This is a genomic window from Klebsiella sp. KP20-425-1 (assembly GCF_025813515.1).
In the GTDB taxonomy this organism is placed as follows: domain Bacteria; phylum Pseudomonadota; class Gammaproteobacteria; order Enterobacterales; family Enterobacteriaceae; genus Klebsiella; species Klebsiella pneumoniae.
Genome location: NZ_CP109614.1, coordinates 3947187 through 4003230 on the forward strand (window position 1 = coordinate 3947187; position 56044 = coordinate 4003230).

The 56044-nt window shown below is 57.7% G+C and carries 54 protein-coding genes, 1 other RNA gene and 1 pseudogene (2 of these 56 only partly in view); 32 read left to right on the forward strand and 24 right to left on the reverse strand.

The features are described 5' to 3' along the window. Together OHJ17_RS19385 and OHJ17_RS19390 are read left to right on the forward strand one after the other, a co-directional pair. Window positions 1–234 carry the final stretch of an ABC transporter ATP-binding protein gene (locus OHJ17_RS19385; RefSeq protein ID WP_004178760.1) on the forward strand. The gene continues 876 nt to the left of window position 1, outside the view, so the window shows 234 of its 1110 coding nt (coding positions 877–1110); the start codon falls outside the window, past its left edge; the stop codon is at window positions 232–234. A 233-nt stretch (window positions 235–467) separates the two neighbouring features. After that, window positions 468–2027 carry an EAL domain-containing protein gene (locus OHJ17_RS19390; protein ID WP_004142709.1) on the forward strand — a complete coding sequence of 520 codons (1560 nt, stop codon included), beginning with the start codon at window positions 468–470 and terminating at the stop codon, window positions 2025–2027. 34 nt (window positions 2028–2061) lie between these two features. Here the strand turns inward: OHJ17_RS19390 and OHJ17_RS19395 are convergent, their stop codons facing one another. After that, window positions 2062–2334, reverse strand: a complete 273-nt coding sequence (locus OHJ17_RS19395) for a metal/formaldehyde-sensitive transcriptional repressor (RefSeq protein WP_002891985.1) — start codon at window positions 2332–2334, stop codon at window positions 2062–2064. 164 nt (window positions 2335–2498) lie between these two features. Between OHJ17_RS19395 and OHJ17_RS19400 the strand changes: the two genes are divergently transcribed. After that, window positions 2499–3362, forward strand: a complete 864-nt coding sequence (locus tag OHJ17_RS19400; RefSeq protein ID WP_032432660.1) for a nickel/cobalt efflux protein RcnA — start codon at window positions 2499–2501, stop codon at window positions 3360–3362. Window positions 3363–3406: 44 nt separating this feature from the next. Here the strand turns inward: OHJ17_RS19400 and OHJ17_RS19405 are convergent, their stop codons facing one another. Beyond that, entirely contained in the window at window positions 3407–4021 is a 615-nt protein-coding gene (locus tag OHJ17_RS19405) for a membrane protein YczE (RefSeq protein ID WP_023287307.1), read from the reverse strand. 88 nt (window positions 4022–4109) lie between these two features. Between OHJ17_RS19405 and OHJ17_RS19410 the strand changes: the two genes are divergently transcribed. Then, entirely contained in the window at window positions 4110–5537 is a 1428-nt protein-coding gene (locus tag OHJ17_RS19410; RefSeq protein ID WP_004893845.1) for a MocR-like transcription factor YczR, read from the forward strand. A 134-nt stretch (window positions 5538–5671) separates the two neighbouring features. On the opposite strand, the gene OHJ17_RS19415 is transcribed toward OHJ17_RS19410, so the two are convergent. The 3 genes from OHJ17_RS19415 to ffs all read right to left on the reverse strand — a co-directional run bounded on the left by OHJ17_RS19415 (window position 5672) and on the right by ffs (window position 6547). Next, window positions 5672–5887, reverse strand: a complete 216-nt coding sequence (locus OHJ17_RS19415; protein ID WP_004142688.1) for a hypothetical protein — start codon at window positions 5885–5887, stop codon at window positions 5672–5674. Next, window positions 5884–6141: a hypothetical protein gene (locus OHJ17_RS19420; protein WP_004147352.1), complete on the reverse strand. Its 258-nt coding sequence runs from the start codon at window positions 6139–6141 to the stop codon at window positions 5884–5886. Before OHJ17_RS19420 ends, OHJ17_RS19415 begins: the two co-directional genes overlap by 4 nt. 309 nt (window positions 6142–6450) lie before the next feature. Continuing rightward, window positions 6451–6547, reverse strand: an RNA gene (ffs, locus tag OHJ17_RS19425) — signal recognition particle sRNA small type. Window positions 6548–6787: 240 nt separating this feature from the next. On the opposite strand from ffs, the gene OHJ17_RS19430 reads away from it, so the two are divergent. Further along, window positions 6788–7195 (forward strand): dTDP-glucose pyrophosphorylase, encoded by a 408-nt coding sequence (locus OHJ17_RS19430; protein ID WP_004178755.1) that lies wholly within the window; start codon window positions 6788–6790, stop codon window positions 7193–7195. 67 nt (window positions 7196–7262) lie between these two features. Further along, window positions 7263–7574, forward strand: coding sequence for an MGMT family protein (locus OHJ17_RS19435; RefSeq protein ID WP_004893850.1), 312 nt, complete (start codon window positions 7263–7265; stop codon window positions 7572–7574). A gap of 37 nt (window positions 7575–7611) precedes the next feature. Here the strand turns inward: OHJ17_RS19435 and OHJ17_RS19440 are convergent, their stop codons facing one another. Then, window positions 7612–8103: a YbaY family lipoprotein gene (locus tag OHJ17_RS19440; RefSeq protein ID WP_002891903.1), complete on the reverse strand. Its 492-nt coding sequence runs from the start codon at window positions 8101–8103 to the stop codon at window positions 7612–7614. A gap of 216 nt (window positions 8104–8319) precedes the next feature. Here OHJ17_RS19440 and tesB point away from each other — a divergent pair, with 216 nt between their 5' ends. Then, window positions 8320–9183: an acyl-CoA thioesterase II gene (tesB, locus tag OHJ17_RS19445; protein ID WP_002891899.1), complete on the forward strand. Its 864-nt coding sequence runs from the start codon at window positions 8320–8322 to the stop codon at window positions 9181–9183. 54 nt (window positions 9184–9237) lie between these two features. Here tesB and amtB read toward each other — a convergent pair whose 3' ends face one another. From amtB to OHJ17_RS19470, 5 genes are all read right to left on the reverse strand, one after another. Further along, complete coding sequence (amtB, locus tag OHJ17_RS19450; RefSeq protein ID WP_004152876.1) at window positions 9238–10524, reverse strand: ammonium transporter AmtB; 1287 nt, start codon at window positions 10522–10524, stop codon at window positions 9238–9240. 33 nt (window positions 10525–10557) lie between these two features. Beyond that, on the reverse strand, window positions 10558–10896 hold the full coding sequence (gene glnK, locus OHJ17_RS19455) for a P-II family nitrogen regulator (RefSeq protein ID WP_002891893.1): 339 nt from the start codon (window positions 10894–10896) through the stop codon (window positions 10558–10560). 243 nt (window positions 10897–11139) lie between these two features. Then, the gene (locus OHJ17_RS19460) at window positions 11140–12918 is read right to left on the reverse strand and encodes a SmdB family multidrug efflux ABC transporter permease/ATP-binding protein (protein ID WP_004223030.1); all 1779 of its coding nucleotides are present in this window, start codon (window positions 12916–12918) and stop codon (window positions 11140–11142) included. Then, on the reverse strand, window positions 12911–14683 hold the full coding sequence (locus tag OHJ17_RS19465; protein ID WP_004147344.1) for a SmdA family multidrug ABC transporter permease/ATP-binding protein: 1773 nt from the start codon (window positions 14681–14683) through the stop codon (window positions 12911–12913). The genes OHJ17_RS19460 and OHJ17_RS19465 overlap by 8 nt, the downstream gene beginning before the upstream one ends. Before the next feature lie 43 nt (window positions 14684–14726). Next, entirely contained in the window at window positions 14727–15185 is a 459-nt protein-coding gene (locus OHJ17_RS19470; protein ID WP_002891873.1) for an Lrp/AsnC family transcriptional regulator, read from the reverse strand. Window positions 15186–15300: 115 nt separating this feature from the next. Between OHJ17_RS19470 and OHJ17_RS19475 the strand changes: the two genes are divergently transcribed. Continuing rightward, entirely contained in the window at window positions 15301–16353 is a 1053-nt protein-coding gene (locus tag OHJ17_RS19475; RefSeq protein WP_002891871.1) for a PLP-dependent cysteine synthase family protein, read from the forward strand. Window positions 16354–16397: 44 nt separating this feature from the next. On the opposite strand, the gene cof is transcribed toward OHJ17_RS19475, so the two are convergent. Beyond that, window positions 16398–17216 carry an HMP-PP phosphatase gene (gene cof / locus OHJ17_RS19480; RefSeq protein ID WP_004151335.1) on the reverse strand — a complete coding sequence of 273 codons (819 nt, stop codon included), beginning with the start codon at window positions 17214–17216 and terminating at the stop codon, window positions 16398–16400. A gap of 127 nt (window positions 17217–17343) precedes the next feature. On the opposite strand from cof, the gene OHJ17_RS19485 reads away from it, so the two are divergent. Both OHJ17_RS19485 and queC read left to right on the forward strand, forming a co-directional pair. Continuing rightward, window positions 17344–19044, forward strand: a complete 1701-nt coding sequence (locus OHJ17_RS19485; protein WP_004177251.1) for an SgrR family transcriptional regulator — start codon at window positions 17344–17346, stop codon at window positions 19042–19044. Window positions 19045–19110: 66 nt separating this feature from the next. Then, complete coding sequence (queC, locus tag OHJ17_RS19490) at window positions 19111–19812, forward strand: 7-cyano-7-deazaguanine synthase QueC (RefSeq protein WP_002891863.1); 702 nt, start codon at window positions 19111–19113, stop codon at window positions 19810–19812. Between the two features lie 111 nt (window positions 19813–19923). Here queC and OHJ17_RS19495 read toward each other — a convergent pair whose 3' ends face one another. From OHJ17_RS19495 to bolA, 9 genes are all read right to left on the reverse strand, one after another. Beyond that, on the reverse strand, window positions 19924–20325 hold the full coding sequence (locus OHJ17_RS19495; RefSeq protein ID WP_002891860.1) for a YbgC/FadM family acyl-CoA thioesterase: 402 nt from the start codon (window positions 20323–20325) through the stop codon (window positions 19924–19926). Window positions 20326–20436: 111 nt separating this feature from the next. Then, window positions 20437–20805 (reverse strand): helix-hairpin-helix domain-containing protein, encoded by a 369-nt coding sequence (locus OHJ17_RS19500; RefSeq protein ID WP_004191677.1) that lies wholly within the window; start codon window positions 20803–20805, stop codon window positions 20437–20439. Between the two features lie 148 nt (window positions 20806–20953). Further along, window positions 20954–22828: a peptidylprolyl isomerase gene (gene ppiD / locus OHJ17_RS19505; RefSeq protein ID WP_004177252.1), complete on the reverse strand. Its 1875-nt coding sequence runs from the start codon at window positions 22826–22828 to the stop codon at window positions 20954–20956. Between the two features lie 214 nt (window positions 22829–23042). Next, window positions 23043–23315 carry a nucleoid-associated protein HU-beta gene (hupB, locus tag OHJ17_RS19510; RefSeq protein WP_002444653.1) on the reverse strand — a complete coding sequence of 91 codons (273 nt, stop codon included), beginning with the start codon at window positions 23313–23315 and terminating at the stop codon, window positions 23043–23045. A gap of 209 nt (window positions 23316–23524) precedes the next feature. Continuing rightward, complete coding sequence (lon, locus tag OHJ17_RS19515; RefSeq protein WP_004151336.1) at window positions 23525–25879, reverse strand: endopeptidase La; 2355 nt, start codon at window positions 25877–25879, stop codon at window positions 23525–23527. Window positions 25880–26062: 183 nt separating this feature from the next. Next, on the reverse strand, window positions 26063–27337 hold the full coding sequence (clpX, locus tag OHJ17_RS19520; protein WP_002891807.1) for an ATP-dependent protease ATP-binding subunit ClpX: 1275 nt from the start codon (window positions 27335–27337) through the stop codon (window positions 26063–26065). Between the two features lie 250 nt (window positions 27338–27587). Beyond that, complete coding sequence (clpP, locus tag OHJ17_RS19525) at window positions 27588–28211, reverse strand: ATP-dependent Clp endopeptidase proteolytic subunit ClpP (protein ID WP_002891804.1); 624 nt, start codon at window positions 28209–28211, stop codon at window positions 27588–27590. A gap of 309 nt (window positions 28212–28520) precedes the next feature. Next, window positions 28521–29819, reverse strand: a complete 1299-nt coding sequence (gene tig / locus OHJ17_RS19530) for a trigger factor (RefSeq protein ID WP_004147333.1) — start codon at window positions 29817–29819, stop codon at window positions 28521–28523. A 345-nt stretch (window positions 29820–30164) separates the two neighbouring features. Beyond that, complete coding sequence (gene bolA, locus OHJ17_RS19535; RefSeq protein WP_002891649.1) at window positions 30165–30482, reverse strand: transcriptional regulator BolA; 318 nt, start codon at window positions 30480–30482, stop codon at window positions 30165–30167. A gap of 302 nt (window positions 30483–30784) precedes the next feature. Between bolA and OHJ17_RS19540 the strand changes: the two genes are divergently transcribed. The 8 genes from OHJ17_RS19540 to OHJ17_RS19575 all read left to right on the forward strand — a co-directional run bounded on the left by OHJ17_RS19540 (window position 30785) and on the right by OHJ17_RS19575 (window position 38728). Beyond that, window positions 30785–31363: a lipoprotein gene (locus tag OHJ17_RS19540; RefSeq protein WP_002891647.1), complete on the forward strand. Its 579-nt coding sequence runs from the start codon at window positions 30785–30787 to the stop codon at window positions 31361–31363. A 43-nt stretch (window positions 31364–31406) separates the two neighbouring features. Then, window positions 31407–32882, forward strand: coding sequence for a muropeptide MFS transporter AmpG (gene ampG, locus OHJ17_RS19545; RefSeq protein ID WP_004144673.1), 1476 nt, complete (start codon window positions 31407–31409; stop codon window positions 32880–32882). Window positions 32883–33361: 479 nt separating this feature from the next. Next, on the forward strand, window positions 33362–34306 hold the full coding sequence (gene cyoA, locus OHJ17_RS19550) for a cytochrome o ubiquinol oxidase subunit II (RefSeq protein WP_002891641.1): 945 nt from the start codon (window positions 33362–33364) through the stop codon (window positions 34304–34306). A 19-nt stretch (window positions 34307–34325) separates the two neighbouring features. After that, window positions 34326–36317 (forward strand): cytochrome o ubiquinol oxidase subunit I, encoded by a 1992-nt coding sequence (gene cyoB, locus OHJ17_RS19555; protein WP_002891638.1) that lies wholly within the window; start codon window positions 34326–34328, stop codon window positions 36315–36317. After that, window positions 36307–36918, forward strand: coding sequence for a cytochrome o ubiquinol oxidase subunit III (locus OHJ17_RS19560; RefSeq protein ID WP_002891635.1), 612 nt, complete (start codon window positions 36307–36309; stop codon window positions 36916–36918). The genes cyoB and OHJ17_RS19560 overlap by 11 nt, the downstream gene beginning before the upstream one ends. Beyond that, complete coding sequence (locus OHJ17_RS19565) at window positions 36918–37247, forward strand: cytochrome o ubiquinol oxidase subunit IV (protein ID WP_002891634.1); 330 nt, start codon at window positions 36918–36920, stop codon at window positions 37245–37247. The genes OHJ17_RS19560 and OHJ17_RS19565 overlap by 1 nt, the downstream gene beginning before the upstream one ends. Window positions 37248–37258: 11 nt before the next feature. Further along, window positions 37259–38146, forward strand: a complete 888-nt coding sequence (gene cyoE, locus OHJ17_RS19570) for a heme o synthase (protein ID WP_002891629.1) — start codon at window positions 37259–37261, stop codon at window positions 38144–38146. Window positions 38147–38395: 249 nt separating this feature from the next. Further along, window positions 38396–38728, forward strand: coding sequence for a hypothetical protein (locus OHJ17_RS19575; RefSeq protein WP_004178748.1), 333 nt, complete (start codon window positions 38396–38398; stop codon window positions 38726–38728). Window positions 38729–38767: 39 nt separating this feature from the next. Here the strand turns inward: OHJ17_RS19575 and OHJ17_RS19580 are convergent, their stop codons facing one another. Continuing rightward, on the reverse strand, window positions 38768–39526 hold the full coding sequence (locus tag OHJ17_RS19580; RefSeq protein WP_002891624.1) for an IclR family transcriptional regulator domain-containing protein: 759 nt from the start codon (window positions 39524–39526) through the stop codon (window positions 38768–38770). 152 nt (window positions 39527–39678) lie between these two features. Between OHJ17_RS19580 and OHJ17_RS19585 the strand changes: the two genes are divergently transcribed. The 8 genes and pseudogenes from OHJ17_RS19585 (at window position 39679) to OHJ17_RS19620 (ending at window position 49499) form a co-directional block, all read left to right on the forward strand. Continuing rightward, window positions 39679–40500, forward strand: coding sequence for a shikimate dehydrogenase family protein (locus OHJ17_RS19585; protein WP_020316517.1), 822 nt, complete (start codon window positions 39679–39681; stop codon window positions 40498–40500). After that, the gene (locus OHJ17_RS19590) at window positions 40497–42173 is read left to right on the forward strand and encodes an FAD-dependent oxidoreductase (protein ID WP_023287306.1); all 1677 of its coding nucleotides are present in this window, start codon (window positions 40497–40499) and stop codon (window positions 42171–42173) included. Before OHJ17_RS19585 ends, OHJ17_RS19590 begins: the two co-directional genes overlap by 4 nt. A gap of 13 nt (window positions 42174–42186) precedes the next feature. After that, window positions 42187–42507, forward strand: coding sequence for an NIPSNAP family protein (locus OHJ17_RS19595; RefSeq protein ID WP_002891541.1), 321 nt, complete (start codon window positions 42187–42189; stop codon window positions 42505–42507). Between the two features lie 10 nt (window positions 42508–42517). Beyond that, window positions 42518–44214: pseudogene (locus OHJ17_RS19600) on the forward strand (FAD-dependent oxidoreductase). 57 nt (window positions 44215–44271) lie between these two features. Further along, window positions 44272–45090, forward strand: coding sequence for a sugar phosphate isomerase/epimerase family protein (locus OHJ17_RS19605; RefSeq protein WP_023287304.1), 819 nt, complete (start codon window positions 44272–44274; stop codon window positions 45088–45090). A 10-nt stretch (window positions 45091–45100) separates the two neighbouring features. Continuing rightward, window positions 45101–46465, forward strand: coding sequence for an MFS transporter (locus OHJ17_RS19610; protein ID WP_114505177.1), 1365 nt, complete (start codon window positions 45101–45103; stop codon window positions 46463–46465). Window positions 46466–46796: 331 nt separating this feature from the next. Beyond that, window positions 46797–47975 (forward strand): Gfo/Idh/MocA family protein, encoded by a 1179-nt coding sequence (locus OHJ17_RS19615; RefSeq protein ID WP_004191717.1) that lies wholly within the window; start codon window positions 46797–46799, stop codon window positions 47973–47975. A 159-nt stretch (window positions 47976–48134) separates the two neighbouring features. Beyond that, a complete protein-coding gene (locus OHJ17_RS19620; RefSeq protein ID WP_004144660.1) occupies window positions 48135–49499 on the forward strand; it encodes an MFS transporter in 1365 nt (454 codons plus the stop codon). A gap of 43 nt (window positions 49500–49542) precedes the next feature. Here OHJ17_RS19620 and OHJ17_RS19625 read toward each other — a convergent pair whose 3' ends face one another. Continuing rightward, window positions 49543–50034: a YajQ family cyclic di-GMP-binding protein gene (locus OHJ17_RS19625; protein WP_002891465.1), complete on the reverse strand. Its 492-nt coding sequence runs from the start codon at window positions 50032–50034 to the stop codon at window positions 49543–49545. A gap of 191 nt (window positions 50035–50225) precedes the next feature. Between OHJ17_RS19625 and panE the strand changes: the two genes are divergently transcribed. Genes panE through OHJ17_RS19640 form a run of 3 tightly spaced genes read left to right on the forward strand, consistent with a single transcriptional unit; the run spans window position 50226 to window position 52220 of the window. Then, entirely contained in the window at window positions 50226–51137 is a 912-nt protein-coding gene (panE, locus tag OHJ17_RS19630) for a 2-dehydropantoate 2-reductase (protein ID WP_004178742.1), read from the forward strand. Next, a complete protein-coding gene (gene yajL, locus OHJ17_RS19635; protein ID WP_002891460.1) occupies window positions 51100–51693 on the forward strand; it encodes a protein deglycase YajL in 594 nt (197 codons plus the stop codon). The genes panE and yajL overlap by 38 nt, the downstream gene beginning before the upstream one ends. A gap of 50 nt (window positions 51694–51743) precedes the next feature. Next, the gene (locus OHJ17_RS19640; RefSeq protein WP_002891457.1) at window positions 51744–52220 is read left to right on the forward strand and encodes an SRPBCC family protein; all 477 of its coding nucleotides are present in this window, start codon (window positions 51744–51746) and stop codon (window positions 52218–52220) included. Window positions 52221–52286: 66 nt separating this feature from the next. On the opposite strand, the gene thiI is transcribed toward OHJ17_RS19640, so the two are convergent. Further along, complete coding sequence (gene thiI / locus OHJ17_RS19645; protein WP_004144657.1) at window positions 52287–53735, reverse strand: tRNA uracil 4-sulfurtransferase ThiI; 1449 nt, start codon at window positions 53733–53735, stop codon at window positions 52287–52289. A gap of 181 nt (window positions 53736–53916) precedes the next feature. On the opposite strand from thiI, the gene xseB reads away from it, so the two are divergent. The 3 genes in view from xseB to dxs are tightly spaced (at most 18 nt apart) and all read left to right on the forward strand, a layout consistent with a single transcriptional unit that may run on beyond the window. Further along, complete coding sequence (xseB, locus tag OHJ17_RS19650; RefSeq protein WP_002891398.1) at window positions 53917–54159, forward strand: exodeoxyribonuclease VII small subunit; 243 nt, start codon at window positions 53917–53919, stop codon at window positions 54157–54159. Beyond that, complete coding sequence (ispA, locus tag OHJ17_RS19655) at window positions 54160–55059, forward strand: (2E,6E)-farnesyl diphosphate synthase (RefSeq protein ID WP_004144656.1); 900 nt, start codon at window positions 54160–54162, stop codon at window positions 55057–55059. Between the two features lie 18 nt (window positions 55060–55077). After that, window positions 55078–56044, forward strand: the 5' portion of a protein-coding gene (gene dxs / locus OHJ17_RS19660; RefSeq protein ID WP_023287303.1) for a 1-deoxy-D-xylulose-5-phosphate synthase. Its footprint extends 896 nt past the window's final position; the window shows 967 of its 1863 coding nt (coding positions 1–967); the start codon lies at window positions 55078–55080; its stop codon lies beyond the right edge, outside the window.

Sequence of the window (56044 nt, forward strand, 5' to 3'; positions counted from 1 at the left end):
GCCACCGGTACCGTGGTGGAGTTTCAATGTGAAGTGGTGGAGCGTCTGGGCAACAATACCTATCTGTTCGGCCAGTGCTACGGCCACGACAACGTCAAGGTTCTGCTGCCCGGCGACGTCCATTTCCGCCCCTGGCAGAAAATTAAGCTGGCTTTCGATGAGCGCTTCTGCATGGTGTTTGATGAGAACGACCTGCGCATCAGCGCTGATATCCCGGCGCCGGATGCACACTAGCTAACATATTGCTGTCATCTGCGCAGCGTATGCTGCGACTGAATGCCGGAACACACCCTGCCCGGCATTCACACCCTCATTTTTATTCTGCTACATCGGAATCATCCTTCTCTCCCGGCATCGCAGCCTGTTGTGATGCCGGCTTTTTCCCCAAACGACGCGTTTTCTCCCGCTGCGCCCGAATTATCTTTCGCATATACTGATGACACCCGGCGAACGATAAGGACACAGGCATGAGGACCCGGCATCTGATGGCGCTGTTTACAGGAGTGCTGATACTGGCCATCATCCTGCCCATTTCACTCAGCATCTGGCAGGCGGCGCGGCAGGCCAAAATGCAGTTCTATCGTGAACTGGATGACTATTCCAACCGTATCGTCGTTCGGACGCTGCAGGTTGCCGACCAGGCCCGGGAAGCGTTACGAGAGGCTGACGCACACACCGCCGCCTCCTGTAGCCCTGAACATCTGCTTACGCTCCGCCGCATCGCCTATACCCATCGCTACATTCAGGAAGTGCTCTGGCTGCGTGATTCCGTGCCGCAATGCTCCTCCCTGGAAGACCATAGCGTCGCGGTCACCTTCCCCCCGCCGGACCACATTGCCCCCGACGGCTATCGCACCTGGCTGACCTCAATTAACGATCTTGGCCTCGATCATCAGATGACGGCCATGGGCAGCCGGCAGCACATGGTGATGATCGACCCCGTCTCCTTTATTGATGTCGTTCCCGCCAGCGAAGAGAAGATCCATACCATGCTGTTTGGCCTGGACCACCAGAAAATGGTGATCAGCAGTCAGCCGCTGCCGGCGAAAGTCTGGCAACGCATTAAAGATCCGCATGTGGATATGCTTACTCTGGATAACACAGTCTACCGGATCCAGCGCATTCCCGAGCTGGGCTCTGGCATCGTAACCTGGTCTTCAACCTTGCCGCTGCAGCAGCGCATTCGACAGCAGCTGTTCTTCTGGCTCCCTGCCGGCATTTTCACCAGCCTGCTCGCCACCTGGCTGCTGCTGCGTCTGCTAAGGCACCTGCGCTCACCGCGCAACAGCATGCTGGACGCCCTCAATTCCGAAGCGATTCAGGTTCACTATCAGCCGATTATTTCGTTGCAGGACGGGAAAATTGCCGGGGCGGAGGCCCTGGCCCGCTGGCAGCAGCCCGACGGCACTTTTTTATCGCCGGATATCTTTATTCCCCTGGCCGAGCAGACCGGGCTCATCACGCAGCTGACGGAAGATATCGTCAGGAAAATTTTTGCCGATCTCGGCCCCTGGCTGCGGCAGCGGCCGGAAGTGCACATCTCCATCAACCTGTCGGTAGATGATTTACGCTCGCCCACCCTGCCGACGTTGTTGCACAATCAGCTACAGCACTGGGGAATCGCCGCCGAACAGATCATCCTTGAAATCACCGAGCGCGGTTTTGTCGACCCGGAGACGACTATGCCGGTGATCGCTCACTATCGTCAGGCCGGGCATCGGATCTCGATTGATGACTTTGGCACCGGCTACTCCAGCCTGAGCTATCTGCAGAAACTGGACGTCGACACGCTGAAAATCGATAAATCTTTTGTCGATACCCTCGAGTACCGGCCGCTGACGCCGCACATTATTGAAATGGCCAAAGCGCTCAATCTGGCCACCGTCGCCGAAGGGGTGGAAACCGAAAGCCAGCGCGACTGGCTGCGCCAGCATGGCGTTCAGTACGCCCAGGGGTGGCTGTACAGCAAAGCGCTGCCAAAAGAGCAGTTCATTCTGTGGGCAGAGCATAACCTCCATGCGCATTAAGCGGCGGGTGGCTTGAGCGGAACGTCAGGGGGCGCTACTTCAGATAGGATTTAATCACCTGCATCACCGTCTCCAGATCCGCTTCGCGCTGCGTCTCGTCAGGCTCTTTCACCACATGGTCGGTAAGATGCCCCTGAATAACCTGCAGCATCATGCCGTTGACCGCGCCGCGGATCGCCGCCAGCTGCTGTAATATTTCAGCGCACTCATGCTCGCGATTAAGCATTTTCTCTAACGCGGTACTCTGCCCCTGAATTTTCTTCAGCCGGGTCAGTAACATCTTTTTGTGTCGAACTGTATGTGACATTGCACGATCCACCGTTTCATTCTGTCCGGGATTACCGACCTGCGTGGTCAGCAACGCCTGCCAGCATACCATGATCCTTTTTATTAGCCGCTTTATCTACTGGGGGGTAGTATTTTACTACTGGGGGGGAGTAGGATAATCGCACTTTTGGCAAGGATCCCGATATGAACGATTTCACTTCCCTTCTGCAGCAGGGCAATGCCTGGCTGTTTATACCCAGCGCAATACTGCTCGGCGCGCTGCACGGCCTCGAACCCGGGCACTCAAAAACAATGATGGCCGCCTTTATCGTTGCGGTGCGAGGAACCTTAAAACAGGCGGTACTGCTGGGGCTGGCGGCCACGGTTTCCCATACGGCAGTGGTCTGGCTGATCGCCATGGCCGGCCTGTGGTTTGGCCGCGGCTGGAACGCCCAAACCTCTGAACCCTGGTTTCAGCTGGTCTCAGGGATTGTCATTGTGCTGATTGCCTGCTGGATGCTCTGGCGCACCTGGCGCGAATCGCAGCCTCACACGCACCATGAGCACCACCATGAACATGAGCACCACCATGAACATGAGCACCACCATGAACATGATCACCACCATGACCATGATCACCGCCATGACCATCACCATGCGTCCTCATCCGCCGCGCCGCTGGTGGCGGAGGAGTGGCAGGACGCGCATCAGCGGGCTCATGCTCAGGAGATCAACCGGCGCTTTGATGGCCGCCAGGTGACGACAGGGCAGATCGTGCTGTTTGGCCTGACCGGGGGGCTGATCCCCTGCCCGGCGTCCATTACCGTGCTGCTTATCTGTTTACAGCTGAAGAAATTCTCCCTGGGCGCCACGCTGGTGCTGGGCTTTAGCGTTGGTCTGGCGCTGACGCTGGTGGCTTCCGGGGCCATCGCCGCCCTGAGCCTTAAACATGCCACCCGCCGCTGGCCGTGGCTTAACGACCTCTCGCGCAAGGCGCCCTGGTTCTCAGGCTTACTGATTATTGTGGTGGGGATCTACATGATGCTTCATGGCCTGAGCGGCCTGTAAGCGATGAAAGGCCCTCTCCGTGATGAAGAGGGCGATGGGTTAATTCAGGAGACTATTTCCCGGGGAGGGCTGACCGCGTTGCGGCTGACGGGCTGGCTGAACCACGGTAGGCACAGCTGGATCAGCGGCCCAATCGACAGCGCGTAGATGACGGTTCCGACGCCAAATTTGCCCCCCAGCAGCCAGCCAATCAGCAGTACGGAAAGCTCGATCGCCGTCCGGATACCGCGCAGTGACCAACCAGTGCGAGCATGCAGACCGGTCATCAGGCCATCGCGCGGCCCGGGGCCAAAGCCCGCGCCAATATACATCCCGGTAGCGATAGCGTTCAGCACAATCGCTCCTACCAGCAGCGCACTGCGCGCCAACATCGACTCCAGCGGCGGCAGGACGGCCAGCGTGGCGTCCGCCGCTAATCCCAGCACGATGACATTGCTCACCGTGCCGAGCCCCGGCATTTGCCGGATCGGGATCCACAGCAGCAGTACCGCCGCGCCGGTCAGGATAATCACCGTACCGAAACTGATACCCAGCTGTTTAGCCACCCCGAGATGGAAAACATCCCACGGATCGGCGCCGAGATTGGCATGCACGAAGAGCGCCGTGGACACGCCGTAAAGCACCAGACCAATATATAACTGCAGCAGGCGACGAAGCATATTTTTTCCTCAACATCATTGCGAATGCCCTCATCATCAGCAAAAATGGACTGATAATTAATGGCCAGTTTTGGAAAAGTGGATCGCTATGTCAGCCCGACGCTTTGGAACCCAATCGCTGGTACGCCTGCTCGGCAACTGGCAGGAGACCAGCTCACGCACGCCGCTATGGCGCCAGCTGGCGGAAGCGCTCCGCCTGCTGATCCTTGATGGTCGCCTGACGCTGCAAACGCGCCTGCCCGGCGAGCGCGAGCTGGCGGCGGCCCTGAACGTCAGCCGGACCACCATCGCCAGCGCCCTCGGCCAGTTGCGGGAGGAGGGCTTTCTCTACAGCCGCCAGGGGAGCGGGTCACGCATTGTTTTGCCGGAACGCCCCGCCGATCTTCCTCTGCCTGCCGGCATCTCATCTACGCTTAATCTATCTACCGCCGCCCTCAGCGCCGGGCCGGAGGTCCATCAGGCCTTCCAGCACGCTATGACCCTGCTGCCGCCCTATCTCGCACAGACTGGCTATGACCAGCAGGGGCTGCCGGTGCTGCGGGAGGCGATTGCCCGGCGCTACAGCGAACGCGGTCTGCCGACGCGGCCCGATGAGGTGATGGTGGTCAACGGCGCCCTCAGCGCCTTCGCGCTGATCCTGCGCCTGTTCACCGGGCCGGGCGATCGGGTGGTTATTGACGCCCCCACCTATCCGATGGCCATCAGCGCCATTCAGGGCGCCTCCTGCCGCCCCGTCGGGGTTGCGCTTCCGCAGCAGGGATGGGACTGCGATGGACTGGCGGCGACTATTGCGCAGACTGCGCCGCGGCTGGCGTGGCTGATGCCGGATTTTCACAACCCCACCGGACGCTGTATGGATGCCCTCACCCGCCAGCGGGTTGCGGACATCGCCGCCAGGACGCGAACAACGCTGGTAATCGACGAGACCATGGCCGACCTTTGGTATAACGCGCCGCCGCCCCCACCGCTGGCCAGCTTCAATCCCGATGCCGCGGTGCTCACCATTGGTTCGGCCGGGAAAAGCTTCTGGGGGGGACTACGTATCGGCTGGATCCGCGCCAGCGCGCGGACCATCGCCTCGCTTATTCAGGCCCGCGATTCGCTGGATTTGGGTACGCCGCTGCTGGAGCAACTGGCCTGCTGCTGGCTACTGGAAAATGCCGCCACACTGCTGCCGCCGCGGCGGGATATGCTCAAGGCGCGCCGGGACATGTGCGAAACTCTGATGGCGGAATATTTTCCCCGCTGGCGGTTTTCGCCACCGGAAGGTGGGCTCTCTTTTTGGGTGGAACTTCCTGACATGCTGGCCACCCTGTTCTCTGCGCGTGCGGAAAGCCAGGGGATCCATATCGGCACCGGTACGCGGTTTGGGCTGGAAGGGGCGTTCGATCGCTATTTACGTCTGCCGTTTACGCTGCCGGATGAAGCATTGCGCCGGGCCTTCTCCACGCTACAACCGCTGTGGCAAAGCCTTGCTGAACAGAAGGAAAATACACGTTTGCGAAAAATAATATAAGAAAATAGCGACGGGCTGACTTCAGCCCGTCAAATGACCTTCATCCATGAGGTATATGAGATGTTTTTATAAAATTGCCTGGCTATCCTGCCCTCTGGTTATGGCAACCCAATGACAGAAAGAAGGCAATTTCATTAATGCTGGCGCGGAATAGGAAACCCTTTCAGGGAAATAATAAAGCCATCTTCATCTTTTTTGATTTTAGCGCCGGTGTCACACCAGTCGGAAGCAATGCGAAAGAACTCATCACTACCGATATTCCAGTTCAGGCGGACGTGTTTTACGTATCCTGAGCGCAACATATCGCAAGCTTCGCTATAGTTGCTGGCTGTAGAGAATTGTTGTTTCATTTTTTCTTCTTCAGAAGTTTTCTTAATGCTTTGATTTCTTTAGGGGTAAGTGGCGTCGCTTCCTCTTCGGTATGCTGGCTGTCAATGTCCTCTTCCGTCACCCCCGCCTCACCTGCTGACTCCTCCAGCTGAAAAGCCAGCTGCAGCAGCTTTTCCGTTGCCGTTCCCAGGTTCTCGTTATTAACTTCCGCAAAATGACGCAACTTTTCTTTTAGCTCTGCGTCAATTTTTACATTCAAAACCACTGTGGTCATAGCTACGCTTCCCGTGCAATAAAATCATCATAATTAATACACGAAGTTAACATGCTGATCCAGAGATATATTTTACAGCATGAGCCTGGCAACAAATTCCCATCAGTAAGATGCGCTTTATTTATGACATGCAAATGACATTAATATTTCAGTAGTATTTCAGATTTATGACAAGTAAATATTATGGAATAAAAGAAGGGGGTTTTAACAACAAAAACTAATATGCGATCTTTATCAGAAATTAATTATTGCAGGAGTAAAAACCGGACAAATATAAGGGAAACACCAGGCGGGAGAAATGGGTGGGGGCCCTGCCAGCTACATCCCGGCACACACGTCGTCTGCTCTGGCTGCTTCCTTCCGGACCTGACCTGGTAAACAGAGTAGCGTTGCGGGAGAACCAACAGAGCCCCCATTGAGAGCGTTAGTTGCCTAACGCGCTGGCGCATTATCCCTGCTGACCTGGTGAATTGCAAGCTCACACCGTCCGCCTGCTGGTTTATTGCGCAATAACGCGAATAAAACCAGCCACTCACGGTCAGCCTGTGAGATTGCGAGCCCGCGCTCAGCACACATCCGGGTTGTCCACCATACTTATCCTCTTCGTCCTCTTTTATCACCAGTACATTGTCTCGACGGTAATCGAATGACTGACTCATCACCACAGACCATCACTCTGCCTTTACCTGCTATTGAAGGGATGACTATCGCCTTTCAGGGCGTAAACTACCTGCGTCCTGAAAAAATGCTCGACTTCGCGACCATCAGTCCCGCGCCGGTGCGGGCGGTTACGCCGCTGGCGCTGCTCTATTCCACCGTCGGCGTGCTGCGCCAGGTGGAGCTACGCAAGCTGCCGGTCTATATCAGCGGTCGGGTGGTGTACCCTATCTCGTCGTTAACCATGCCGGGCCTGCGCGCGAGGCTGATCATCAACGCCACTTCGCAGCGGTTGAAATTTCTTGAAAGTCTCATCGCCAGCTCAGCCTCCGACAATGTCCATGGCATGCAGATCCTCGGCCTCGCTCTGACGTTCACCGTCGAACAGGCCGCCTGACCCAGGCCGGCTGTACAGCTCCTGGCTTAGCGCTTATGCTGACGTTTTGCCGGTAACAGGACAGAAAATGGCTCCGCACGACACATTTCCCCAACGCGTCTGGCACATCGTGGCGTCGATACCGGAAGGGTATGTCACGACCTACGGCGAGGTCGCCCGGCTGGCTGGTTCACCGCGCGCGGCGCGCCAGGTGGGCGGCGTATTGAAGCGCCTGCCGAAAGGGTCCACCCTGCCATGGCATCGGGTGGTCAATCGCCATGGCGATATCTCCCTCACCGGCCCCGATCTACAGCGGCAGCGTCAGGCGCTGCTGGCGGAGGGTGTGCAGGTCTCCGGCAGCGGCCATATCGATCTCCAGCATTATCGCTGGGTTTATTGAAGGCAAAAAAAAGCCCCCATCCGGGGGCGTAGCGAGCTTACTGGGCGACAGGAACGGCGGTCTGCTGGACCGGAACCAGCGTCAGGTCGGCATGAGTGCCGCCCTGGTTTATTACCGTCTGCACGGTATCGGTAATAAACATCAACTGGCCGTTAACCGTGATCGCCGCGCTTAGCAGAATGCGAGCGTTCGGTTGAATATCTGCCGGGTTGTAAGGCAGCGCAAAGTTAAATGGCGCCTGTTTGCCTTCGGTACGCACCGCTTTTTGCGACAATACGCGGGCTGGCGCATCTGCCAGAGAAGCATCCGACAGGGTCACCGTCAGTACCGCATCCGGCGGTAAAGCGATTCTCTGGCGGATATTAATCGTCCCCGTGACGCTCGGCTGCTGCTGCGCCACGCTCAGCGTCGCGATACCGTAAGGGTCGGGCGCGGCCGCCTGCGTCGAAGAATTGTTCGAGTGGTGATTAGCACAGGCGGTCAGCGTCGCGGCGACGGCTAAGGCACTAAACATATAGGCAAATTTCATGATGTTCTCCTTATCATCCCTTAATACCCAGGAGGATGTTCCGCCGCTTCGCCGGCAGGAACTTTCGTGTCGTCAATAAGTGTGGCACAGATCTCAGATTTGTTCCTGTTAACTGGTCGTTATTCAGATTATTACACCCATCGGACCACTTGCGATTCCAGGTTATACTTGGCCACATTACGCGCGCTGCGCCGCTATTGTTAATTGAGGATAAGTATGAGTCAGGCACTCTCTAACCTGCTGGCATTATTAGATCTGGAAAAAATTGAGGAAGGGTTGTTTCGCGGGCAGAGCGAAGACCTGGGGTTACGTCAGGTTTTTGGCGGCCAGGTAGTGGGTCAGGCGCTGTATGCGGCAAAAGAGACCGTGCCCGTTGAGCGTCTGGTTCATTCGTTTCACAGCTACTTTCTTCGCCCCGGCGATAGCCAGAAGCCGATCGTTTACGATGTGGAGGTGCTGCGCGACGGCAACAGCTTCAGCGCCCGTCGGGTAGCCGCCATCCAGAACGGGAAGCCGATTTTCTATATGACCGCCTCCTTCCAGGCGCCAGAGAATGGCTATGAGCATCAGAAAGCAATGCCGGCCGCCCCCTCCCCTGACGGCCTGCCTTCGGAAACCGATATCGCTCGCAAGCTGGCGCATCTCCTGCCGCCGCAGGTGAAAGACAAATTCCTCTGCGATAAACCGCTGGAGATCCGTCCGGTGGAGTTTCATAACCCAATGAAAGGCCATATCGCCGAACCGGTGCGCCAGGTCTGGCTGCGCGCCAACGGCGCCGTCCCTGACGATCTGCGTATTCATCAGTATCTGCTGGGCTATGCTTCAGACTTTAACTTCCTGCCGGTGGCGCTGCAGCCGCACGGCGTTGGTTTCCTTGAGCCCGGCATGCAGGTCGCCACCATCGACCACTCTATGTGGTTCCACCGGCCGTTTAATATTAATGAATGGCTGCTTTATAGCGTCGAAAGCACCTCGGCCTCCAGCGCCCGCGGCTTCGTTCGCGGCGAATTCTACACCCAGGATGGCACGCTGGTTGCCTCAACGGTTCAGGAAGGGGTGATGCGCAACCGCAACGCATAAAAAAAGCCTCCCGGACGGGAGGCTTTTCGCTATCAGGAGAGAATGGCTTTTTTATCAGGCGTTATAGGCGTTTTCGCCATGGCTGTTGACGTCCAGCCCTTCGCGCTCCTGCTCTTCCGGCACGCGCAGCCCGACGGTCATATCCGCCACTTTGTAGCCGATGAACGCCACAACGCCGGACCAGACCACGGTGATGGCGATACTTTCCAGTTGCACCAGCAGTTGATGGCCCATGGTGACGCCTTCCGCATAACCGACGCCGCCCAGAGAAGTCGCCGCGAAGATACCAGTCAGGATACAGCCGACGATGCCGCAGACGCCGTGAACGCCGAAGACGTCGCAAGGATCATCCACACGCAGCCAGCGTTTCAGCGCAGTCACGCCCCAGATACCCGCCAGGCCAGAGGCGATACCGACGATCAGCGCCCCGCCGACACCGATATAACCACACGCCGGCGTAACGCCAACCAGACCGGCAATTGCCCCGGAGCAGGCGCCCAGCAGTGAAGGTTTGCCGCGCAGAGCCCATTCGCCAAAGGTCCACGCCAGGATAGCCGCAGCGGTCGCCACGACGGTGTTAACGAACGCCAGGGCCGCAATTTCATTCGCTGCGCTGGCAGAGCCGGCGTTGAAGCCGAACCAGCCCACGTAGAGGATAGCGGTGCCAGTGAACACCATCGGCAGGTTATGCGGTTTGAACGCTTCTTTGCCGAAGCCCACGCGTTTGCCCATCATATAGGCGCCCACCAGCCCGGCGACCGCGGCGTTGATGTGCACAACGGTGCCGCCGGCGAAGTCCAGCGCGCCATGGGTCGCCAGCAGACCGCCGCCCCAAACCATATGCGCAATCGGCACGTAGGAGAGTGTCATCCACACCACCACGAAGATCAGTACCGCGGAGAAACGAATACGTTCCGCCAGCGCCCCGACAATCAGCCCGACGGTGATGCAGGCGAACGAGCCCTGGAAGGCCACGTGGATATACTGATAGAAGGTGCCCATCAGCGCTTTCAGCTCAATATTTTTCAGCATCACCCAGTCAAAGCTGCCGAAGAAGCTGCCGCCGGTGCCGAAGGCCAGGGTATAGCCATAAATCACCCACAATACGCAGACCAGGCCAAAGGTGACAATCACCTGAGTCAGCATGGACAGAACGTTCTTACCGCGGATCAGGCCGCCGTAAAACAGCGCAATCCCCGGGATAGTCATAAACAGAACCAGCGCGGTGCAAATCATCATAAACGCGTTATCGGCTTTGTCCGCCACCGCAGGCGCGGCCATCGCCAGCCCCGGCAGAAGGGCTAATGCCCCCAGACCCGATTTCATTGTTGCCATTTTCATTGTTTCGTTCCCCATCACTGTGTGGTCTGGAAATTACAGTGCCGCTTCGTCAGCTTCGCCGGTACGGATGCGAATGACGCGCTGCAATTCAGCGACGAAAATTTTGCCGTCGCCAATTTTTCCGGTGTAAGCCGCTTTGCTGATGACATCGATGACTTCATCCAGCTGATCGTCGGCAATCGCCACATCAATCTTCACTTTTGGCAGAAAGTTGACGCTATACTCGGCGCCGCGGTAGAGCTCCGCGTGACCTTTCTGACGGCCAAATCCTTTGACTTCAGTGACCGTCAGGCCCTGAATGCCGATGGAAGACAAAGCTTCACGCACGTCTTCCAGTTTGAATGGTTTGATTACCACGGTAACCAGCTTCATAAGTCCCCTCCAGTCAGTATTCGGTAATGGCCGCAGCTAACACGATGGATATAAAGCAAGGGCTATGCCAGAAATGAAAAAAGGCCGCAAAGCGGCCCTTTGATGGCAAAAAACAGGGGACAGGTCAGGCAATATCCTGCGCAACGGCGCCTGGCGCGCAAAAATGCACCACAACAGTGCATTTGATGTAACGTTTTTGCACCATGGCAGGCCGCCCAGCGTTCCCTGCCTGCTGGTGGTGCATCAGGCGCTGAGCGACTCCTCTCTGGCGCTGGCCGCCAGCTCTTCGCCGGCCAGCTGCAGCTGATACATCTGCCAGTAGCGGCCTTTCGCCGCCAGCAGCTGCTGATGGGTGCCCCGCTCGACAGCCTGACCTCGATGCAGAACCAGGATGGTATCGGCCTCCACAATGGTCGACAGCCGATGGGCAATAACCACGAGGGTGGTATGCTGGCGGACCTTCGTCAGCGCCTGCTGGATCGCCTGCTCGGTACCGGAGTCGATGTTTGCCGTCGCCTCATCCAGAATCAGTACCTGCGGGGTGTCCACCAGCACGCGCGCCAGCGCCAGCAGCTGCTTCTGCCCGACGGAGAGATTATTGCCCTGCTCGCCCAGTTGGGTGTACAGCCCATCGCTCATGCTGCGCGCCACCGCCGCCAGCTGCACCGCCTCCAGCGCTTCCCAAACCTGCGCCTCACTGATGTCCCGGCCCAGCGCGACGTTGGCGTAGAAGGTATCCGCCAGCACTACGGGATCCTGTTGCACCATCGCGATGCCCCGACGCAACGCGCTGTGGCTGAGGGATGCGAGCGGTCGACCATCGATGCGGATCTCGCCGTGGGTTAACGGGTAATAGCCCATCATCAGACTGGCGAGGGTACTTTTTCCGCTGCCGGTATGTCCGACCAGCGCCACGAAGCTGCGGGAGGGAATATCCAGCGTGATATCCTGGAGAACCAGACGGTCCCCCCGGTAAGCAAAGGAGAGATGGTCAATTTCCACCCGACCGCTGCTCAGCGGCGCGTCATCCGTACCCCACGCCTGGCGCGGGCGATCCATCAGCTCGAAAACGCGCTCGCCGGCGACCACCGCCTGCTGCAGCATCGACTGCTGGGTGGTCAGCTCGATAAGCGGCTCGTTAAGGCGTCCAAGATAGCTGATAAACGCGTACAGGACCCCGACCTCGATCGTGCCCACCGCGCTAAAGCCGAACAGCATCAGCAGCCCGCACAGCACCAGCGAGGAAAAAAGGCTCAGCAGCGGGCGCAGCAGAAAACCGTCCAGGCGCAGCGTCTGCATCCGCGCCAGATAGTGGGCATAGCTGGCCTCGCGCATCCGTTCGCCAAAGCGCGCCTGCTGGCGGAACTGCTGGATGACGCCCATGCCGTTGATCACTTCGTTGAAGCCATCGTTGATGTCGGCAAGCCAGGCGCGCACCCGCCGCACGATCGGCGTGCTATAGCGCTGATAGATAATCATCACGATCAGCACCGCCGGGAAAATCGCGATCGCCACCAGCGCCATCCGCCAGTCGAGGCTAAACATCGCCACCAGCATCGCGCCGATCAGCGCGGCGCTGCGCAGTACCGTAGCCACCACCGTCACGTACAGATCGCGAATGACTTCCGTATCGTTGGTTACCCGTGAGATAAGCTGCCCAACCGGCTGGGTATCAAACTCGCTGAGCGGCTGATGCAGGGCGGCATCCATCACGTCGCTGCGCAACTGCTGGACGACGCCGACCGCGGCGCGGTTAAACAGCAGCGACTGGTTATAGTGCAGGAGCGCCGCCAGCAGCTGCAGGCCGATATAGGCTACCGCCAGGCCGGCCACCAGCTTCAGCGGCAGCGTATGTTTCGCCACCATGTTGTCGATGAAATAGCTGATAAGCAGCGGGCCGCTCACTTCCGCCGCCGCCGCAATCCACATCATCGCCACCGCGATGGCCAACGGCTTGCGCCACGGTGAACCATAGGCCAGCAGGCGTTTAAGCGTCGGCCAGAGTTCGGTAAAGCTACGCATCCAGGGCCTCCTCTTGCGTCTGCGGAACCTCGTCGAGCGCGGCCTCCAGCTGCTGATATCGATACATGTCGCGGTACCAGCCGGGCTGCACGGCCAGCGCCTCGTGGCGGCCTCGCTGGGCAATATGCCCATGCTGCAGTACCAAAATTTCACTGGCCTCGGTGAGCGCCGACAGGCGGTGGGCGCTGATAATGACCGTCCGCCCCTCCCCCCACTGGCGCAGGTTATGCAGGATCTGGTGCTCGGTGCGGCCATCCACCGCCGATAAGGCATCGTCGAGGATCAAAATTTCGGCCTCCAGCAGCAGGGCGCGAGCAATAGAGATGCGCTGTTTCTGGCCGCCGGAGAGCATCACGCCGCGCTCGCCCACTTCGGTCTCGTAGCCCTGAGGCAGACGCAGAATGTCGTCATGCACGCTGGCCAGTTGAGCAACCCGCTCAATCTGCGCCTGCGTCGCGTCCGGTTTTCCCAGCGCGATATTATTGGCGACGGTATCGGAGAATAAAAATGGCGTCTGATTGACCACCGCCAACCGGGCGCGCCAGCTGTCGAGCTGCAGAATCGGCAGCGGCAGATCGTGAAAGCGGATCTCGCCGTGAGTGACGTCAAAATGGCGCTGCAGCAGCGCCAGAATGGTGCTTTTGCCAGCGCCCGTCGGCCCGCAGATGCCCAGCATTTGCCCCGGCTGGAGAGTAAAATTTACCTGCTCCAGCGAAGGTTTGCTCGCCTGCGGATAGATGAAATCGCGGATAGCAACCTGCAGGACGCCGCGGCCTGCCGGCACCGCCTCGGTCCCGTCATCCACCGCCGGCGCCTCTTCAAGCATCGTGCGGATACGACCATAGGCCGCGCTACCGCGCTCCACGATGTTAAACATCCACGCCAGCGCCAGCATCGGCCAGATCATCAGGCCAAGATACATCACGAAGCTGGTCAGCTGGCCCAGGGTCAGGCTGCCGTGGATCACCATCCAGCTGCCGCCGCCGATGGCCAGCAGGTTAGCGGCCCCGATGGCGATATAGATGGTGGGGTCGAAGCGGGCGTCAATGCGCGCCACGCGCATGTTTTTCGCGCCGGTATCGGCAGCATCGGCAGCAAACTGCGCCGACTGGCGATCCTCCAGCCCAAACGCCTTAATCATGCGGATGCTGGTCAGGCTCTCCTGCGTGCGATCGTTGAGGCTGGAAAAGGCCGCCTGAGCAACGCGAAAACGTTCGTGAAGCGCATCGCCGTTACGTTTGATCGCCAGGGCCATCAGCGGCATCGGCAGCAGCGCCAGCAGAGTAAGCTGCCAGCTAATCTGCGTCGACATTACAATCAATACCGCACAGCCCATCACCAGGGAATCCACGAGGGTTAATACTCCTTCGCCAGCGGCAAACACCACCCGGTCCACGTCATTGGTGGCGCGGGCGATAAGATCCCCAGTGCGATGGCGCAAATAGAACGCCGGATGCTGGCGGCTCAGTTGCCGGTAAAAATCTTCCCGCAGCTCAACCGCCAACTGGTAAGAAGCGCCGAACAACAGCACGCGCCAGACATAGCGCAGCAGGTAGACCATCACCGCGATCAGCACCAGCGCGCCGATCCACATCCACACCTTCTCCGCGGTGTAATGCTGTTGCGTCACGCCGTCGACCACAATGCCCACCACCTTCGGTGGAATAAGCTGCAGGACGGCAATAATGACCAGCAGGGCAATTGCGCCAAGATAGCGGCGCCACTCCCGGCGGAAGTACCAGCTGAGTTGAGCAAATAATCGCAAGCAATAAAATCCTGATTTTGTAATGGGTTACGGCGCAATACCGTTATTCGACAGGCAAGGCGGTGGTATATTTTATCTGTTCCATGGCAAAACTCGAAGTGACATCCGACAGACCAGGCACACTGTTCACTAAACGTTTATAAAAGTCGTCATAGCGTTTCATATCAGCCACCTGCACCCGTAGCAGGTAGTCATACTCCCCCGCCATCCGCCAGAAGCCGAGCACTTCCGCCATCTGCGTCACTTCGCTCACGAACTGACAGTACCAGTCGCTGCTATGATGCTGAGTCTTGATCAGGACGAACGCCGTCAGCCCCAGCCCCACCTTTTCCGCGTCCAACAGGGCGACGCGCCCGCGGAGAATACCCTCGTCTTCGAGCCGTTTCAGGCGTTTCCAGCAGGGCGTGGTGGTCAGATTAACGGCATCGGCCAGCGCCTGCAAAGAGAGGGTGCAATCTTCCTGCAGTAGCGCCAGCAGCTTACGGTCAATTTTATCTAGCATTGGGCATCCTCAGAGAAAATTTTGCTCTCATAATGGTAATCCACAGGTTAAATGGCAACAAATTTTCCTGCGCTTTCCGCTAAGCTAGGCACAAAATGACAAACAGGAAATCACGATGAATAGCGCCTGGGTTAAACATGCCATTAGCGAAATCAACGCTGACTATCAGCGCTCCGCCGACACGCACCTGATCCGTCTGCCGCTGCCCGCTTTTCCGGGCATCCACCTGTATCTGAAAGATGAAAGCACCCACCCCACCGGCAGCCTGAAGCATCGCCTGGCGCGGTCGCTGTTTCTCTATGGCTTGTGCAACGGCTGGATCAAAGAAGGCACGCCAATTATAGAGTCCTCCTCAGGGTCAACCGCCGTTTCGGAGGCCTATTTCGCCCGCCTGCTGGGGCTGCCGTTTATCGCTGTGATGCCCTCCTGCACCGCCAAGCGCAAAATCGAACAGATCGAGTTCTACGGCGGACGCTGTCATTTTGTGCAGAGCGCCGGCGAAATCTACGCGGCTTCCGAAACGCTGGCCCGCGAGCTGAACGGCCATTATATGGATCAGTTTACCTTCGCCGAGCGGGCCACCGACTGGCGCGGCAACAACAATATCGCCGACAGTATTTTCCGCCAGATGAGCCATGAGCCGCACCCGCAGCCGTCATGGATCGTCATGAGCGCCGGCACCGGCGGCACCTCAGCGACCATTGGCCGCTATATTCGCAGCCAGGGCTACGAGACGCAGCTGATGGTCGTTGATCCGCAGAATTCGGTGTTCCTCGATTACTGGCAGACCCGCGACGCCAGCCTGCGCAGCCCGGTCGGCAGCAAAATTGAAGGCATAGGACGGCCGCGCGTCGAGCCGTCGTTTATTCCCGACGTTGTCGATGAGATGCTGCGCGTGCCGGATGCGGCGAGCGTAGCCACCGCCCTGTGGCTGGAAACGCAGCTTGGGCGCAAGGTCGGCGCCTCGACCGGCACCAATATGTGGGGCGTATTGCAGCTGGCCGCGCGGATGCGCGAAGAAGGTCGCACCGGCTCGATAGTGACACTCCTGTGCGACAGCGGCGAGCGTTACCTGGAAAGCTATTACAACCCGCAGTGGGTGGCGGACAATATCGGCGATATTGCGCCCTGGCAGGCGGAGATCGCCGGTCTGGTCGAAAGGCGATAAAAAAAGCCAGATAGAAGCCTATCTGGCTTGCTGGAAGGGTCTCTCTATTCGGGGGAATAAGGAAGATCAGGATTATCCAGCCAATGAGTTAAAAAATGGGAGACTGCCTGATTCCGGCAGTCGCCAATTACCGGCAGATGCGGCAGCTCGGCTTTCAGCTGCGGCATCGCGTTGCCCATGATGAACCCCCGCCCAACGCTGCCCAGCATCTCGCGGTCGTTCATCGCATCGCCGAAGGCCATGCACTCCTGCAGGGTGAAGCCTAAATGCTGGCTGAGCACCGCCAGCGCCGCGCCTTTATTGCAGCCAACCGGCAGCACCTCCAGACAGTCCATTGCCGAGAAGCAGAGAAATGCGCGATCGCCCAGCGTCTCATTCAGCTGGATCCGCAGACGGCGCAAATCGTCATGATCGCCGCAGAAACAGATCTTGGTGACATGCTGCGCCGACATACGCTTCAGATCGCACAGTTGATAGTGAAAGCCGCTGAATACATGCGCTTGCAACAATTCAGGCCTTGCCTGGCCGGTGAACCAGCCGCCATCGTTAAAGACGTGCATGCTGGCCTGGGTATCCCATTTGCCGTGCAGCACCGCTTCCGCCGCTTCGGGAGCGAGATCCTGGCGATAAAGCTCCTCCCCTTCCAGCGAATGGATGCGCGTCCCGTTGCCGGTGATCAGAAATGCATCAAGGGAAAATTCGCCAATCACATGGTGCATCTCCAGCACATGGCGGCCGGTGGCGAAGGTCAAGGTGATGTCGCGCTCACGCAGCCGTTTCAGCGCGGAAAGCGTCTTTTCTCCAAGACGATGGTCCGGCATCAGCAGGGTGCCGTCCATATCAAATGCCGCCAGTTTTGCCATGGTATATTCCCCGATGTGTGATGGGCTTCGCTTGTGTTGCAGTATCTCCTGGGATATACGGAAGTAATAGTGAATAGATATTATTAATTGTTCCGGGTTTACAGCGGCCCGGTGGACGACGGCCCCCATGCGACTCTTACACCGTTTAAATCAATACCAGCGCCTATGGCAGCCCTCAGCCGGGGCGCCGCAGCAGGTCACCGTCGGCGAACTGGCGGAGCGCTGTTTTTGCAGCGAGCGCCACGTCCGTACTCTGCTGCGTCAGGCGCAGGAGGCCGGGTGGCTAAGCTGGCAGGCCAGCTCCGGGCGCGGCAAACGCGGACAGCTCTCATTTCACAAAACCCCGGAAAGTCTGCGCAACGAGATGATGGAGCAGGCGCTGAACAACGGTCAGCAGCAAACCGCGCTGGAGCTGGCGCAGCTTGCCCCGGTGGAGCTGAAAGCCCTGCTCCATCCCTTCCTCGGCGGTCAGTGGCAAAACAATACCCCCACGCTGCGTATTCCTTACTATCGCCCGCTGGAGCCGCTGCGTCCCGGCTTTCTCCCCGGCCGCGCCGAACAGCATCTGGCCGGACAAATCTATGCCGGGCTGACGCGCTTCGACGAAGGCGACAATATGCCGATCGGCGATCTGGCGCACCACTGGCAGGTCTCCCCGGACGGCCTGCGCTGGCATTTTTATATCCGCTCCACGCTGTGCTGGCACAATGGCGATACGGTGGAAACCGCGCAGTTGCGACAGCGGTTACTGCTGCTGCTTGAGCTGCCCGCCTTGCGGACCCTCTTCGCCAGCATCAGCCGTATCGATGTCACCCATGCCCAGTGTTTAACAATAACCCTGCATCGCCCTGACTACTGGCTGCCGTTCCGCCTCGCCAGCTACTGCAGCGTGCTGGCGCATCCCGACGATCCGGCCATTGGCTGCGGACCGTTCCGCCTGAAGCGGTTTAGTCCGGAACTCGTCCGCCTGGAAAACCATCCCCGCTACCACTTGCAGCATCCGCTGATCCAGGCGGTGGAGTACTGGATCACTCCTCAGCTCTTTGACCGCGATCTCGGCACCAGCTGCCGCCATCCGGTGCAGATCACCATCGGCGATCGCGAAGAGCTGCATAATCTGCGTCAGGTCAGCAACCGTATCAGCCTTGGCTTCTGCTATTTGACCCTGCGCCACAGCCCTCGGCTTAGCAAAGCGCAGGCCCAGCGGCTGGTGTCGATAATCCATCACTCGTCGCTACTGGATACGCTGCCGCTGGAGGAGGATCTGATTACGCCAAGCCATGAGGTGCTGCCGGGATGGTCCATCCCGCAGGGACCGGCAAACAACGCGGTACCGCTGCCGGCCAGGCTCACCCTGCTCTATCATCTGCCGGTCGAGCTACATGCGATGGCCGAACAGCTGAGGCAACGTCTGGCTCTGCTGGGCTGCGAGCTGACGCTCCTGTTTCACGACGCTAAAAACTGGGAAGGCTGCCAGCATCTGGGGCAGGCCGACCTGATGATGGGCGACCGTCTGATCGGCGAAGCGCCGGAGTACGCCCTGGAACAGTGGCTGCGCTGCGATATGCTGTGGCCTAATTTGCTGACCGGGGCGCAATATGCTCATCTGCAGGCGACATTAGACGCGGTGCAGTCTCAGCCCGACGCTCGCAGCCGCAACGATGCGCTGCGCAACGTATTTAACAGCCTGATGGAAGACGCCATCATGACGCCGCTGTTCAAGTATAACTATCGGATCAGCGCGCCACCGGGGGTCAATGGTCTGCGCCTCAACGCCCGGGGCTGGTTCGACTTCGCCAGCGCCTGGCTGCCGGCCTCGTCGACGTGAGAGAGCTGGTGATGGAGGGCGTCTGGCGCTACCATATCGCCTTTATTCATTTAGTCAGGAATTGCCATGAAACGCGCCGTAGTTGTCTTCAGCGGAGGACAAGATTCAACCACCTGTCTGGTGCAGGCTCTGCAACAGTATGATGAAGTGCATTGCGTCACTTTTGATTATGGCCAACGCCACCGCGCGGAAATCGACGTTGCGCGCGAACTCGCCCTGAAACTGGGCGCCGTCGCGCATAAAGTGCTGGACGTCACTCTGCTCAACGAACTGGCAGTCAGCAGCCTGACCCGCGATAACATTCCGGTACCGGACTATCAGCCTGATGCCGAGGGCATTCCCAACACCTTTGTCCCCGGGCGTAATATTCTGTTTTTAACCCTGACGGCAATCTACGCCTATCAGGTAAAAGCCGAAGCCATCATCACCGGCGTGTGCGAGACCGACTTCTCCGGCTACCCGGACTGCCGCGATGAGTTTGTCAAAGCGCTGCACCACGCCGTCAGCCTGGGGATGGCGAAAGACATTCGCTTTGAGACGCCGCTGATGTGGCTGAATAAAGCCGAGACCTGGGCGCTCGCCGACTACTGGGGTCAGCTGGATCTGGTGCGCCGGGAAACCCTCACCTGCTACAACGGCATTAAGGGCGATGGCTGCGGCCAGTGCGCCGCCTGTAACCTGCGCGCAAACGGACTCAACCAGTATCTGGCGGACAAGGTCGGGGTAATGGCGGTGATGCAGCAAAAAACCGGACTGGCGCAGGCATAATCTCCGGGGATCGATTTACCGGAACTTTGGCTCAAATTCCCCGGTGGCGCGATGCTTACCGGGGCTACGGGTTCATCACCTGCCGTGGGCCCGCCACTCGCACGACGGTTGTCAGCGCAGGTTCATCTGGTCAAGTTTTGCACGCAATTCCCCTTCCAGCGGCAGCGCCTTCTGGGTTTTCAAATCGATACAAACGAAGGTAATCAGCGCATCGGCCACTACTTCGCCATTGGGGTTGAGGGTGACCACCTGGCTTAGGGTGCCGCTTTTGCCGTTGAGTTGCTCCAGTTTGCTGCTCACCGTCAGCACATCGCCCAGTACCGCCGGACGACGATAGTTAATATTGATATTCACCACCACGAAGGCGATGTTTTTCTCCATCATCCACTGAAACGCGGGGCTGTTTTCCAGGCCGTCCCAGCGGGCTTCCTCAAGGAACTCCAGGTAGCGAGCGTTGTTCACATGCTGGTAGACGTCCAGATGATAGCCGCGAACTTTAATTTGTGTCTGCATAGCATTAATGCCTTTCTGTTATTGTTGTTTATGAGGTAAGAGGTCACACCACTTGATGCAACCTCTTTATCCTGGCAAAAAATCACCGCTGTGCAAGGTCTGGCATAAAATTTACAGCGTCAGATGGGCTAAATTGCGCTCCACCAACGCGCTCCCCATTCCCGGGACCTGCTTCAGATCATCGAGGGTTTTGAACGGCCCGTACTCTTCGCGGTAGCTGACAATAGCCTGGGCTTTTTTCAATCCTACGCCATTTAACGCCTGCGCCAGCTGTTCGGCGCTGGCGCGGTTAATGCTGACCTTTGTCGCCCCGTTGTCAGCCTCGCCGGGCACCGCTTCCGCCTTCGCCGAAGAGGACGCCTGCACATTTTCTTTATTCACCGCCGCTTTGCCGCTGGCGGGTGCCGCCAGCGCCCCCTGTACCCCTACCGCAAAAACCAGAACGCCCGCGGCCATCAGTGCTTTTATTCCATATTTCATGCTGATATCTCCTTGTGTGTAGACAGCAAGGTCACGATAGCGTCAGTGCGGATGGTCGACAAAAGGCAAATCACAGAAATGGAAAGGGCCGCGAAAGCGGCCCTTGAGGATTACATCGTGTTGCTCATTTTTGCGAGACGACGCGAAATTACTGCTGCTGGTCGATGCTGTCGCCGAGCTTAATTTTCGCCGCCTTGCGCAGGTTGCTCATCAGCGCTTCGAAAGCGATTTGGGCATTGTTCTGGGTGATCCCCTGAACCATGGCCTTCTTCTGCTCTTCCGGCATGCTGCCGGCTTTCACCTCATCCAGCGCTACCAGCACCACATCGCCTTGCATATTGCTGCCCACGCCGTAGACCGGTTTACCCTGCTGCGGCAGCGGCAGGGTAAATGCCAGCTGGCTCAGCGGATCCTGGCCGGTACGAGAAAGCGTCTGCGGCGCGCCAAAGCTCAGGCCAGCCGCCTTCATCGCTTCATCGCCTTTGCCGTCTTTCAGCGCCGCCAGCAGCTTGTCGGCCTCCAGTTTCGCCTGCTGTTCCGCTTTATTGTGCTTAACGATATCGCTAACCTGTGCCTTCACTTCGGCAAGCGGCTTCACCGCCTCGGCTTTGTGTTCGCTAATGCGCAGAACAAAAGCGCGATCGCCGTCAACGGTAATGATATCGGAGTTGCTGCCCGGCGCGCCGTTCTCACCCACCAGACCGCCGTTGAAAATAGCGTCAGCGACCGGTTTAAAGTTCAGCTCCTCCGGCAGGTTATCGCGGCCAAACCAGCCGGTTTCTACGACCTTCAGCCCGGCGACCTGCGCTGCGCTCGCCAGCGATTCATTATCGTTGCTGGCCGCATCGCTCACCTTCTGCTGCAGCGCGTAGTAAGCATCCAACGCTTTTTCCTGCTTCACTTTCGCCGCAATGTCATTACGCACGTCAGCCAGCGGCTTCACCTGCGCCGGCTGGACGTCGTCCAGACGAGCTACCAGGAAGCCAACCGAGGATTTGATCACGCCAGACAGCTGGCCTTTCTCTTTCAGCCCGGCATCTTTCAGCTCAGGCACGGTAGAGGCATCTTCCATCCACCCCATATCGCCACCGTTGCGGGCAGAGATAATATCGGTCGATTTTTCTTTCGCCAGCGTGGCGAAGTCCGCTCCTTTTTGCAGCTCGGCCAGTACCGCTTTCGCATCGGCTTCAGTTTTGGTCTGAATCACGCTGTAGCGGTTGCGCTGCGGCTGAGTGAACTGATCCTTGTGCTGGTCGTACCATGACTGAATCTCTTCGTCAGAGGCGCTCTCCTGCATGCTGGCGGCATCCATTTTGATGTAGCTGACGCGGAACTGCTCCGGCGCCATAAAACGGGCCTGATTCTGCTGCCAGAAGGCGTTGATTTCCTCATCGCTGGCGGTCTGTTTTGCCGCCAGGGCATTTACGTTGATGGTCGCTTCGCGGACCACCCGCTGTTGAGATACCAGCGCCGCCAGCTGATCGGACTCGCCCGGCAGCATGAAGTCGGTACCCGCAATGGCGTTAATCAGCTGCTGCGTGGTCAGCTGGTTACGCAGCGCCTGGGCGTACTGATCGGTGGTCATCCCCATCTGGGCGACAATACCGCTGAAACGCTGGTTGTCGAACTTACCGTTCGTCTGGAACGCCTGGGTCTGGAAGATCGCCTGCTTCACCTGCTCATCGCTGATGCTGAGGCCCAGCTCGCGGGCATACTGATCCAGAAGCGACTCATCGATCAGGCGGTTCAGCACCTGCTGGCGCATGGTTTTCATGTAGTTTTCGTTCGCCGCCAGCTCGGAGAATTGATCGCCAAGCTGCTGCTGCATACGGTTACGTTCGCTGGCGACGGCGTTTTCAAACTGCCCACGGCCAATCTCCTGGCCATTCACTTTTGCGGCATAGTTTTTGCCACCGCCAATCAGGTAACCACTCACCCCGGTCAAAATGAACGAGACGATAATGATACCGAAAATAATCTTGAGCACGACGCTGTTGGCGGCCGTGCGTAGGTTGTCCATCATGGTGTAACAACGCTCCGCTGTAGATGACTTTAGCTCGCGCAGCATAGCACGTGATGGCCGCCGCGCGTGAGGACGTATTTTGACAAGAAAACAGGGTGATTGTCAGCCCACAAGTGGCGATAAACACACATAAAGTGGTCTGAAAAGGCAATAAAAAAGGCACATCTCACGATGCGCCCTTGTACTTCGTCACATTCCCTGACGGGAAAGCCGATCAGTTCACCGCGTCTTTCAGCGCTTTACCAGCACGGAAGCCCGGCACTTTTGCGGCAGCGATAGTAATTTCTTTACCTGTTTGCGGGTTGCGACCAGTACGGGCGGCACGTTCTTTAACAGCAAAGGTACCAAAACCTACCAGCGCAACGTCATCCCCAGCCTGCAGAGATTCAGTAACAGAAGCGATTAAAGCATCTAACGCACGTCCAGCTGCAGCTTTAGAAATGTCCGCACCCGCAGCAATTTTGTCAATCAGTTGAGATTTATTCACTGTTCTCTTCCTCTCTTTATAATTTATATCGCACCTGAGTCCTTCATAGTGCGACCGCGCAGCAGTTATATCAGGACTGTCATGCCCTTACAACAGCAGTTGTCGATGACCCCCCTGCCAGCGATCTAAGTTAGCTACACAAAAAAAGGCTGGCAAGTCCGAAATGACTTACCAGCCCTATTTTTATTAGCGCAATTTGCGCAGAATCACTATTTCGCGGTCACAACCTGCATGCCGAACGGTTCGTTCTGCAGCGCAAGTGTCAGAACTTCCTCGATTCGTTTCACCGGATGGATATCCAAATCGGCGATAACGTTATCCGGAATTTCTTCAAGGTCGCGTTTGTTCTCATCAGGAATCAGAACAGTCTTAATGCCGCCGCGATGCGCCGCCAGCAGTTTTTCCTTCAGACCGCCGATCGGCAGCACCTGACCACGCAGAGTGATTTCACCGGTCATCGCCACATCAGCGCGTACCGGGTTACCGGTCAGGCAGGAGACCAGCGCCGTGCACATGGCAATACCCGCGCTCGGACCATCCTTAGGCGTCGCCCCTTCCGGCACGTGCACGTGAATGTCACGCTTCTCGTAGAAGTCGGCGTTAATGCCCAGCTTGTCAGCCCGCGAACGTACCACCGTCAGCGCAGCCTGAATCGACTCCTGCATCACCTCGCCCAGCGAGCCGGTGTAAGTCAGCTTGCCTTTGCCCGGCACGCAGGCGGTTTCGATGGTCAGCAGATCGCCGCCCACTTCCGTCCACGCCAGACCGGTCACCTGACCGACGCGGTTCTCACTATCGGCGCGGCCATAGTCGAAGCGCTGTACGCCGAGATAATCATGCAGATTCTCACCGTTAATTTCGATGTGTTTCAGCGATTTATCCAGCAGCAGTTGCTTAACGGCCTTGCGGCACAGCTTGGAGATTTCACGCTCCAGGCTACGTACCCCCGCTTCCCGCGTGTAGTAACGAATAATGCCGATAATGGCGCTATCGTCGACGGTCAGCTCGCCTTTCTTCAGCGCATTACGTTCGATCTGCTTCGGCAGCAGATGACGTTTGGCGATGTTCAGTTTTTCATCTTCGGTATAGCCGGAGAGACGAATCACTTCCATACGGTCCAGCAGAGGCGCCGGAATGTTCATGGAGTTGGAAGTCGCCACGAACATCACGTCGCTGAGATCGTAATCCACTTCCAGGTAGTGGTCGTTAAAGGCCACGTTCTGTTCCGGATCCAGCACCTCAAGCAACGCGGAAGCCGGGTCGCCGCGCATGTCGGAAGACATTTTGTCGATCTCGTCCAACAGGAACAGCGGGTTTTTGACACCCACTTTCGCCATTTTCTGGATCAGTTTGCCCGGCATCGAGCCAATGTAGGTCCGACGATGACCGCGGATTTCCGCTTCATCGCGCACGCCGCCAAGCGCCATACGAACGTATTTCCGTCCGGTCGCTTTGGCGATGGATTGACCCAGAGAGGTTTTACCTACCCCCGGCGGTCCCACCAGACAAAGGATTGGCCCCTTGATTTTGTTCACCCGGCTCTGCACCGCGAGATATTCAAGGATGCGATCCTTCACGCGCTCCAGGCCATAGTGATCGGTATCGAGGATCTCCTGGGCCTGACGCAGGTCTTTTTTGACCTTACTGCGCGCATTCCACGGCACCTGCACCATCCAGTCGATGTAGCCACGCACGACGGTCGCTTCCGCAGACATCGGCGACATCATCTTCAGCTTCTGCAGTTCCGCTTCGGTTTTTTCTTTCGCCTCTTTCGGCATTTTCGCCGCGTCGATCTTACGCTTCAGCGCTTCGTTTTCGTCCGGGGCGTCGTCCATCTCGCCGAGTTCTTTCTGAATCGCTTTCATTTGCTCGTTCAGATAGTACTCGCGCTGAGATTTCTCCATCTGCTTTTTGACGCGGTTGCGAATGCGCTTCTCAACCTGCAGCAGATCGATTTCCGATTCCATCATCGCCATCAGATATTCCAGACGTTCGTTAACGTCGGACATCTCAAGTACAGACTGCTTGTCAGCCAGCTTCAGCGGCATGTGCGCCGCGATGGTATCCGCCAGGCGCGCCGGATCGTCGATGCTGTTCAGCGACGTCAGCACTTCCGGTGGGATCTTCTTGTTCAGCTTGATATAGCCTTCAAACTGGCTGATAGCGGTGCGAACCAGCACTTCCTGCTCGCGTTCGTCAATCGCCGGCGAGTCGAGATACTCCGCTTTCGCCGAGAAATGCTCGCCATTATCAGACAGCGCAGAAATGCGAGCACGCTGCAGCCCTTCGACCAGCACCTTCACGGTGCCGTCCGGCAGCTTCAGCATCTGCAAAATAGACGCCACGGTTCCAACGGTGAAAAGATCGTTTACACCCGGCTCATCCGTCGACGCTTCTTTCTGCGCAACCAGCATGATTTTTTTATCATGGTCCATGGCCGCTTCGAGGCAACGGATAGATTTTTCCCGCCCTACGAACAGGGGTATGACCATGTGCGGATAAACCACCACATCGCGCAATGGCAATACGGGGATTTCAATGCGTTCAGAACGCTCAGGATTCATAGAGCTCTCTCTTAGTTTAAAGTCCGCCAGGTAGCCGACGACGCCACACTCCACTGCATCGTCGTTAATATGTAATCCAGTATATGGGGATGTATTCCACACATTCAACGGCGGGAATGCAGGAAAAATAAAAGGGGAGATAAAATCCCCCCTTTTTGTTAACTGCTTGAGTGAAATGGTTAATTATTCACCAGATGCCTGCTGAGCTTCCGGTTTGCCGTAGATCAGCAGCGGTTTGCTCTGACCGGCGATAACCGACTCATCAATGACCACTTTTTCGACATCTTCCATCGAAGGCAGGTCATACATGGTATCCAGCAGCGCCGCTTCCACAATTGAGCGCAGGCCACGGGCGCCGGTTTTACGCGCCATCGCTTTCTTGGCGATAGCGTCCAGCGCTTCGTCGCGGAATTCGAGCTCTGCGCCTTCAAGGCTAAACAGCGCCTGATACTGCTTGGTCAGGGCGTTTTTCGGCTCTTTCAGGATCTGGATCAGGGCTTCTTCGCTCAGCTCGTTCAGGGTCGCCACTACCGGCAGACGGCCGATGAACTCCGGGATCAGACCAAACTTGATCAGATCTTCCGGCTCGACCTGAGCCAGCAGTTCCCCTTCGCTCGCTTTGTCGGACTTCGCTTTTACCGTCGCGCCAAAACCAATGCCGGAGCCGGTTTCCACACGGTGGGAAATCACTTTGTCCAGGCCAGCGAACGCGCCGCCGCAGATAAACAGGATCTTGGAGGTATCAACCTGCAGGAACTCCTGCTGCGGATGTTTACGCCCGCCCTGCGGCGGAACGGCGGCAACGGTCCCTTCGATAAGCTTCAGCAGCGCCTGCTGCACGCCTTCGCCTGAGACGTCGCGCGTAATCGACGGGTTATCGGATTTACGCGAAATTTTGTCGATTTCGTCGATATAAACGATGCCGCGCTGCGCTTTCTGCACGTCGTAATCGCACTTCTGCAGCAGTTTCTGAATGATATTTTCGACGTCCTCACCCACATAACCCGCTTCGGTCAGGGTAGTGGCGTCCGCCATGGTAAACGGCACATCCAGCAGGCGCGCCAGCGTTTCCGCCAGCAGCGTTTTACCGGAACCGGTCGGCCCGATCAGCAGGATGTTGCTTTTACCCAGCTCTACGCCATTGCTGGTATCGCCATTGCGCAGACGCTTGTAGTGGTTGTATACCGCGACCGCCAACACCTTCTTCGCCTGTTCCTGACCGATGACGTAGTCATCAAGGTGGTGGCGAATCTCGTGCGGCGTCGGCAGCGCGCTGCGCTCGCGGTGCGGCGCCACTTCTTTAATCTCTTCGCGAATGATGTCGTTACATAAATCAACGCATTCGTCGCAGATATACACGGATGGCCCGGCGATCAGCTTACGCACTTCATGCTGGCTTTTGCCGCAAAAAGAGCAATACAACAATTTGCCCGATCCATCTTTGCGTTTATCTGTCATGAGTCCAAACCTCTTTTTAAGTTCTTTGTGCCGCACACGACGACGCAAATGCCATTCTCAGGCGCAAGCCGCCATATAGCGTTGTGCCGCCCTTCATTAGTATATACACAAAATCCTTCGCGCTACATCGAGCCGGTAGCGAAGCCACCGGCCGCAAGCCTGCCAGACAAGCGGCCGAATAAAAGCCAACCGCTCGCACAGACGTGGCGAGAAGGATGAAGCGTAAAGCGGCACCCTTGCGCCTTGGGCATCAATTACGATGGGTCAAAATAGAGTCGACCAGCCCGTACTCCACGGCTTCCGCAGCAGACAGGAAGCGGTCACGCTCGGTGTCACGCTCAATCTGCTCAAGAGACTGGCCGGTATGATGCGCCATCAGCTCATTCATGCGTCCTTTCACCTTCAGGATTTCACGGGCGTGGATCTCAATATCCGTCGCCTGTCCCTGATAGCCGCCCAGCGGCTGGTGGATCATCACGCGGGAGTTCGGCAGGCAGAAGCGCTTGCCTTTCGCCCCGGCGGTCAGCAGGAACGCGCCCATAGAAGCGGCCTGCCCCATACAGATGGTGCTGACATCCGGCTTGATGAACTGCATGGTGTCATAAATCGACATCCCGGCGGTGATTACCCCGCCCGGAGAGTTAATGTACAGGTAAATGTCTTTTTCCGGGTTTTCCGCTTCCAGAAACAGCATCTGCGCCACGATCAGGTTTGCCATGTGGTCTTCGACCTGGCCGGTCAGAAAAATGACGCGTTCCTTAAGCAGACGGGAGTAGATATCAAAAGAACGTTCACCGCGTGAGGTCTGTTCAATGACCATCGGCACCAGGGCCATATGGGGTGCAAAGTTATCTCGTTCGCCACTGTATGACATTTCCGTCTCCTGGAGTAATTTTAAAATACCTGCTGCACTGATTGTAACCTTACGGACGGATTATCAGCCACAGTTTCTATCCGCTGAATGCGTCACCGCCTCTTCAATACGCGTGCGATTGCGGATGCAGTTGCCTCCCCCGGTAATGGGGATGGTGTTGCCATATTTCAAGCATAACAAGCTTTTGCTGTAACGCTATCATGGTTAATGCGTTTTCGCACCGTGCCTGTGGCTATCATTATCTTAAAAAAAAACCCGCCGCCTTTCGGCAACGGGTTTTTGCTCGAACCTTAAACGATAGCGGCGAAATTACGCCTGCTGGTTCATCAGTTCGTTGAAGGAAGTGGCTTTTTCAGACACTTTGGCTTTCGCCAGCACGGCTTCAACAGCCTGCTCTTCCAGCGCCACGTTGCGCATGTTGTCCATCAGCTCTTTGTTCTTGCTGTAGAACTCAACGACTTCAGACGGATCTTCGTACGCAGAAGCCATCTCTTCGATCAGGGCTTTTACGCGCTCTTCGTCAGCTTTCAGCTCGTTGGTGCGGATCACTTCGCCCAGCAGCAGACCAACAACGACGCGACGTTTAGCCTGCTCTTCGAACAGCTCGCGCGGCAGTTCCAGAGCCTGTTTCTCGTTGCCGCCGAAACGCTGAGCAGCCTGACGACGCAGCACGTCGATTTCGCTGTCGATCAGGGCAGCCGGAACGTCGATCTCGTTGGCTTTAACCAGACCTTCGATAGCCTGAGACTTCACGCGGTTACGCACAGCGCCTTTCAGCTCGCGTTCCATATTTTTACGCACTTCAGCGCGCAGGCCAGCGACGGAACCATCTTCCACGCCGAAACGTTTGATGAACTCTTCGGTCAGCTCAGGCAGTTCACGCTCTTCGACTTTCTTCAGGTTGATAACGAACTTAGCCGCTTTACCTTTCAGGTTTTCTGCGTGGTACTCTTCCGGGAAGGTCACGTCGATGGTGAACTCTTCACCCGCTTTGTGGCCTTTGATACCGTCTTCGAAGCCCGGGATCATGCGACCCTGGCCCATCGCCAGTACGAAGTCAGAGGCTTTGCCGCCTTCGAACTCTTCGCCGTCAACAGAACCGGTGAAGTCGATGGTTACGCGATCTTCAGCGTCAACCGCGCCTTCTTTTTCTTTCCAGGTCGCCTGCTGCTTGCGCAGAGTTTCCAGCATGGTATCAACGTCAGCGTCGGTGACTTCAACAACCGGTTTTTCAACTTCGATCGCGTCCAGACCCTGCAGTTCAACTTCCGGATACACTTCGAACTCTACCGCGTAGGTGAAGTCTTCGCCCAGTTTGTATTCGCCCGGAACGTAGTTCGGCGCGCCGGCCGGATTGATTTTTTCTTTGATGATCGCGTCAACGAAATGACGGCTCATCAGGTCGCCCAGCACGTCCTGGCGAACGGAAGCGCCATAGCGCTGAGCAACAATATTCATCGGCACTTTGCCTTTACGGAAGCCGTCAATGCGAACTTTTTTCGCTACGTTGACCAGCTCGCTTTTGACAGCATTCTCGATGCTGTCAGCGGCGATAGTAATCGTTACACGGCGCCCAAGGCCCTGAGTGGTTTCAACTGAAACTTGCATCTTGTTACCTCAAAAAAATCACAGTGCTCGGTCAACTCTGGAAGCGCGTGTAGGTGGCTTCGCAGAACCGGGATGCCCTCTTCAAATCAGAAACACATTCCCTGTCGTCAGAATCATCCCGAAGACATTCATATATAAGACGCGGCATTATAGCGGCATCACTTTTGTGAGTCGAGAACGGTTGTCGCCTGATGCTGCGGCATTTTTCACATTTCCCGCTCAAATTTGCCCGCAAAAGCGCTGACTTTGCGCATTTTCCAGGCAAAACAAAACGGCCCGTAGGCCGTTTTTGCTAAATCTGCAAGCAACATACTGGAAAAGCGCCAGCGGTTGCAAATGGGATTTCTAAGCGATACTCCCTGCGCCGCGGCACGGCGGCGAAGCAAATACCGTATCCTGTAATGCTTCCCATTCTTTAATCGTGTAGGTGTGCAGCGCCAGGGCATGCACCGTATTCGACAGCTCCTCGGTTAGCGTGCCGTAGATCATACGGTGGCGATTGAGGAAACGCTCGCCAGTGAAGCGATCGCTCACTAACACCACTTTAAAATGACTTTCAGAGCCCGCAGGGACGTTGTGACGATAACTTTCATCCACGACTTCGAGATACATCGGGTCGAACGCTGCTCTAAGTTTTGCTTCGATCTGTTCACGTATCATCATGAATTTTCTCCTCCGACAACGCTGAGATGCCGCCACTCCATTTAAATGTTAGCCGCTTTTACCGCTTCCATTAGGAGAAAACAACAAAAAATTAGCATTGTTCTGATATTTTCATTCAAAAGTATCACGTTTACTGGCTCTGGTCGCCAGATCCGTCGGGGAACGAGCCATTAACCGTGGCGGGACGCTCAGAAAACCGCCAGCACGATGGATTTACACGCGTTGCCACTTCCCCTTGCCGTTGGCAATGCTATGATGGCGGTAATTTTCCTTATAACAACACCATGCGTTGAGACCTGAACATGCTTAAGAAGATTCTTTTCCCGTTGGTCGCCATGTTTATGCTGGCAGGATGCGCCACGCCGCCGACCACCATTGAAGTATCGCCGAAAATCACGCTGCCGCAGCAGGATCCAAGCCTGATGGGCGTGACCGTCAGCATCAACGGCGCCGATCAGCGTCCGGACCAGGCGCTGGCGAAAGTGACGCGTGATAATCAGCTGGTCACTCTCACCGCCTCCCGCGATCTGCGCTTCCTGCTGCAGGAAGTGCTGGAGAAACAGATGACGTCTCGCGGCTACATGATTGGCCCGAACGGCGCGGTCGATCTGCAGATCATCGTCAACAAACTCTATGCTGACGTCTCTCAGGGTAACGTGCGCTATAACATCGCCACCAAAGCCGATATCGCCATCATCGCCACCGCGGCAAACGGCACGAAAATGACCAAAAACTACCGCGCCAGCTACTCCGTTGAAGGCGCCTTCCAGGCCTCAAACAAAAACATCGCTGATGCCGTCAACAGCGTCCTGACCGATACCATCGCCGATATGGCGCAGGACACCAGCATCCACGATTTCATCAAGCAAAACGCGCGTTAATGCTATCGCGAACCCGGCCTCCGCCGGGTTCGTGCTTTATGCTATGTCCAGTCATTACTTACGCATTTTCCAGCAGCCGAAATCAGCCATTTTGCTGATCCTTGGCTTCGCCTCCGGTCTGCCGCTGGCCCTCACCTCCGGTACCCTGCAGGCCTGGATGACGGTGGAAAATATCGATCTGAAAACGATCGGTTTTTTCTCGCTCGTCGGCCAGGCCTATGTCTTTAAATTCCTCTGGTCCCCGCTGATGGACCGCTACACGCCGCCGTTTCTTGGGCGTCGTCGCGGTTGGCTGTTGACCACCCAGGTATTACTCCTGCTGGCGATCGCGACGATGGGCTTTCTTGAGCCGGTCACCCAATTACGCTGGATGGCGGCGCTGGCGGTGGTGATCGCCTTCTGCTCGGCGTCGCAGGATATTGTGTTCGACGCCTGGAAAACCGACGTGTTGCCAGCAGAAGAGCGTGGCGCCGGCGCCGCGATCAGCGTGCTGGGCTATCGCCTGGGGATGCTGGTCTCCGGTGGACTGGCCCTGTGGCTTGCCGACCGCTATCTCGGCTGGCAGGGGATGTACTGGCTGATGGCGGCGCTGCTGGTACCCTGTATTATCGCCACGCTGCTGGCGCCCGAACCGAGCGACGTTATCCCGGTCCCCAGATCGCTCGAGCAGGCGGTAGCCGAACCGCTGCGCGATTTTTTCGGCCGCAACAACGCCTGGCTGATTCTGCTGCTCATCGTCCTTTATAAGCTTGGCGATGCGTTTGCCATGAGCCTGACCACCACCTTCCTGATCCGCGGCGTGGGATTTGACGCTGGCGAAGTGGGAATGGTGAACAAAACCTTAGGCCTGTTCGCCACCATTCTCGGCGCCCTGTACGGAGGCGTCCTGATGCAGCGGCTGACGCTGTTTCGCGCACTGCTCATTTTCGGTTTGCTGCAGGGGGTCTCTAACGCTGGCTACTGGCTGCTGTCGATTACCGATAAGCACCTCTATTCCATGGCGACCGCGGTATTCTTTGAAAACCTGTGCGGGGGAATGGGGACGGCGGCATTTGTCGCGCTGCTGATGACGCTATGTAATAAGTCGTTCTCCGCCACCCAGTTCGCGCTGCTCTCGGCGCTCTCTGCGGTCGGTCGCGTATACGTTGGGCCGATTGCCGGCTGGTTTGTCGAGGCTCACGGCTGGTCGACCTTCTATCTCTTCTCTGTCGTTGCGGCGGTGCCGGGGATTGCCCTATTGCTGCTGTGTCGGCAAACGCTTGAGCATACCCAACGCACCGCAAGCTTTATGCCGCGTAGCGAGTTCCCGCAGGCCTATGCGCTGGCGCTGGGGATCCTGACACTGGGCTGCCTGCTGCTCGCGGTGTGGCTGGCGCTGCTGATCCTCAACGCGCTGGATTATACGTCGTTCTCCTTCCTGTCCGGCCTGCTGGAGGTTGCCGCGCTCACCGCCGTCGGCGGAATTTTGTTCGGCGGCCTGCTTGACTATCTGGCGCTGCGTAAAACCCGCCTGATTTAAGGATCCAGCATCATTATTAGCCGTTGTAATTACGAAACGTAATTATAACGGCTTATTAACGCTTTTATATTGTCCGCCGCGCTATTTGTTGTTTTGTGCGTTTTTGATTTCTGGAAATTATTGACAGTTTTCGTTCGATTCTTTAAATAATTTAACCGATTCAGCTCCGGGGATTTTATTTTTCGTTTTCACAATGTCTTTTATTTGATAATTAAATGTTAAACAATTGTTCTAATTTGTGGGTGGTTATGCCCATTAGCCGCTAAGCACTCCTTTTCTTATCCCTTTCGTTATCAATCCCGCGAAAATCAGGCTTTGCAAGCGATTAAGTAACACTACGTTACATATGTGACAAACCAAGCAGAAGCCGCTAACACAGAACTGACAGAGATCCAATCATGTTTACAGTAATGCAACCTTACCGTAAAATGCCCATACACTTTAAACGCCACCAGATCCCGTGGAATTGAGGTCGTTCAATGAGACTCAGGAAATACAATAAAAGTTTGGGATGGATGTCATTAATCGCAGGTACTGTATTACTCAGTGGTTGTGATTCTGCACTCCTTGACCCAAAAGGACAGATTGGACTGGAGCAACGCTCTTTGATTCTGACGGCCTTCGGCCTGATGATGATTGTCGTTATTCCCGCCGTCTTGATGGCAGTAGGATTTGCCTGGAAGTATCGCGCGAGCAATAAAGATGCGAAGTATAGCCCGAACTGGTCACACTCCAACAAAGTGGAAGCTGTGGTCTGGACGGTACCTATTCTGATCATCCTGTTCCTGGCCGTTCTGACCTGGAAAACCACTCACGCACTGGAGCCAAGCAAACCGCTTGTCCATGACGAGAAGCCAATCACCATCGAAGTCGTATCGATGGACTGGAAATGGTTCTTTATCTATCCGGAACAGGGTATTGCTACCGTTAACGAAATCGCCTTCCCGGCGAACGTACCGGTACACTTCAAAGTGACCTCTAACTCGGTGATGAACTCGTTCTTTATTCCGCGCTTAGGTAGCCAGATTTATGCAATGGCCGGTATGCAGACTCAGCTGCACCTCATTGCTGACGAAGCTGGTACTTATGACGGTATCTCCGCTAGCTACAGTGGCCCGGGCTTCTCAGGTATGAAGTTCAAAGCGATTGCCACCCCGGATCGGGCGACTTTCGATCAGTGGGTTGCAAAAGCCAAACAGTCTCCGAACTCCATGGACTCCATGGCCGCGTTCGAGAAAGTGGCTGTGCCTAGCGAATACAACAAAGTGGAATATTTCTCTAACGTGAAACCGGATCTGTTCAAAGATGTTGTGAACAAATTCATGTCTCACGAGAGCATGAACATGTCTAAACCTGAAGGCGAGCACGCTGCTCACGACGGGATGGAAGGCATGGACATGAGCCACGCGGAAACCGCTCACTAAGGGGCCGAGGAAGAAAACGATGTTCGGAAAACTTACACTGGATGCAGTGCCCTACCACGAACCTATTATCGTGGTAACGGTGGCTGCGATTATCATTGGGGGACTGGCGCTTCTGGCAGCCATCACTTACTTCGGTAAGTGGTCCTACCTATGGAACGAGTGGCTGACTTCTGTCGACCACAAACGTCTCGGTATCATGTACGTTATCGTGGCAATCGTCATGCTGCTGCGTGGCTTTGCTGACGCCATCATGATGCGTAGCCAGCAGGTGCTGGCTTCGGCCGGGGAAGCCGGCTTCCTGCCGCCTCATCACTACGATCAGATCTTTACCGCCCACGGCGTTATCATGATCTTCTTCGTGGCGATGCCGTTTGTTATCGGTCTGATGAACCTGGTGGTTCCGCTTCAGCTCGGCGCGCGCGACGTAGCCTTCCCGTTCCTCAACAACCTGAGCTTCTGGTTCACCGTTGTGGGCGTGATTCTGGTTAACCTGTCTCTGGGCGTTGGTGAGTTCGCGCAGACCGGTTGGCTGGCCTATCCGCCGCTGTCGGGAATTGAGTACAGTCCTGGCGTAGGGGTTGATTACTGGATTTGGGCGCTGCAGCTCTCCGGTATCGGTACTACCCTGACCGGTATTAACTTCTTCGTGACCATTATCAAGATGCGCGCCCCGGGCATGACCATGTTCAAGATGCCAGTATTCTCCTGGGCATCTCTGTGCGCTAACATCCTGATTATCGCCTCGTTCCCAATTCTGACCGTCACCATCGCGCTGCTGACCCTGGATCGTTACCTGGGCACCCATTTCTTTACCAACGATATGGGTGGCAACATGATGATGTACATCAACCTGATTTGGGCCTGGGGTCACCCGGAAGTGTACATCCTGGTTCTGCCGGTGTTCGGGGTCTTCTCCGAAATCGCCGCGACCTTCTCGCGTAAGCGTCTGTTCGGTTACACCTCTCTGGTATGGGCAACCGTCTGTATTACCGTTCTGTCGTTCATCGTTTGGCTGCACCACTTCTTCACCATGGGTGCTGGCGCGAACGTAAACGCCTTCTTCGGTATTACTACCATGATTATCGCGATCCCGACCGGGGTTAAGATCTTCAACTGGCTGTTCACCATGTATCAGGGTCGCATCGTCTTCAACTCGGCGATGATGTGGACTATCGGCTTTATCGTGACCTTCTCCGTAGGTGGGATGACCGGCGTGCTGCTGGCGGTACCGGGCGCGGACTTCGTTCTGCACAACAGCCTGTTCCTGATTGCGCACTTCCATAACGTTATCATCGGCGGCGTAGTGTTCGGTTGCTTCGCAGGTCTGACCTACTGGTGGCCGAAAGCCTTTGGCTTCACCCTGAACGAAACCTGGGGCAAACGCGCTTTCTGGTTCTGGATCATCGGCTTCTTCGTGGCGTTTATGCCGCTGTACGTGCTGGGCTTCATGGGTATGACCCGTCGTCTGAGCCAGCAGATCGATCCGCAGTTCCACCCGATGCTGGTTATTGCAGCTTGCGGTGCGGCGCTGATCGCCTGCGGTATTCTGTGCCAGCTGATTCAGTTCTACGTGTCTATTCGCGACCGCGATCAGAACCGTGACCTGACCGGTGACCCGTGGGGTGGCCGTACGCTGGAGTGGGCAACCTCTTCTCCACCGCCGTTCTACAACTTCGCTATCGTTCCTCAGGTTCACGAACGTGATGCCTTCTGGGAAATGAAAGAGAAAGGTGAAGCGTACAAACAGCCTGCTCACTATGAAGAAATTCATATGCCGAAAAACAGCGGCGCCGGCATCGTGATTGCCGCCTTCGCTACGGTATTTGGTTTCGCCATGATCTGGCATATCTGGTGGATGGCGATCGCCAGCTTCATCGGCATCGTAGCGACCTGGATTATTAAGAGCTTTGACGAGGACGTGGATTACTACGTACCGGTTGCAGAAGTCGAAAAACTGGAAAAACAGCATTTCGATGAGATTAACAAAGCAGGGCTGAAAAATGGCAACTGATACTCTTGCGCATACTGCCCACGCGCATGAACACGGGCACCATGATACAGGACCGATGAAGGTATTCGGTTTCTGGATCTACCTGATGAGCGACTGCATTATCTTCGCTACGCTGTTTGCTACCTATGCCGTTCTGGTGAACGGCACGGCCGGCGGACCGACGGGCAAAGATATTTTTGAACTGCCGTTCGTTCTGGTTGAAACCGCACTGCTGCTGTTCAGCTCCATCACCTACGGCATGGCGGCTATCGCCATGTACAAAAACAACAAAAGCCAGGTGGTTTCCTGGCTGGCGTTGACCTGGTTGTTTGGCGCCGGATTCATCGGGATGGAAATCTATGAATTCCATCACCTGATCATGGAAGGCTTTGGTCCGGATCGTAGTGGCTTCCTGTCCGCGTTCTTCGCGCTGGTCGGCACCCACGGTCTGCACGTGACCTCCGGTCTTATCTGGATGGCGGTGCTGATGTTCCAGGTTTCACGTCGTGGCCTGACCAGCACTAACCGCACGCGTATCCTGTGCCTGAGCCTGTTCTGGCACTTCCTGGACGTCGTGTGGATCTGCGTGTTCTCGGTTGTCTATCTGATGGGGGCGATGTAATGAGTCATTCTACCGATCATAGCGGCGCTTCTCACGGCAGCGTGAAGAGCTACATGACAGGATTTATCCTGTCCATCATCCTGACGGTCATTCCGTTCGCCATGGTGATGAGTGGCTCCGCCTCGCATGCGGTTATCCTTGGCACCATTCTGGTGACCGCTGTGGTGCAGATCGTGGTACACCTCGTGTACTTCCTGCATATGAACAGCAAGTCCGATGAAGGTTGGAACCTGACCGCATTTATCTTCACCGTAATCATCATTGCGATCGTGGTTGTCGGCTCCATCTGGATTATGTGGAACCTGAACTACAACATGATGATGCACTAAGAGCGGCGAGTATGTTTAAGCAATACCTGCAAGTAACGAAACCAGGCATTATTTTTGGCAACCTGATCTCCGTGATCGGCGGTTTCCTGCTGGCCTCCAAAGGCCACATCGACTATCCGCTGTTCGTCTGGACGCTCCTTGGAGTATCCCTGGTGGTCGCCTCGGGTTGTGTATTCAACAACTACATCGACCGGGACATCGATCGTAAGATGGAACGGACGAAAAACCGGGTGCTGGTCAAAGGGCTGATCTCGCCAGAAGCTTCGCTGGTGTACGCCACCTTGCTGGGTATTGCTGGCTTCATGCTGCTGTGGTTCGGCGCTAACCCGCTGGCCTGCTGGCTGGGGGTGATGGGGTTCGTGGTTTATGTCGGCGTCTACAGCCTGTACATGAAACGCCACTCCGTCTACGGCACGCTGATTGGCTCACTCTCCGGCGCTGCGCCGCCGGTGATTGGCTACTGCGCGGTCACCGGTGATTTCGACAGCGGTGCGGCGATCCTGCTGGCTATCTTTAGCCTGTGGCAGATGCCTCACTCCTACGCCATCGCGATTTTCCGCTTTAAGGATTATCAGGCGGCGAATATTCCGGTGCTGCCGGTGGTGAAAGGCATTTCGGTCGCCAAAAACCATATTACGCTGTACATCGTCGCCTTTGCCGTGGCAACCCTGATGCTCTCGCTGGGCGGCTACGCCGGGTATAAATACCTGGTCGTGGCGGCAGCGGTCAGCGTCTGGTGGCTGGGCATGGCGCTGCGTGGCTATAAAGTGGCCGATGATAAAGTCTGGGCGCGTAAGCTGTTCGTCTTTTCTATCGTCGCCATCACCGCGCTGTCCGTGATGATGTCCGTTGACTTTATGGTGCCGGATTCACATAGTCTGCTGGCTTACGTGAGATAATTACGCACTCCCGTACGATCTAAAGCCCCGTATTTACGGGGCTTTTTCTTTCCTGTTTCATCATCGCTTTCTTTCTCATTTCATACTTCCCTCCCCTCCCCCGTCGCTTTCCCGCTATCTTTCATATCAAAAAATGAGGAAAAATTGAGCCAGTACGCATCGGGCATCACTCGCGCCGCACGGTCCTGCGATGCTACCTTTCGCCGGGGCTCTTGCCCCTTTGGGAAATAATCACTACAAGGAATTGCAATGAAAGAGTTAACACTGAACGAAATGGAGTATATCTCCGGTGGCTTTAATCTGTTCGGCGCAGCCAGCGGCTTCGCCAGCTTTGTCGCCAACTCTGGCGTCGGCTTCACCTCTTTTGTTCTGACCTCCGGCACCGCATTTGCCTCCTTCGTCGGCGACAGCGCGATGGCGTTTGGTTCCTTCCTGACCGGACAGTCAAACTGGGAAACCTTTGTGACCGCCGGAAAGGAAAACTGGGGAAGCTTTGTTAACACCGCCGGCAACAGCTGGAATACTTTCGTGAATAACGCGGCCAGCGACTGGAACACCTTTCTGACCAAAGCGTCGGCCTAAGCGACGTCTATCTTAGGGCAGCGCCACTGGCTGCCCTGTTTAACCCACCAGCATCGCCTGCGCGCTGTAGAGCAGATCGAGGTGATCGCGGCATAACGCTTCCAGCGAAGTGCGCGATTGATGACTGGTCAGACTCAGCGCCCCCCACCAGGTCCCTTCCCTGTCGGTTAACGGCACCGCCAGCACCAGCATGCCAATCTCAAACTCCTGCTCAATGGTGGCGTATCCCTGGCGCCGTACCTGGGCGATTTTCTCCATCAGCGACGCAATATCGGTCACCGTATAGGGGGTACGTTGTTCCCGGGTTATGCGCTGCAGGACGGTCTCACACTCTGCTTCCGGCAGCGAAGCCAGCCACAGTCGCCCCCCGGCGGTACAGAAAATGGGCACCCGCTCCCCAAGCCGCACCGACGTAGAGTTGAACGGCGTATGCCGACTGCGGGCGATATAGACCAGTTCATCTTCATCCACCACCCCCACCGAGGCGTGCTCTTCGGTCCGGCTGGCGATGTATTCGACAATCGGCCGTACCATGCGAGGAAACTGCGCCGAATCGACATAGGCCTGGCCAAGCCGCAGCGTCTTTGGGGTAAGCCAGTAATAGCGCCCGTCGGTTTGCAGATAGCGCTCATGCAGGAGCGTCAGCAGAAAACGTCGCGCGGCGCTTTGCGTCAGGCCGCTCATTTTCGCCGTCTGGGCGACGGTGAGCTTTGGGCAGGTTTTGGAAAAAAGCTGAATTAGCGCCAGCCCTTTTTGTAAACCGACGATCAGATCGCGTGGATGAATGGTGTTTTGCATATTCGCTCACATTTTTGCAACATCATTATCGATTTCCTGCGATTATCGCAGCGTTCGTGCGATTAACAACCGACATGTCCGAATTCTGCGTTGTCGCTCCCAGCTTCCACTGAAATACTTTCACAACATTCATTTAACAAATGAGGTTTGAAATGGTCAGTGGAACTACCCAGGTTGTCGCCGTGATTGGTCATCCGATCGCCCAGGTGAAATCACCGGATAACTTCAACCGCTACTTTGCCGAACAGCACATGGACAGCGTCATGATCCCGGTGGATATCGCCCCGGACGCGGTGGCCGCCTACCTTAACGCTCTGCGCGGCTGGCAGAACATGACCGGCGTGCTGGTGACGGTGCCGCATAAGCAGCGCGCCGCCGCGCTGGTCGACGACCTCACGCCGCGCGCCCGCCGACTCAACGCCGTCAATGTGATCCGCAAGCTGGCGGATGGCCGCCTGCAGGGCGATATGCTGGACGGCGTCGGCTTTCAGCTCGCCGCCGAGGCGCAGGGTTTTCAGCCGGCAGGTAAGCAGGCGCTGCTCTCCGGTTGCGGCGGCGTCGGCAGCGCCATCGCCTGGGGACTGTGCGAGGCGGGGATCCGTCGGCTGGCCCTGCACGATCAAACCCCGGCCACCCGGCAGCGCCTGCATGACCTTCTGGCTGAGGCCTTTCCGGCGGTGCAACTGAGCGCGCTGCCAGACACCCTTTACGGCCTCGATCTACTGGTTAATGGCTCACCGGCCGGCATGGCCGGATTTGATGAGCTGCCTCTACCGCAGGCGCTTCTGGATACGCTCGACAGCGCCACTCATGTGGCCGACGTTGTCACCGCCCCGGTGATGACGCCGTTGCTCACTTTCGCCGCCGCACGTGGTTGCAAAGTACAGACCGGGCCGGAAATGGCGCTGGCGCAGATGAGGCTGATGGGCCAGTTTATCGGCGCCATCCCGCAGGCGCAGGGAGCGGCGGCATGAAGAGCTGGGATGTGATCGTCATCGGCAGCGGCGCGGCCGGTTTTGCCGCCGCGGTCACCGCCTGCTGTAAAGGGCTGTCGGTGCTGATGCTGGAGAAAGCCGGCCAGTTCGGCGGCACCTCGGCCATCTCCGGCGGCGCCGTGTGGCTGCACGATACCGACCAGGCGCGCGCCGAGGGCAAAAGCGGTAGCGCCGAGGCGATGAAAACCTACCTGCGAACCATTATCGGCGAGGGCCAGTACCGCGAAGATCTTGCCGAAGCGTTTGTCAGCGCCGGGCGGGAGGCGCTGGCCTTTCTCGATCGTGAGGGGGCAGTAAAGTACAGCCTGCGTCCGCTCTCGCCCGATTACTATCCGGATGAACCCGGCGCAGTCGACGTCGGGCGCGCGCTGGAGGTGGTGGAGTATGACGGCCGTGAACTGGGGGACGCGTTTCGCGACCTGCGTTCGCCGCCGCCGGGGATGCTGCTGTTTGGCGGGATGATGGTCAACCGCGTCGATATTCAACATTTTCTCGACATGCGCCGCTCGCTGCGCTCCCTGGCCCATTGCACCCGGCTGCTGCTGCGCTACGCCCGCGACCGGGTGAAGTACCCTCGCGGCACCCGCCTGGCGATGGGCAATGCGCTGATAGCCCGCATGGCGACTACGGCGCTGCGTAAAGGCATGAACCTGCGGCTGAATGTCAATGTTCTGACGCTGTGCGAAGCGCAAGGCGCGGTCCGCGGGGTGGAGATTGAATATCAGGGGCAAAGAGAGACGCTGCACGCCCGACGCGGGGTGGTGCTGGCCGCAGGCGGCTTCGCCGCGGGCGCGCTGGCGGCGCGCTATCGGCCGCACACCCGCGAGCATTTCACCATGTCGCCGCCGGCCAACGATGGCGCCGCGCTGCATCTCGCGGCGGCGCTTAACGCTCGCGAGGGAGCCGATCGGGCCTCCAACTTTTTCTGGGCGCCGGTATCGGTGCTGACCCGGGCCGACGGCAGCGAGGAGCGCTTCCCCCATCTGGTAACCGATCGCGCAAAACCGGGCGTGATTGCCGTCAATCAGCGGGCGGTACGCTTCGTCAACGAGTCCAGTTCCTATCACCATTTCGCCAGCGCAATGCAGGATGCAGCGGAAAATGCCCCCTGTTTTTTACTCTGCGACGCCCAGGCGATGAAGCGTTATGGCCTCGGACTGGCGCGCCCGGCGCCGGTCAATAATGACGCCCTGGTCGCCGCTGGCTATCTGCACAAAGCCGATACTCTGGCCGCGCTGGCGCAACAGCTTGGTCTGGATGCCCAAACCCTGAGCGAGACGGTAGCCCGCTACAACCGCGACGCCGCGCAGGGCGTGGATCGGGAATTTGCTAAAGGCGGCAACAGCTATAACCGGGCGATGGGCGATCCGGGCCATCAGCCTGACGCCTGTAATGCCCCCCTGCTCAGCGCGCCGTTCTATGCCATCAAACTTTATACCGGCGATCTGGGGACCTCACGGGGCCTGGTCACCACCGCCGATGCCCAGGTCGTCAATACCGAAGGACACCCCATCCCGGGGCTGTACGCGGTGGGAAACGACATGGATTCGCTGATGGCCGGCACCTATCCGGGCCCCGGCATCACCCTCGGCCCGGGGCTGACGTTTGGCTATCTCGCCGCCTGCCATCTGGCACAACACTCCACCCACTAATCAGGAAAACATCATGATCTACGAAAAACGCACGTACACCATCAATCCGCTGAAAATGGCCGACTGGCTGGCGCTGTACCAAAGCGATGCCCTGGCGGTGCAAACCGACCATCTCGGCCAGCTAATCGGCTTCTTTTTTACCGAGATCGGCGTGGTCAATCAGGTAGTGCACATCTGGGCTTATGAAAGCCTGGACGATCGTCTGGTGCGCCGCGCGCGGATGGCCCAGGACGAACGCTGGCAGACCTTCTCGCGTAAAAATCGCGAACTGGCCGCCGTGGAACGCCTCGAGTCGGTGCTGATGCGCCCCACCGCTTTTTCACCTCTGCAGTAAGGAGTCCAACATGAGCGGGCCTGTGAAGGTGGATGTGCTGGTGGTCGGCTCCGGCGCCGCGGGGCTCTCTGCCGCGGTGACTGCGGCGATGCACGGCGCCAGCGTCATGGTGGCGGAGAAAGCGTCAGTGCTCGGCGGAACCAGCGCCTGGTCCGGCGGCTGGCTGTGGATCCCCCGCAACCCGCTGGCGCGGGCGGAGGGCATCGACGAAGCAGCCGACGCGCCGCTGACCTATCTGCAGCATGAGATGGGGGGCGAAGCCGCCGATATTCGTCTGCAAACCTTCCTGCGTTACGGGCCGGAGATGGTGGAATTTTTCCATCAGCGGACGGCGGTGCAGTTTCTCTCGGGCAGCGCCATGCCGGACTTTCACCCGTCGCCGGGTGCGGCGAACGGTGGGCGGTCGGTCACCGCGCAACCCTACGATGGCCGCCTGCTCGGCGACTGGCTCCATCGCCTGCGTCCGCCGCTGGAAACCATTAGCCTGGGCGGGATGGGCATCGCCGGCGGCGCGGATATGGCGCATTTTTTCAATGCCACCCGCTCGCCGCGCTCCGCGCTGTATGCTGCCCGCCGCCTGCTGCGCCACGGCTGGCAGCGGCTACGCGCCGGACGGGGGCAGCATCTGGTCAATGGCAATGCGCTGGTCGCCCGTCTGCTGCGATCCGCCCTCGACGCCGGCGTGCGTTTTCAGCTCAATGCCCCGGTGGTCCGGCTGCTGCAGGGTCCGCCGGGCGTGTCCGGCGCGGTGCTGCGCAGCGACGGCGGGGAGATTCACGTCGAAGCTGGCGCCGTGGTGCTGGCCTGCGGCGGTTTTCCCCACGATCGCCAGCGGCTGGCGCAGGTGGTGCCTCACGCTGCGGAGGGTTACGGCCATTTCTCCGCCGCACCGCCGGACAATCAGGGCGAGGGGATCAGGCTTGGCGAATCCGTCGGCGGCCAGTTCGACACTTCCCTGCGCCACCCGCTGGCCTGGGCGCCGGTGTCCCGCGTCACTCTGGCCAGCGGCCAGCAGCTAATGTTTCCTCATCTGGTGGAGCGCGCCAAACCCGGGGTGATCGCCGTCCTGCCCAACGGCAAACGTTTTGTTAACGAGGCCGACTCTTATCATGACTTTATCGCCGCCCTGCTGGCGGCCACACCCGCGGGCGACACGCCGCAGGCCTGGCTGCTGGCCGATCGTCGCGCGCTGCGTCGCTACGGCCTGGGCCACGCCAGACCGTTCCCGTTCACTCCCACCGCCTGGCTGCGTACCGGCTATCTGCAGCGAGGAAACACCCTGGCGGAGCTGGCGAAGCAGTGCGCTATCGACGCCAATGCGCTGGCGGAAACCGTTGAACGCTTTAACCACTTCGCCAGCACTGGCGAAGACGTCGATTTTCACCGCGGGGCATCAGCCTATAACCGCGCCCAGGGTGACCATCAGGTGACGCTCGGACCGCTGCGCGAAGGGCCGTTCTACGCGGTGCGCATTCTGCCCGGCTCGCTGGGCACCTTCAGCGGATTGCAAACCGACGAACACGCCCGGGTGCTGGATGAACAGCAGCAGCCGATACCGGGTCTGTACGCCATCGGCAACGACATGTCGAGCGTGATGCGCGGCTATTACCCCAGCGGAGGGATCACCCTCGGGCCCGCCATGACCTTCGGCTATCTGGTGGGTAAAAATCTGGCAAAAAAACAAATATAAACAATAACATATCTTGATTTCCACGAATGGATGCACCCTAACTCTCTTCACCTGCAACTGTACCGGAGCCCTTTATGAACAAGCGTACCCTATCGCTCGCCGCGCTGACCCTGCTCGATGTCCCTCCCCCCGAACAGGTGCGGATTGCGGCCAGAACCGGTTTTACCCACGTTGGACTGCGACTGCTCCCCGCCACACCGACCGACCCGGACTACGACATGCTGGGCGATACCCCGGCCGTCCGGGCGACGCTCGCCGCGTTGATGGAAACTGGCATCCGCGTGTCGGACGTGGAGATCGTCCGCCTGACCCCCGGGTTTACCCTCGACGATCGGCTGCAGCGTTTTATGGAGACCGCCGCGCGTCTTGGCGCCGGACAGGTGTTAGTCGCCGGCAATGATGACAACCTTCAGCGCAGCGCTGACAACCTCGCCATCCTCGCCGCGGCCGGTCGTCCATTTGGGCTGACCATGAATCTTGAGCCGATGCCCTGGACCCAGTTGCGCAACATCGCCGCAGCGCAAGCACTAATCGCCGCCAGCGGGCGGGAAGACATCGGCATTCTGGTGGACGCTCTCCATTTCTGGCGCGCGGGAGAATCGCTCGCCGCCCTCTCCAGCCTGCCCGCGCATCATCTCAACTATATGCAACTCTGCGATGGCGCGGCGCAGAGGCCGGAGAGCGAGCAGGAACTTATCCGCCAGGCCCGCTCGGCGCGCAACGTGCCGGGGGAAGGCGGTCTGGATCTGCATGGTCTGATGTCGGCCCTGCCGGCGACGCTGCCGGTCTCTCTCGAAGTGCCGCTTGACGGCGAGCAAGGCGCCATTCCGCCTCTTCAGCGGGCGCAGTTACTGTTCGATGCCGCGCAGCCCTACCTGCACGCCTGCGCATAAGGAATACGCTATGACACAGACTCAACGCCTGGATGTCAGAGAGTTAATAAATCGTAACCCGCTGAGCCGATTTCAGAAGCTGATTATATTTCTCGGCTTTTGCGTCATCGCTCTCGATGGTTTTGATATCGCGATCATGGGCTTTATCGCCCCGACGCTAAAGCTGGAATGGGGGGTAAGCAACCACCAGCTGGGTCTGGTGATCAGCGCCGCGCTGATCGGCCTCGCGCTGGGGGCGATTTTCTCCGGCCCGCTCGCCGACTGGCTGGGACGTAAGAAAATCATCATCAACAGCGTTTTCTTCTTCGGTTTCTGGACCATCGCCACCGCCTTCTCGCACAACGTAGAACAGATGATGTTCTTTCGCTTTATGACTGGCCTCGGGCTGGGCGCCGCGATGCCGAATATCGGGACGCTGGTGTCGGAATACGCCCCGGAACGCCAGCGTTCATTTATTATCACCGTCATCTTTTGCGGGTTCACCTTCGGTGCGGCGGCGGGAGGATTTTCGGCATCGTGGCTGATCCACCAGTTTGGCTGGCACTCGCTGATGGCGCTCGGCGGTATTCTGCCGCTGCTGTTTGCCCCCCTGCTCATCTGGCTGCTGCCGGAATCGGTTCGTTTTCTGGTGATCAAACAAGCGCCCGCGGCGCGCATACGCGCCATTCTTAACCGTCTCTATCCCGGACAAATCAGCGACAATGTGAGGTTTATCCTACCGGCGCAGCCAGCGGCCGGCAACGCGATGCGCATTGTCCTCTCCCGCCAGTACGGTTTCGGCTCGCTGATGCTATGGCTGGTCTACTTTATGGGGCTGTTCCTGGTCTATATCCTCGGCAGCTGGCTGCCAACGCTGGTTAAAGCGGTAGGAATGACCGTTAGCCAGGCGGCCATCATGACGGCGATCTACCAGGCGGGCGGCACCCTCGGCTCGTTGTTTGCCGGCTGGCTGATGGACAGGATCAACCCCCATCGCGCGCTGGGGATAATCTACGCCGTTGGCGGCCTGTTCACCATGGCGATGGGCTACGCCGCGGGCAGCTTTGCCTTGCTCTGTATGCTGGCGTTTATCAGCGGCGCCTGCCTGAACGGCGCGAATACCGGCATGAACGCCCTCTCCGCCCGCTACTACCCTACACAGGCGCGGGCAACGGGATCCAGCTGGATGCACGGCGTCGGGCGCATCGGCGCCATTCTCAGCGCCTTTGCCGGCGCCGAGATGATGGCGCTCAACCTGCCCTTTGAAAGCGTCTTTTTGATCCTCGGTATCCCGGCAGCCCTCACCGTCGCAGGCCTGGCGGCGAAGGGCATCTTTGCGGCCGGTCATCCTCCCGTCGCTTCAACTTCCCCCGCGTCTGTGCGCGGAGCGTCATAGCGGCATCTGGTTCCCGGTGCAATCGGCGGATTGCACCGCCTTCAGCAGCTAATAAAGAGAATTTATTTCATATTTTTTTGAAACGAAAAAACGCCCGCAACAATCTGGACGACTCCGGCAGGCGATATCCCGCCCTCACCTTTTCAACCAAGCGCAAAAGAAACTATCGCTAATTCGATCCCCCTCGCATATATGGAAAATAAATTCCACAACACAATTGAAACAGAACAAACATTTCCTTAAGTTGAAGTCAGTCTATCCGAATGCGCGTTGCCGCAGGCGTCGGCATTGAGCGCCTCAGAGTGCAAATGATTTCAAAAAGGAGAGCACCATGTTAAACGGCCTGAAACCCTTATCCCGTTCCCTGCGCTGGGGCATGGTCGGCGGCGGGGGAACCAGTCAGATCGGCTACAGCCACCGCTGTGCGGCGCTGCGTGACAATGTTTATACCCTGCTGGCCGGCGCGCTTGACGTCGATGCCGAGCGCGGGCGCGCGTTCGGTGAGCAACTGGGCATCGCGCCGGAGCGCTGCTACGCCGACTACCAGACCCTGTTTCGCGAAGAGGCGCAGCGCCCTGACGGGATCGAGGTCGTCTCGGTCACCACCCCGAACAATACCCATTTCGCCATCACCAAAGCGGCGCTGGAGGCGGGACTCCACGTTATCTGCGAAAAGCCCCTCTGCTTTACCGCCGAAGAGGCGCGCGAGCTGGTGGATCTGAGCAAAAAACAGAACAAAATCGTCGGCGTCACCTACGGCTATGCCGGCTATCAGATGATCCAGCAGGCGCGGCAGATGATTGCCGATGGACTGCTCGGCGAGATCCGCATCGTTAACATGCAATTCGCCCACGGCTTCCATAACCAGGCCGTCGAGCTGCAGGCAGAATCCACCCGCTGGCGAGTAACGCCGAAGTTTGCCGGGCCCAGCTATGTGCTTGGGGATCTGGCCACCCATCCGCTGTTTGTCGCCGAAACCATGGCGCCGCAGCTCAATATCAAACGGCTGATGTGCTCCCGTCAGAGCTTTGTTCCCTCCCGCGCGCCGCTGGAAGATAACGCCTTTGTCCTGATGGAATATGACAACGGCGCGGTTGGATCCATGTGGACCAGCGCGGTCAACAGCGGCGCCATGCACTCGCAAAAAGTGCGCATCGTCGGCGAAAAAGCAAGCATCGAATGGTGGGATGAGCATCCTAACCAGCTCAGCTATGAGGTGCAGGGCGAGCCGGCGCGCATTCTGGAACGTGGAATGCCCTACCTGTCGCCGAACGCGCTGGCGGATGACCGCATTGGCGGCGGCCATCCGGAAGGGCTGTTCGAAGCCTGGGCCAACCTCTATCGCCGCTATGCGCAGGCGATTGACGCCACGGACCGCGACGATCGCGCCTTCCTGCAAGACTTCTGGTATCCGGACGTCGAAGCCGGGCTGCACGGCGTCTATTGGGTAGAGCAGTGCGTCAAATCGGCTGACGCTGGCAGCCAGTGGGTTGACTTTACTTTACCTTAATTTTCCCCCTCGCCAGTGGAGTCCCCCTCCACTGGTTTATTGATTTTTACCAACTTGTCGCATCGCGCAACAGCCCCGTAATATCTGTTAAACAAACATTTATTTACGCTTCTTACCCCCCGCCGCTACACTAGGCGCAGTTTTTATATTGAGGTGGTAATGAACGATAACAAAATGACGCCAGGGGAACTGCGCGCGACCTGGGGTTTGGGGACAGTATTCTCCCTGCGCATGCTTGGCATGTTTATGGTCCTGCCGGTTCTGACCACGTATGGCATGGCGTTGCAGGGTGCCAGTGAAGCGCTGATTGGCCTGGCGATCGGTATCTACGGCCTGGCGCAGGCGGTGTTCCAGATCCCCTTCGGACTGTTATCTGACCGTATTGGCCGTAAGCCATTGATCGTCGGCGGCCTGCTTATCTTCGTGCTCGGCAGCGTCATCGCCGCGCTCACCGACTCCATCTGGGGCATCATTCTTGGCCGCGCCCTGCAGGGCTCCGGCGCCATCGCCGCCGCGGTTATGGCCCTGCTGTCCGATCTCACCCGCGAACAGAACCGCACCAAAGCGATGGCCTTTATCGGCGTCAGCTTCGGCGTCACCTTCGCCATCGCCATGGTGCTGGGGCCGATTGTCACCCACCAGCTGGGTCTGCACGCGCTGTTCTGGATGATCGCCATCCTGGCGACCGTCGGCATCCTGCTCACCCTGTGGGTGGTGCCCAACAGCCATAACCATGTCCTTAACCGCGAATCCGGGATGGTGAAGGGCTGCTTTAGCAAAGTGCTGGCGGAGCCGCGCCTGCTGAAGCTTAACTTTGGCATCATGTGCCTGCACATTATGCTGATGTCCACTTTTGTCGCCCTGCCCGGACAACTGGAGGCCGCCGGCTTCCCGGCCGCCGAGCACTGGAAGATTTACCTGGTCACCATGGTTATCTCGTTCATCTCGGTGGTGCCGTTTATCATCTACGCCGAAGTGAAGCGCAAGATGAAGCGCGTCTTCCTGCTCTGCGTCGCCATCCTGCTGATTGCGGAAATTGTCCTCTGGGGCGCCGGAGGCTACTTCTGGGAGCTGGTGGCGGGCGTTCAGCTCTTCTTCCTGGCGTTTAACCTGCTGGAAGCGCTGCTGCCGTCGCTAATTAGCAAGGAGTCTCCGGCGGGCTACAAAGGCACCGCGATGGGCGTCTACTCCACCAGCCAGTTTCTCGGCGTGGCGATTGGCGGCGCGCTTGGCGGCTGGGTCGATGGTTTCTTTGATTCGCAAACCGTGTTTCTGCTGGGCGCCCTGCTGGCGATGCTGTGGCTGCTGGTGGCCAGCACCATGAGCGAGCCGCCGTACGTCAGCAGCCTGCGGGTGGAGGTGCCGGACGGCGTGGTGGTCGACAGCGCGCTGCAGGCGCGTCTGCTGAGCGCCAGCGGGGTTCATCAGGCGCTGGTGGTACCCGAGGAGCGTTCGGTGTATATCAAAATCGACAGCAAGGTCACCAACCGCTTCGAGATAGAGCAGCTCATCAAAGGGGTATAAAAAAAGCGGGGAATTCCCCGCTTTTTGCTGTCTGCCCGCCGCCTTAGTCGCGGAAGTTTTTGAACTGGAACGGCTGTCCCAGATCGCCACCGCGCACCAGCGCCATCACCGACTGCAGATCGTCGCGGGACTTACCGGTCACGCGGATCTCTTCGCCCTGAATCTGGGCCTGCACTTTCAGCTTGCTGTCTTTGATCAGTTTAACGATCTTCTTCTGCACCGCGCTTTCAATGCCTTGCTTCAGCTTCGCTTCAACAAACCAGGTTTTACCGCTGTGCACGATATCTTCCGGTACGTCGAGGGAGGTGCCTTCAATGCCGCGCTTGAGCAGCTTGGCGCGCAGGATATCCAGCAGCTGGTTCACCTGGAAGTCAGACTCGCTCAGCACTTTAATGGTCTTGTTGGCGTCGTTTAATTCAAAAGTGGCTTCAACGCCACGAAAATCAAAACGCGACTCGACTTCGCGGCTCGCGTTGTCCACCGCGTTACGGGCTTCCTGAAGATCAACTTCAGAGACAATATCGAAAGATGGCATCTTTTCCTCTCCTTCCGTTTCTTTTGCGTTGCATAATACCTGCAACGCGGCATAACTCAACTTGTTATCCCGGAAGCTTAGCTGATTACGCAACGCTCGCGCTATTTTCCCCGTGATGTCCGACGATGCGAAAAGCGACGAGATAGACTTTAGCCATCAGCGCCTGGGATAGCGGCAGATGAGGAGGAACAATGAAAGTAACCGTACTGGGATGCGGTGCGCTGGGACAACTATGGCTGACCGCGTTGTACAAACAGGGACATGAAGTCCAGGGCTGGCTGCGCGTACCGCAGCCATTCTGTAGCGTCAACGTCATTGAAACCGATGGCTCAGTGTTCAACGAATCGCTGACGGCCAACGACCCCGATTTTCTCGCCAGCAGCGAGCTGCTGATCGTCACCTTAAAGGCCTGGCAGGTGTCGAATGCGGTAAAGCACCTGGCCGGGATCCTGTCGGACACCACGCCAATTGTGCTGATTCATAACGGCATGGGCACCGTCGAGGAGCTGCGCGGCGTGAAACAGCCATTGCTGCTGGCCTCCACGACCCAGGCGGCGCGGCGCGATGGGAATGTCATTATCCACGTTGCCCAGGGCACCACGCATATCGGACCGGCAAAAAGCTACGAGGGGGACTACAGCTATCTCGCAGAAGTTCTGCAGAGCGTGCTGCCGGATGTCGCCTGGCATAACAATATCCACTCGGCCATCTGGCGCAAGCTGGCGGTTAACTGCGTGATTAACCCTCTGACCGCGCTCAAAGGGTGTAAAAACGGCGATCTGCGCGACTATACGCAGGAAGTTGCGGCCATTTGTCGCGAGGTGGCGGCGGTGATGGAGCGCGAAGGTATTCATACCTCGGCGGAAAACCTGCTATTTTATGTCGAACAGGTAATTGAAAGTACGGCAGAAAATATCTCTTCCATGCTGCAGGACGTTCGCGCCCAGCGGCATACAGAGATCGACTACATCACCGGTTTTCTGCTCAACCGCGCCCGCGCCCACGGCGTCGCCGTACCGGAAAACGCCCGCTTATTTGAATTGATCAAGCGTAAGGAGAATGAATATGAGCGCGTCGGCACTGATTTGCCTCGCCCCTGGTAGCGAAGAGACCGAAGCGGTCACCACTATCGACCTGCTGGTCCGCGGCGGAGTAAAGGTGACCACCGCCAGCGTCGCCAGCGACGGCAGCCTGACCATCGTCTGTTCGCGCGGCGTCAAACTGCTGGCGGATGCGCCGCTGGTCGAGGTGGCCGATGGTGATTTCGATATCATCGTCCTCCCGGGCGGTATCAAGGGCGCAGAGTGCTTCCGCGACAGCACGCTACTGGTGGAAACCGTCCGCCAGTTTCATCTCTCTGGGCGCATTGTGGCCGCCATCTGCGCCGCCCCGGCGACCGTGCTGGTACCCCATAATCTGTTCCCGATCGGCAACATGACCGGTTTTCCGGCGCTGAAGGAACATATCCCCGCCGAGCAGTGGCAGGATAAAAGAGTGGTCTGGGATCCGCGGGTGAATCTGTTAACCAGCCAGGGTCCGGGGACTTCGATTGATTTCGCCCTGAAAATGATCGATCTGCTGGTGGGGCGCGAGAAAGCGTATGAGGTCGCCTCACAGCTGGTGATGGCCGCTGGCATCTATAATTACTACGAAGCCTGATAGCCGGTCCGCGCCGCGGGCTGGCTCCCCTTTTCCTGAGGAGTCGCAGCATGTCCCGGAGCGCAACCGATTCTCGCGATCTTGTAATCAGCCGCCTGCTCAGCGCGCCCGCCCCAGCCCTGTGGCGCGCGTGGGCCGACCCGGCATTACTCCGAACCTGGTGGTGCCCGAAGCCCTGGCAAACCGAGGTTCTGGCCTTTGATTTTCGCGCCGGCGGGGCCTTTCACACCGTGATGCACGGGCCTGACGGTGAACGCAGCGATAACCCCGGCTGTTTTCTTGAGGTTATCCCGCAACAAAAAATCGTCATGACCTCGATGCTGACGGCGGATTATCGCCCCGCCGTTTCCCCCTTCGCGATGACGGCCATCATCACCTTTGCCGATGAACAGGTCGGGTGTCGCTATACGGCTACGGTGCTGCATGCCGATGATGAAACCCGCGAGCAGCATGAGCAGATGGGATTTTTCGAGGGCTGGAATATTGTCATCGATCAGCTCAATGACCTGGCGCTGACCCTGCGCTAATACACTCCCCTGCCAATAGTAAAAAGGCCTTCCATTAGGGAAGGCCTTTTGCATCATAACAACCTGTTACGGGCGATAAACTTTCACGTTGTTGAAGCCCTGCTCGCGCAAATAAAGCGCCTGCAGACGGCTCATCACCCCGCGCTCGCACCACAGCAGCCAGGTTTTGCTCTGATCGAGATCGCCAAATTTGGTGCTTAGCTTGTAGAACGGCAGGGAAACAACTTCAACCCCCTCGACCTTCAGCGGCTTGTCTTCCTGCTCGTCGATGGAGCGAATGTCGAGGATCGCGTCATTGGCGCCAAAGCCGGTCACGGTTTCCACTTCCACCACCGTCTCTTCCGTCTGCTGGGCGATCTCGCGGATATCGATATTGCTCGCCTCTTCTACCACTTTATCAAGGATGCTGAAATCGAAGTGTTCTTCTTCCGCTTCAATCTTCGCCTTCACCGCCTTCACGGTCGGGCTCTTGGAGATCACGCCGCAATATTCCGGCATGGTGCGGGCGAAATCTTCCGTGCCGATCTCACGCGCCAGGTCGATGATGTGCTCTTTATCGTGCGAAATCAGCGGGCGCAGGATCAGAGTATCGGAGACATTATCGATCAGGCGCAGGTTAGTGAGGGTCTGACTGGAGACCTGGCCGAGCGCTTCGCCGGTGACCAGCGCCTGCACGCCATAGCGTTCCGCGACTTTTGACGCGGCGCGGACCATCATGCGCTTGAGCACGACGCCCATCTGGCCGTCGTCCACTTTTTCAAGGATTTCGCCGACTACTGGCTCAAAGTTAATCGCCACAAAGCGAACGCGGTGTGAGCTGCCGAAGCGGTTCCACAGATAATGCGCAACCTGGCGGACGCCAATCTCATGGGCGGCGCCGCCAAGGTTAAAGAAGCAGTAATGAACGCGGCAGCCGCGGCGCATCAGCATGTAGCTGGAGACGCCGGAGTCAAAGCCGCCGGAGATCAGCGACAGCACATCTTCCTGGGTGCCGATCGGGAAACCGCCGATGCCTTCATAGCGGCCTTTCACCAGCAGCAGGCGATCGTTTTCAATCTCGAGATTGACGGTGACGTCCGGGTCGGTCAGCTTCACGCGCGCCGTTTCAATATGCTGATTCAGGCCGCCGCCGACGTAGCGTTCCACTTCAATTGAGGTGAATTCATGTTTGCCGCGACGCTTCACTCGCACGCAGAAGGTTTTGCCTTCCAGCGCCTCGCGCCACAGCGGCAGCGTCTGCTCGAAAATATCGTGCAGCGAGGTGAACGGCACGTCTTCGACTTCCAGAATATGGTGGATGCCGGGGATACGGGTCAGCGCATCGCGAATAGCCGGGCGCTGATTTTCATCTTTCGCGCGAACTTCGATATGATCCCAATGACGGACGACGGCCAGCGTCTCATCATAGTTTTTGAGAACGTTACGAATGTTCCCGGTTAAGATTTTAATGAAGCGCAACCGCACAGATTGGCTTTTGATGGTGATTTCCGGGAACAATTTAATGATAAACTTCATAGCGACAATAGTTCGTTGGCAAGCCCGACGGGGCTATAAGCAAAAGTTGTAAAGCAGCGCACACCGGTGCCTGCATCCTGGGCGCGGAGTATATCACCATTGCGCGTTATTTGCTTACACGCGTGACTTCGTTACCATACCCGGTATTGCCGTCGCGACATAACAAGAGTCTACATTCACTATGCCAAAGAAAAATGAGGCCCCGGCCAGCTTTGAAACTGCTCTGGGCGAACTGGAGCAGATCGTTAACCGTCTGGAAAGCGGCGATTTGCCGTTAGAGGAAGCGCTAAGCGAATTTGAGCGCGGCGTACAGCTGGCGCGCCAGGGGCAAAGTCAGCTGCAGAAGGCCGAACAGCGCGTGCAGATCCTGCTGGCGGATAGTGAAGATTCCCCGACCACGCCTTTTACGCCGGACGCTGAATAAATGGATTTCCCGCAACAATTGCAGGCCTGTGTGGAACAGGCAAACGAAGCGCTGCGCCGTTTCATCGCCCCGCAGCCCTTTCAGAACACTCCGCTGGTGGAAGCGATGCATTATGGCGCATTGTTAGGCGGTAAACGCCTGCGTCCCTTCCTTGTCTACGCCACCGGCGAGATGTTCGGCGTGTGCCGTACCACGCTGGATGCTCCTGCCGCGGCGGTCGAATGCATTCATGCCTACTCCCTGATGCATGATGATTTGCCGGCGATGGATGATGACGATCTGCGCCGCGGCCTGCCGACCTGCCATATTAAATTTGGCGAAGCCAACGCAATTCTTGCGGGAGATGCCCTGCAAACGCTGGCGTTCTCTATACTGAGTGATGCGCCGATGGTCGACGTTCCTGACCGGGACCGGCTGGCGATGGTTTCCGAACTGGCGCAGGCCAGCGGCGTGGCGGGCATGTGCGGCGGCCAGGCGCTGGATCTGCAGGCCGAGGGACAGCAGGTTGATTTACAGGCGCTGGAGCGTATCCATCGCCATAAAACGGGCGCCCTGATCCGCGCCGCCGTCCGGATGGGAGCCCTGAGCGCCGGCGAACGCGGCCGCGCTGCCCTGCCCGCGCTGGATCGCTATGCGGAAAATATCGGTCTTGCCTTCCAGGTCCAGGATGACATTCTCGACGTGGTAGGGGATACTGCGACCCTTGGCAAACGTCAGGGTGCCGACCAGCAATTGGGTAAAAGCACCTATCCCGCCCTCCTGGGTCTTGAGCAAGCCCGGAAGAAAGCGCACGACCTGATCGCTGATGCCCGCCGGTCGTTAGATGAGCTGGCCGCACAATCTCTGGATACTTCGGCACTGGAAGCGCTCGCGAATTACATTATTCAGCGCGATAAATAAACAAAAAATGAGTCTCTGATGAGTTTTGATATTGCCAAATACCCGACCCTGGCGCTGGTAGATTCCACCCAGGAGTTGCGCCTGTTGCCAAAAGAGAGCCTGCCGAAGCTATGTGATGAGCTGCGGCGCTATCTACTGGACAGCGTCAGCCGTTCCAGCGGTCACTTTGCCTCTGGCCTCGGCACGGTGGAACTGACCGTGGCGCTGCACTACGTGTATAACACGCCGTTCGATCGCCTGATCTGGGACGTCGGCCATCAGGCCTACCCGCATAAAATTCTGACCGGTCGCCGGGACAAAATCGGCACCATTCGTCAGAAAGGCGGCCTGCATCCCTTCCCGTGGCGCGGTGAAAGCGAGTATGACGTGCTGAGCGTCGGTCACTCCTCCACTTCCATTTCCGCGGGTATCGGGGTGGCTATCGCCGCCGCGAAAGAGGATAAGCAGCGGCGCGCGGTGTGCGTCATTGGCGACGGGGCGATCACCGCCGGCATGGCGTTTGAGGCGATGAACCACGCCGGGGATATCAAACCCGACCTGCTGGTGGTGCTGAATGACAATGAAATGTCGATTTCCGAGAACGTCGGCGCGCTGAACAATCATCTGGCGCAGCTGCTCTCCGGTAAGCTCTACTCCACCCTGCGCGAAGGGGGCAAAAAGGTCTTCTCCGGGGTGCCGCCGATTAAAGAGCTGCTTAAGCGTACCGAAGAGCATATCAAAGGGATGGTGGTGCCGGGCACGCTGTTTGAAGAGCTGGGCTTTAACTACATTGGCCCGGTGGATGGCCATGACGTGCTCGGTCTGGTCAGCACGCTGAAGAACATGCGCGACCTGAAAGGCCCGCAGTTCCTGCATATTATGACCAAAAAAGGCCGCGGCTATGAGCCCGCCGAGAAAGACCCGATCACCTTCCATGCGGTGCCAAAATTCGACCATACCAGCGGCGTACTGCCCAAAAGCAGCGGCGGCCTCCCTTCCTACTCGA

What these genes read in the sequence shown, in the direction of transcription:
- OHJ17_RS19420 (WP_004147352.1), bottom strand. Translation starts at nt 6,141, where the DNA reads ATGACCACAGTGGTTTTGAATGTAAAAATTGACGCAGAGCTAAAAGAA.
- ppiD (WP_004177252.1), bottom strand. Translation starts at nt 22,828, where the DNA reads ATGATGGACAACCTACGCACGGCCGCCAACAGCGTCGTGCTCAAGATT.
- OHJ17_RS19400 (WP_032432660.1), top strand. Translation starts at nt 2,499, where the DNA reads ATGAACGATTTCACTTCCCTTCTGCAGCAGGGCAATGCCTGGCTGTTT.
- OHJ17_RS19540 (WP_002891647.1), top strand. Translation starts at nt 30,785, where the DNA reads ATGCTTAAGAAGATTCTTTTCCCGTTGGTCGCCATGTTTATGCTGGCA.
- OHJ17_RS19560 (WP_002891635.1), top strand. Translation starts at nt 36,307, where the DNA reads ATGGCAACTGATACTCTTGCGCATACTGCCCACGCGCATGAACACGGG.
- OHJ17_RS19415 (WP_004142688.1), bottom strand. Translation starts at nt 5,887, where the DNA reads ATGAAACAACAATTCTCTACAGCCAGCAACTATAGCGAAGCTTGCGAT.
- OHJ17_RS19460 (WP_004223030.1), bottom strand. Translation starts at nt 12,918, where the DNA reads ATGCGTAGCTTTACCGAACTCTGGCCGACGCTTAAACGCCTGCTGGCC.
- glnK (WP_002891893.1), bottom strand. Translation starts at nt 10,896, where the DNA reads ATGAAGCTGGTTACCGTGGTAATCAAACCATTCAAACTGGAAGACGTG.
- clpX (WP_002891807.1), bottom strand. Translation starts at nt 27,337, where the DNA reads ATGACAGATAAACGCAAAGATGGATCGGGCAAATTGTTGTATTGCTCT.
- OHJ17_RS19485 (WP_004177251.1), top strand. Translation starts at nt 17,344, where the DNA reads ATGCGACTCTTACACCGTTTAAATCAATACCAGCGCCTATGGCAGCCC.
- OHJ17_RS19410 (WP_004893845.1), top strand. Translation starts at nt 4,110, where the DNA reads ATGTCAGCCCGACGCTTTGGAACCCAATCGCTGGTACGCCTGCTCGGC.
- bolA (WP_002891649.1), bottom strand. Translation starts at nt 30,482, where the DNA reads ATGATGATACGTGAACAGATCGAAGCAAAACTTAGAGCAGCGTTCGAC.
- amtB (WP_004152876.1), bottom strand. Translation starts at nt 10,524, where the DNA reads ATGAAAATGGCAACAATGAAATCGGGTCTGGGGGCATTAGCCCTTCTG.
- clpP (WP_002891804.1), bottom strand. Translation starts at nt 28,211, where the DNA reads ATGTCATACAGTGGCGAACGAGATAACTTTGCACCCCATATGGCCCTG.
- queC (WP_002891863.1), top strand. Translation starts at nt 19,111, where the DNA reads ATGAAACGCGCCGTAGTTGTCTTCAGCGGAGGACAAGATTCAACCACC.
- tesB (WP_002891899.1), top strand. Translation starts at nt 8,320, where the DNA reads ATGAGTCAGGCACTCTCTAACCTGCTGGCATTATTAGATCTGGAAAAA.
- OHJ17_RS19470 (WP_002891873.1), bottom strand. Translation starts at nt 15,185, where the DNA reads ATGCTAGATAAAATTGACCGTAAGCTGCTGGCGCTACTGCAGGAAGAT.
- OHJ17_RS19435 (WP_004893850.1), top strand. Translation starts at nt 7,263, where the DNA reads ATGGCTCCGCACGACACATTTCCCCAACGCGTCTGGCACATCGTGGCG.
- OHJ17_RS19405 (WP_023287307.1), bottom strand. Translation starts at nt 4,021, where the DNA reads ATGCTTCGTCGCCTGCTGCAGTTATATATTGGTCTGGTGCTTTACGGC.
- cyoA (WP_002891641.1), top strand. Translation starts at nt 33,362, where the DNA reads ATGAGACTCAGGAAATACAATAAAAGTTTGGGATGGATGTCATTAATC.
- xseB (WP_002891398.1), top strand. Translation starts at nt 53,917, where the DNA reads ATGCCAAAGAAAAATGAGGCCCCGGCCAGCTTTGAAACTGCTCTGGGC.
- OHJ17_RS19585 (WP_020316517.1), top strand. Translation starts at nt 39,679, where the DNA reads ATGGTCAGTGGAACTACCCAGGTTGTCGCCGTGATTGGTCATCCGATC.
- OHJ17_RS19590 (WP_023287306.1), top strand. Translation starts at nt 40,497, where the DNA reads ATGAAGAGCTGGGATGTGATCGTCATCGGCAGCGGCGCGGCCGGTTTT.
- ampG (WP_004144673.1), top strand. Translation starts at nt 31,407, where the DNA reads ATGTCCAGTCATTACTTACGCATTTTCCAGCAGCCGAAATCAGCCATT.
- OHJ17_RS19495 (WP_002891860.1), bottom strand. Translation starts at nt 20,325, where the DNA reads ATGCAGACACAAATTAAAGTTCGCGGCTATCATCTGGACGTCTACCAG.
- OHJ17_RS19580 (WP_002891624.1), bottom strand. Translation starts at nt 39,526, where the DNA reads ATGCAAAACACCATTCATCCACGCGATCTGATCGTCGGTTTACAAAAA.
- OHJ17_RS19475 (WP_002891871.1), top strand. Translation starts at nt 15,301, where the DNA reads ATGAATAGCGCCTGGGTTAAACATGCCATTAGCGAAATCAACGCTGAC.
- OHJ17_RS19440 (WP_002891903.1), bottom strand. Translation starts at nt 8,103, where the DNA reads ATGAAATTTGCCTATATGTTTAGTGCCTTAGCCGTCGCCGCGACGCTG.
- yajL (WP_002891460.1), top strand. Translation starts at nt 51,100, where the DNA reads ATGAGCGCGTCGGCACTGATTTGCCTCGCCCCTGGTAGCGAAGAGACC.
- tig (WP_004147333.1), bottom strand. Translation starts at nt 29,819, where the DNA reads ATGCAAGTTTCAGTTGAAACCACTCAGGGCCTTGGGCGCCGTGTAACG.
- OHJ17_RS19640 (WP_002891457.1), top strand. Translation starts at nt 51,744, where the DNA reads ATGTCCCGGAGCGCAACCGATTCTCGCGATCTTGTAATCAGCCGCCTG.
- OHJ17_RS19610 (WP_114505177.1), top strand. Translation starts at nt 45,101, where the DNA reads ATGACACAGACTCAACGCCTGGATGTCAGAGAGTTAATAAATCGTAAC.
- lon (WP_004151336.1), bottom strand. Translation starts at nt 25,879, where the DNA reads ATGAATCCTGAGCGTTCTGAACGCATTGAAATCCCCGTATTGCCATTG.
- OHJ17_RS19620 (WP_004144660.1), top strand. Translation starts at nt 48,135, where the DNA reads ATGAACGATAACAAAATGACGCCAGGGGAACTGCGCGCGACCTGGGGT.
- cof (WP_004151335.1), bottom strand. Translation starts at nt 17,216, where the DNA reads ATGGCAAAACTGGCGGCATTTGATATGGACGGCACCCTGCTGATGCCG.
- OHJ17_RS19605 (WP_023287304.1), top strand. Translation starts at nt 44,272, where the DNA reads ATGAACAAGCGTACCCTATCGCTCGCCGCGCTGACCCTGCTCGATGTC.
- OHJ17_RS19390 (WP_004142709.1), top strand. Translation starts at nt 468, where the DNA reads ATGAGGACCCGGCATCTGATGGCGCTGTTTACAGGAGTGCTGATACTG.
- OHJ17_RS19615 (WP_004191717.1), top strand. Translation starts at nt 46,797, where the DNA reads ATGTTAAACGGCCTGAAACCCTTATCCCGTTCCCTGCGCTGGGGCATG.
- OHJ17_RS19430 (WP_004178755.1), top strand. Translation starts at nt 6,788, where the DNA reads ATGACTGACTCATCACCACAGACCATCACTCTGCCTTTACCTGCTATT.
- OHJ17_RS19500 (WP_004191677.1), bottom strand. Translation starts at nt 20,805, where the DNA reads ATGAAATATGGAATAAAAGCACTGATGGCCGCGGGCGTTCTGGTTTTT.
- OHJ17_RS19395 (WP_002891985.1), bottom strand. Translation starts at nt 2,334, where the DNA reads ATGTCACATACAGTTCGACACAAAAAGATGTTACTGACCCGGCTGAAG.
- cyoE (WP_002891629.1), top strand. Translation starts at nt 37,259, where the DNA reads ATGTTTAAGCAATACCTGCAAGTAACGAAACCAGGCATTATTTTTGGC.
- OHJ17_RS19625 (WP_002891465.1), bottom strand. Translation starts at nt 50,034, where the DNA reads ATGCCATCTTTCGATATTGTCTCTGAAGTTGATCTTCAGGAAGCCCGT.
- panE (WP_004178742.1), top strand. Translation starts at nt 50,226, where the DNA reads ATGAAAGTAACCGTACTGGGATGCGGTGCGCTGGGACAACTATGGCTG.
- OHJ17_RS19565 (WP_002891634.1), top strand. Translation starts at nt 36,918, where the DNA reads ATGAGTCATTCTACCGATCATAGCGGCGCTTCTCACGGCAGCGTGAAG.
- OHJ17_RS19595 (WP_002891541.1), top strand. Translation starts at nt 42,187, where the DNA reads ATGATCTACGAAAAACGCACGTACACCATCAATCCGCTGAAAATGGCC.
- thiI (WP_004144657.1), bottom strand. Translation starts at nt 53,735, where the DNA reads ATGAAGTTTATCATTAAATTGTTCCCGGAAATCACCATCAAAAGCCAA.
- OHJ17_RS19575 (WP_004178748.1), top strand. Translation starts at nt 38,396, where the DNA reads ATGAAAGAGTTAACACTGAACGAAATGGAGTATATCTCCGGTGGCTTT.
- cyoB (WP_002891638.1), top strand. Translation starts at nt 34,326, where the DNA reads ATGTTCGGAAAACTTACACTGGATGCAGTGCCCTACCACGAACCTATT.
- ispA (WP_004144656.1), top strand. Translation starts at nt 54,160, where the DNA reads ATGGATTTCCCGCAACAATTGCAGGCCTGTGTGGAACAGGCAAACGAA.